This is a genomic window from Burkholderia contaminans (assembly GCF_029633825.1).
Classification (GTDB): Bacteria; Pseudomonadota; Gammaproteobacteria; order Burkholderiales; family Burkholderiaceae; genus Burkholderia; species Burkholderia contaminans.
On record NZ_CP090641.1, the window covers coordinates 3,200,826 to 3,257,520 of the forward strand.

Annotated in this window: 45 protein-coding genes and 4 pseudogenes (2 of these 49 only partly in view); 23 read left to right on the forward strand and 26 right to left on the reverse strand. The window is 67.6% G+C overall.

The genetic code is table 11. The annotated features are described in order from the left end of the window. A pseudogene (locus LXE91_RS31970) lies at positions 1-261 on the forward strand (SDR family oxidoreductase); it begins 488 nt to the left of the window's first position. A 96-nt stretch (positions 262-357) separates the two neighbouring features. On the opposite strand, the gene LXE91_RS31975 reads toward LXE91_RS31970, so the two are convergent. Together LXE91_RS31975 and LXE91_RS31980 are read right to left on the reverse strand one after the other, a co-directional pair. Next, the gene (locus LXE91_RS31975; RefSeq protein ID WP_039356762.1) at positions 358-1,995 is read right to left on the reverse strand and encodes a glycoside hydrolase family 32 protein; all 1,638 of its coding nucleotides are present in this window, start codon (positions 1,993-1,995) and stop codon (positions 358-360) included. Positions 1,996-2,171: 176 nt separating this feature from the next. Next, a complete protein-coding gene (locus tag LXE91_RS31980; RefSeq protein ID WP_039356759.1) occupies positions 2,172-3,749 on the reverse strand; it encodes a glycoside hydrolase family 68 protein in 1,578 nt (525 codons plus the stop codon). 172 nt (positions 3,750-3,921) lie between these two features. Here LXE91_RS31980 and LXE91_RS31985 point away from each other — a divergent pair, with 172 nt between their 5' ends. The 5 genes from LXE91_RS31985 to LXE91_RS32005 all read left to right on the forward strand — a co-directional run bounded on the left by LXE91_RS31985 (position 3,922) and on the right by LXE91_RS32005 (position 9,100). Further along, a complete protein-coding gene (locus LXE91_RS31985; RefSeq protein ID WP_039356757.1) occupies positions 3,922-4,950 on the forward strand; it encodes a substrate-binding domain-containing protein in 1,029 nt (342 codons plus the stop codon). Positions 4,951-5,366: 416 nt separating this feature from the next. Continuing rightward, entirely contained in the window at positions 5,367-6,053 is a 687-nt protein-coding gene (locus tag LXE91_RS31990) for a type 1 glutamine amidotransferase domain-containing protein (protein ID WP_039356751.1), read from the forward strand. A gap of 142 nt (positions 6,054-6,195) precedes the next feature. Further along, entirely contained in the window at positions 6,196-7,305 is a 1,110-nt protein-coding gene (locus tag LXE91_RS31995; RefSeq protein ID WP_046544094.1) for an NADH:flavin oxidoreductase/NADH oxidase, read from the forward strand. 128 nt (positions 7,306-7,433) lie between these two features. Then, positions 7,434-8,504, forward strand: coding sequence for an AI-2E family transporter (locus LXE91_RS32000; protein WP_039356744.1), 1,071 nt, complete (start codon positions 7,434-7,436; stop codon positions 8,502-8,504). A 221-nt stretch (positions 8,505-8,725) separates the two neighbouring features. Continuing rightward, a complete protein-coding gene (locus tag LXE91_RS32005) occupies positions 8,726-9,100 on the forward strand; it encodes a hypothetical protein (protein WP_039356742.1) in 375 nt (124 codons plus the stop codon). Between the two features lie 24 nt (positions 9,101-9,124). Here LXE91_RS32005 and LXE91_RS32010 read toward each other — a convergent pair whose 3' ends face one another. Further along, positions 9,125-9,919, reverse strand: coding sequence for an SDR family NAD(P)-dependent oxidoreductase (locus LXE91_RS32010; RefSeq protein ID WP_039356739.1), 795 nt, complete (start codon positions 9,917-9,919; stop codon positions 9,125-9,127). Between the two features lie 182 nt (positions 9,920-10,101). Here LXE91_RS32010 and LXE91_RS32015 point away from each other — a divergent pair, with 182 nt between their 5' ends. Continuing rightward, entirely contained in the window at positions 10,102-10,947 is an 846-nt protein-coding gene (locus LXE91_RS32015) for an AraC family transcriptional regulator (protein WP_039356736.1), read from the forward strand. Positions 10,948-10,957: 10 nt separating this feature from the next. Here LXE91_RS32015 and LXE91_RS32020 read toward each other — a convergent pair whose 3' ends face one another. The 4 genes from LXE91_RS32020 to nthA form a co-directional block, all read right to left on the reverse strand. Then, complete coding sequence (locus LXE91_RS32020; protein WP_039356733.1) at positions 10,958-11,545, reverse strand: LysE family translocator; 588 nt, start codon at positions 11,543-11,545, stop codon at positions 10,958-10,960. Between the two features lie 187 nt (positions 11,546-11,732). Further along, complete coding sequence (locus tag LXE91_RS32025; RefSeq protein WP_046196510.1) at positions 11,733-12,995, reverse strand: GTP-binding protein; 1,263 nt, start codon at positions 12,993-12,995, stop codon at positions 11,733-11,735. After that, the gene (gene nthB / locus LXE91_RS32030) at positions 12,992-13,645 is read right to left on the reverse strand and encodes a nitrile hydratase subunit beta (RefSeq protein ID WP_039356730.1); all 654 of its coding nucleotides are present in this window, start codon (positions 13,643-13,645) and stop codon (positions 12,992-12,994) included. The genes LXE91_RS32025 and nthB overlap by 4 nt, the downstream gene beginning before the upstream one ends. Before the next feature lie 44 nt (positions 13,646-13,689). Continuing rightward, positions 13,690-14,289: a nitrile hydratase subunit alpha gene (gene nthA, locus LXE91_RS32035; protein ID WP_039356728.1), complete on the reverse strand. Its 600-nt coding sequence runs from the start codon at positions 14,287-14,289 to the stop codon at positions 13,690-13,692. Positions 14,290-14,795: 506 nt separating this feature from the next. On the opposite strand from nthA, the gene LXE91_RS32040 reads away from it, so the two are divergent. The 4 genes from LXE91_RS32040 to LXE91_RS32055 all read left to right on the forward strand — a co-directional run bounded on the left by LXE91_RS32040 (position 14,796) and on the right by LXE91_RS32055 (position 19,608). After that, positions 14,796-15,692, forward strand: coding sequence for a transporter (locus tag LXE91_RS32040; protein WP_039356725.1), 897 nt, complete (start codon positions 14,796-14,798; stop codon positions 15,690-15,692). 92 nt (positions 15,693-15,784) lie between these two features. Then, positions 15,785-16,843 carry an aliphatic aldoxime dehydratase gene (gene oxdA / locus LXE91_RS32045; protein ID WP_039356722.1) on the forward strand — a complete coding sequence of 353 codons (1,059 nt, stop codon included), beginning with the start codon at positions 15,785-15,787 and terminating at the stop codon, positions 16,841-16,843. A 56-nt stretch (positions 16,844-16,899) separates the two neighbouring features. Then, the gene (locus LXE91_RS32050) at positions 16,900-18,426 is read left to right on the forward strand and encodes an amidase (protein WP_039356718.1); all 1,527 of its coding nucleotides are present in this window, start codon (positions 16,900-16,902) and stop codon (positions 18,424-18,426) included. 141 nt (positions 18,427-18,567) lie between these two features. Then, positions 18,568-19,608, forward strand: coding sequence for a helix-turn-helix domain-containing protein (locus LXE91_RS32055; RefSeq protein ID WP_039357334.1), 1,041 nt, complete (start codon positions 18,568-18,570; stop codon positions 19,606-19,608). A gap of 75 nt (positions 19,609-19,683) precedes the next feature. Here LXE91_RS32055 and LXE91_RS32060 read toward each other — a convergent pair whose 3' ends face one another. The 6 genes and pseudogenes from LXE91_RS32060 to LXE91_RS32085 all read right to left on the reverse strand — a co-directional run bounded on the left by LXE91_RS32060 (position 19,684) and on the right by LXE91_RS32085 (position 28,780). Further along, the gene (locus LXE91_RS32060) at positions 19,684-21,123 is read right to left on the reverse strand and encodes a heavy metal sensor histidine kinase (protein WP_278068149.1); all 1,440 of its coding nucleotides are present in this window, start codon (positions 21,121-21,123) and stop codon (positions 19,684-19,686) included. Further along, entirely contained in the window at positions 21,120-21,815 is a 696-nt protein-coding gene (locus LXE91_RS32065) for a heavy metal response regulator transcription factor (RefSeq protein WP_039356712.1), read from the reverse strand. Before LXE91_RS32065 ends, LXE91_RS32060 begins: the two co-directional genes overlap by 4 nt. 28 nt (positions 21,816-21,843) lie before the next feature. Then, a pseudogene (locus tag LXE91_RS32070) lies at positions 21,844-23,366 on the reverse strand (efflux transporter outer membrane subunit). After that, positions 23,363-24,592: an efflux RND transporter periplasmic adaptor subunit gene (locus LXE91_RS32075; RefSeq protein WP_039356705.1), complete on the reverse strand. Its 1,230-nt coding sequence runs from the start codon at positions 24,590-24,592 to the stop codon at positions 23,363-23,365. The pseudogene LXE91_RS32070 and the gene LXE91_RS32075 overlap by 4 nt, the downstream one beginning before the upstream one ends. Before the next feature lie 36 nt (positions 24,593-24,628). Next, on the reverse strand, positions 24,629-27,796 hold the full coding sequence (locus tag LXE91_RS32080; RefSeq protein WP_039356702.1) for an efflux RND transporter permease subunit: 3,168 nt from the start codon (positions 27,794-27,796) through the stop codon (positions 24,629-24,631). Positions 27,797-28,024: 228 nt separating this feature from the next. After that, complete coding sequence (locus LXE91_RS32085) at positions 28,025-28,780, reverse strand: Crp/Fnr family transcriptional regulator (protein ID WP_039356700.1); 756 nt, start codon at positions 28,778-28,780, stop codon at positions 28,025-28,027. Between the two features lie 168 nt (positions 28,781-28,948). On the opposite strand from LXE91_RS32085, the gene LXE91_RS32090 reads away from it, so the two are divergent. Beyond that, a complete protein-coding gene (locus tag LXE91_RS32090; RefSeq protein WP_039356697.1) occupies positions 28,949-30,604 on the forward strand; it encodes an acyl-CoA synthetase in 1,656 nt (551 codons plus the stop codon). Between the two features lie 36 nt (positions 30,605-30,640). Here LXE91_RS32090 and LXE91_RS32095 read toward each other — a convergent pair whose 3' ends face one another. From LXE91_RS32095 to LXE91_RS32110, 4 genes are all read right to left on the reverse strand, one after another. Further along, positions 30,641-32,623, reverse strand: coding sequence for a methyl-accepting chemotaxis protein (locus LXE91_RS32095; RefSeq protein WP_039356694.1), 1,983 nt, complete (start codon positions 32,621-32,623; stop codon positions 30,641-30,643). Between the two features lie 160 nt (positions 32,624-32,783). Further along, positions 32,784-33,215 (reverse strand): YqaA family protein, encoded by a 432-nt coding sequence (locus LXE91_RS32100; protein ID WP_039356692.1) that lies wholly within the window; start codon positions 33,213-33,215, stop codon positions 32,784-32,786. Between the two features lie 85 nt (positions 33,216-33,300). Continuing rightward, positions 33,301-34,476 carry a voltage-gated potassium channel protein gene (gene kch, locus LXE91_RS32105; protein ID WP_039357331.1) on the reverse strand — a complete coding sequence of 392 codons (1,176 nt, stop codon included), beginning with the start codon at positions 34,474-34,476 and terminating at the stop codon, positions 33,301-33,303. A gap of 122 nt (positions 34,477-34,598) precedes the next feature. Beyond that, positions 34,599-35,246: a LysE family translocator gene (locus LXE91_RS32110; RefSeq protein ID WP_039356690.1), complete on the reverse strand. Its 648-nt coding sequence runs from the start codon at positions 35,244-35,246 to the stop codon at positions 34,599-34,601. Between the two features lie 287 nt (positions 35,247-35,533). Between LXE91_RS32110 and LXE91_RS32115 the strand changes: the two genes are divergently transcribed. Next, a complete protein-coding gene (locus tag LXE91_RS32115) occupies positions 35,534-36,016 on the forward strand; it encodes an Lrp/AsnC family transcriptional regulator (RefSeq protein ID WP_021159229.1) in 483 nt (160 codons plus the stop codon). 443 nt (positions 36,017-36,459) lie between these two features. Here the strand turns inward: LXE91_RS32115 and LXE91_RS32120 are convergent, their stop codons facing one another. Together LXE91_RS32120 and LXE91_RS32125 are read right to left on the reverse strand one after the other, a co-directional pair. Beyond that, positions 36,460-36,603, reverse strand: a complete 144-nt coding sequence (locus LXE91_RS32120; RefSeq protein ID WP_223274296.1) for a hypothetical protein — start codon at positions 36,601-36,603, stop codon at positions 36,460-36,462. Positions 36,604-36,846: 243 nt separating this feature from the next. After that, positions 36,847-38,501: pseudogene (locus LXE91_RS32125) on the reverse strand (IclR family transcriptional regulator). A gap of 177 nt (positions 38,502-38,678) precedes the next feature. On the opposite strand from LXE91_RS32125, the gene LXE91_RS32130 reads away from it, so the two are divergent. From LXE91_RS32130 to LXE91_RS32140, 3 genes are all read left to right on the forward strand, one after another. Next, positions 38,679-39,638: an MBL fold metallo-hydrolase gene (locus tag LXE91_RS32130; protein ID WP_039356683.1), complete on the forward strand. Its 960-nt coding sequence runs from the start codon at positions 38,679-38,681 to the stop codon at positions 39,636-39,638. Between the two features lie 179 nt (positions 39,639-39,817). Continuing rightward, positions 39,818-41,161 carry an MFS transporter gene (locus tag LXE91_RS32135; protein ID WP_039356680.1) on the forward strand — a complete coding sequence of 448 codons (1,344 nt, stop codon included), beginning with the start codon at positions 39,818-39,820 and terminating at the stop codon, positions 41,159-41,161. Positions 41,162-41,247: 86 nt separating this feature from the next. After that, the gene (locus tag LXE91_RS32140; protein ID WP_046196512.1) at positions 41,248-42,588 is read left to right on the forward strand and encodes an MFS transporter; all 1,341 of its coding nucleotides are present in this window, start codon (positions 41,248-41,250) and stop codon (positions 42,586-42,588) included. Positions 42,589-42,697: 109 nt separating this feature from the next. On the opposite strand, the gene LXE91_RS32145 is transcribed toward LXE91_RS32140, so the two are convergent. After that, the gene (locus LXE91_RS32145) at positions 42,698-44,518 is read right to left on the reverse strand and encodes a sensor domain-containing diguanylate cyclase (protein WP_223274297.1); all 1,821 of its coding nucleotides are present in this window, start codon (positions 44,516-44,518) and stop codon (positions 42,698-42,700) included. A gap of 327 nt (positions 44,519-44,845) precedes the next feature. Further along, the gene (locus tag LXE91_RS32150) at positions 44,846-45,646 is read right to left on the reverse strand and encodes an SDR family NAD(P)-dependent oxidoreductase (RefSeq protein WP_039367221.1); all 801 of its coding nucleotides are present in this window, start codon (positions 45,644-45,646) and stop codon (positions 44,846-44,848) included. Positions 45,647-45,782: 136 nt separating this feature from the next. Between LXE91_RS32150 and LXE91_RS32155 the strand changes: the two genes are divergently transcribed. Next, positions 45,783-46,742: a GlxA family transcriptional regulator gene (locus LXE91_RS32155; RefSeq protein ID WP_039367223.1), complete on the forward strand. Its 960-nt coding sequence runs from the start codon at positions 45,783-45,785 to the stop codon at positions 46,740-46,742. Positions 46,743-46,818: 76 nt separating this feature from the next. Continuing rightward, the gene (locus LXE91_RS32160) at positions 46,819-47,967 is read left to right on the forward strand and encodes an epoxide hydrolase family protein (protein ID WP_039367226.1); all 1,149 of its coding nucleotides are present in this window, start codon (positions 46,819-46,821) and stop codon (positions 47,965-47,967) included. Between the two features lie 93 nt (positions 47,968-48,060). Here the strand turns inward: LXE91_RS32160 and LXE91_RS32165 are convergent, their stop codons facing one another. After that, positions 48,061-48,552 carry a 2,4'-dihydroxyacetophenone dioxygenase family protein gene (locus tag LXE91_RS32165; protein WP_039367227.1) on the reverse strand — a complete coding sequence of 164 codons (492 nt, stop codon included), beginning with the start codon at positions 48,550-48,552 and terminating at the stop codon, positions 48,061-48,063. A gap of 168 nt (positions 48,553-48,720) precedes the next feature. Between LXE91_RS32165 and LXE91_RS32170 the strand changes: the two genes are divergently transcribed. Genes LXE91_RS32170 through LXE91_RS32180 form a run of 3 tightly spaced genes read left to right on the forward strand, consistent with a single transcriptional unit; the run spans position 48,721 to position 50,809 of the window. Further along, on the forward strand, positions 48,721-49,191 hold the full coding sequence (locus tag LXE91_RS32170) for a MarR family winged helix-turn-helix transcriptional regulator (protein ID WP_039367235.1): 471 nt from the start codon (positions 48,721-48,723) through the stop codon (positions 49,189-49,191). Positions 49,192-49,238: 47 nt separating this feature from the next. After that, the gene (locus tag LXE91_RS32175) at positions 49,239-49,574 is read left to right on the forward strand and encodes a hypothetical protein (RefSeq protein WP_039367237.1); all 336 of its coding nucleotides are present in this window, start codon (positions 49,239-49,241) and stop codon (positions 49,572-49,574) included. Next, positions 49,571-50,809: an MFS transporter gene (locus LXE91_RS32180; protein WP_039367241.1), complete on the forward strand. Its 1,239-nt coding sequence runs from the start codon at positions 49,571-49,573 to the stop codon at positions 50,807-50,809. Before LXE91_RS32175 ends, LXE91_RS32180 begins: the two co-directional genes overlap by 4 nt. Positions 50,810-50,911: 102 nt before the next feature. On the opposite strand, the gene LXE91_RS32185 is transcribed toward LXE91_RS32180, so the two are convergent. Next, positions 50,912-51,862 carry a LysR family transcriptional regulator gene (locus tag LXE91_RS32185; protein ID WP_039367243.1) on the reverse strand — a complete coding sequence of 317 codons (951 nt, stop codon included), beginning with the start codon at positions 51,860-51,862 and terminating at the stop codon, positions 50,912-50,914. A gap of 105 nt (positions 51,863-51,967) precedes the next feature. Here LXE91_RS32185 and aptA point away from each other — a divergent pair, with 105 nt between their 5' ends. Further along, the gene (gene aptA, locus LXE91_RS32190) at positions 51,968-53,323 is read left to right on the forward strand and encodes an omega-aminotransferase AptA (protein ID WP_039367245.1); all 1,356 of its coding nucleotides are present in this window, start codon (positions 51,968-51,970) and stop codon (positions 53,321-53,323) included. A gap of 50 nt (positions 53,324-53,373) precedes the next feature. Beyond that, positions 53,374-54,891, forward strand: a complete 1,518-nt coding sequence (locus LXE91_RS32195) for a CoA-acylating methylmalonate-semialdehyde dehydrogenase (RefSeq protein WP_039367248.1) — start codon at positions 53,374-53,376, stop codon at positions 54,889-54,891. A gap of 158 nt (positions 54,892-55,049) precedes the next feature. Here LXE91_RS32195 and LXE91_RS32200 read toward each other — a convergent pair whose 3' ends face one another. The 3 genes and pseudogenes from LXE91_RS32200 to LXE91_RS32205 all read right to left on the reverse strand — a co-directional run. Then, on the reverse strand, positions 55,050-55,424 hold the full coding sequence (locus tag LXE91_RS32200) for a COG4315 family predicted lipoprotein (RefSeq protein ID WP_021159211.1): 375 nt from the start codon (positions 55,422-55,424) through the stop codon (positions 55,050-55,052). 295 nt (positions 55,425-55,719) lie between these two features. Further along, positions 55,720-55,863 (reverse strand): annotated as a pseudogene (locus LXE91_RS43705) (EamA/RhaT family transporter); the annotation flags it as partial. Positions 55,864-56,021: 158 nt separating this feature from the next. Continuing rightward, positions 56,022-56,695, reverse strand: the 3' portion of a protein-coding gene (locus tag LXE91_RS32205) for a helix-turn-helix transcriptional regulator (protein WP_039367249.1). It continues 262 nt past the right edge of the window; only the last 674 of its 936 coding nucleotides appear in the window; its start codon lies beyond the right edge, outside the window — the gene reads right to left on this strand; it ends in the stop codon at positions 56,022-56,024.

Genomic DNA, 56,695 nt, shown 5'->3' on the forward strand with positions numbered 1-56,695 from the left:
CTGTCGACGGAGTTGCTGCCGCACGGCGTGCGCGTGAACGTCGTGAGCCCCGGCCCCGTGCAGACGCCGCTCTACGGCAAGCTCGGGCTCGACGCGGCCACGCTCGACGAAACGGCAGAGAAGATCAAGGGCCTCGTGCCGGTCGGCCGGTTCGGCACGCCGGACGAGATCGCGTCGACGGTGCTGCACCTCAGTGCGCCGGAATCCGCGTTCATCGTGGGCGCGGAGATCATCGCGTCGGGCGGGATGGGCTTGCTCTGATCGGTGGGGCTCAGGCGGGGGCTGCAACCGACCGGCGTGATGCCGGGCGGACAGCCCCCGTCACATGCAGGACCAATGGCCGTCCGCCCATCGCATCTATCGCGCCGCACAGGCGCCATGCCCGTCACTACCGGCTTCGAGCTGCGTCACCGTGAGCCCGGAGAACGTCGCGCGGCCGTGTTCGGCGAACACGGCGACGCGGTCCGCATCGCGCGGCGGGAAGATCAGGTCGGTGAGCGCGACTCGGCCGCCGTTCGCGAACACTTCCACCGAACCGCGATCGACGACGATCTCGAGCCGTAACTGCCCGTGCTCGAGCGGCAGGTCCACGATGTGTTCGCGGCTGAACGTGTCGGCGAAATTGGTTGCACCGGACATCGAACGGTCGAGCGTCAGCGTGCGCTTTGCCGTGTCGTACACGATCCGGGTGCCGATCGAGCCATCCGCCGAGCGCCGGACGATCAGGCCAGCCCGTGCCGCATGCTGCGGCGCGATCGTGACCGTGATGCGCTGGACGACGCCGCGCGTCGCCGCCGACAGCGCGCGCGTCGCGGAATCGACCGTGAGGTCGCCTTCATGCACGGCGGGCCTGCCGTCCGCCCAGGCATCGAACGCGGCGGCCGGTTCGCCGACGAGCGTCGGTTCGCCGTCGATCGTTTTCAGCGACAGTTCGCGCGGCAGGGTCGTCGCGCCGCGCCACGGCGTGGTGGGCACTTTCGCCGCGTAATCCCAGTTGCTCATCCACGCGATCGCGACCGGCCGCGAGCCGGGCGCGCCGGAAAAGGTGCCGGCTGCGTAGAAATCCGCGCCATGATCGACCCAGCGGAATTGCGCGGGATCCGAGCCGGCGGGCGCAACGCGATCCGGCGTAAACGTGCGGCCGTCGAAGTCGCCGACGAAGTACATCGCGCCGGAGCCGCCGGCAATCGACCACGGATTGACGTTGACGATCATGACCCAGCGGATGCGGGCGGGGTCGCCGTCGAGCGGCAGCGGCACGAGGTCGGGCATTTCCCACAGCGTGCCGTCGTGCGGCACGCCCGGCCGCGTGAAGTCGCTCAGGAAACTCCAGTGGATCAGGTCGTCCGAGCGATAGAGCTTCACGACGTGCGCGTCGGCGACGACCGTCGTCATTAGCCAGTAGCCGCCCGGCGCATACCACGACACTTTCGGATCGCGAAATTGCTTCGATTCCGGATCGAGCGTCAGCACCGGATTGTGTGCGTACGGCTGCCAGGTCGCGCCGTGATCGAGGCTGTACGCGAGCGATTGCGCCTGGACGCCCGGCGCATGACCGGAGCCCGCCTTGTACACGCTCGTATAAAGCGCGACGAGCGGCGTGTGGCCCGGCGTGCCGAGCCCGGACGTATTGAGCGTGTCGGCGACGATCGAGCCCGAGAAGATTTCCTCCGTCGCGTTCGCGCGCATCGCGACCGGCTGCTCGCGCCAGTGGACGAGATCGGTGCTCGTTGCATGGCCCCACGACATGTTGCCCCAGTCGTTGCCGAGCGGATTGTATTGATAGAACAGGTGATAGCGGCCGTTGTCGTAGACGAGGCCGTTCGGGTCGTTCATCCAGTTGCGCTGCGGCGTGTAGTGGAGCGCGGGCCGCCATTGCGGTGTGCCCTGTTCGGCCGCTGCGTTGCAAGGCGCGGCAGCGACCTGGGTGCACGCTACGCAGGCGAGCAGCAACCGGGTGATCCGGATGGAAAAGCGGAAAGACGTCGATATCATGCGGGGGGCCGTGCTTCGTCGTGCAAAGCGGGAAAGGAGGGCGCATGCCGCCTTCAACGGCGATGCGCACCATGGATGGAAGAAAAAAGAGGAGGCGCGCACGCGACACGCGCGATAGGCGCCTCCCTAACCCCGTGCCTCTACCAGCGTTCGTTATTGTTGGTTATCCCGATTTTTCACTGGCCGTTGCCGCCGTTGTGGCCGGCGCCGGTCGCGGGCAGGTTCGCCGGAATGTCGCCGTAGCCGCCGAGCCCGCCGCGTCCATAGGCGCGATCGACCGCCGTCGACGTTCCGTTGATGTTGACCTTCACCGTCGGCGCGAGCGTGCCGCCGCGGCGTGCGCCAATCGCATCGATGAACGACTCGACGAGCCCGCCCGGCATCACGTAGTGCGAATACGACTGGAATTCACGCGGGTTCTGGTTCGGATCCTGCGAATACGGCGCACCGGCCGGCGCGGAGAAGTCGGTCGGGTTGCCGAGCACGAGGCCGCTGCCGCCGTTCAGCGGCAGGAAGTCGCTGCGGATGCCGTTGCCCACGAAGCCGTACACGCCGTCCGGCCCGTCGACGCCGGCCGCCATCGTCGTGCGGTGACTGATCGTGAACAGGTAGTACTTGCCGTCCTTCAGGTAGATCTGCGGGCGCTCGGTCTGGTCGTCGACGCAGTTCGCCGACAGGATCGGCGGCAGGAACTTCCACTCGGTCAATTGCGGGTTCGTCGCGACCGCCAGGCCGACATTGGCCTTTTGATACACTGCGCCCGAATTCATCACCGCGTTGAGATCTTCCCTGTACGGATCGTTCGGCGCGTAGCCGAGATCGGCTTCGGTGCAGGTGCGTGCGCCGCGCTGGCCGCCCGTGTTGCCCTCGAAGACCATGTAGGTCTTGCCCGGGTGCGCCGGGTCGGTGAACACGAACGGATCGCGGAACGAGAAGTAGGTGTTCTGCTGGCCGGACTGGTAGTAGTTGCCGTCCGGTTGCAGCAGCGCCTTGTGATCGTCGAAGCCGCTGAACCAGACGTGCGTGGCGTCGGCGTGGATGTGGCCGTCGGCGCGCGTGATGATCGCCTGCGGCGGCGTGATGTCGGCGCCGCCGGGCGCCGAGCGGTTGAACGACGTCGCGGTGTAGTAGAGGCTGACGTTGTCGCCGTGCGTGAGGCGTGCGGAGCCCGACCATTCGGCGTTGTTGGTCATCGGCGCGGTGCCGAACACCTTGGCGCTGGCGCCGTCGGGGAACAGGTGGCCGCCCCAGGTCCAGCCCCCGTTCGCGGGGCGCTGCGACGCGGGGATGCCCGCGCGACGGTAGAAGAAACCGATGCGCGCATGGACGTGACGGTCGTCGAACGTGTAGCCCGCATGCGGATCGGCGGTGAGCGAGAAGATCACCTCCCAGCCCTTGTAGCTGAGCTGGTTCGCGCGCAGGTCGGCCAGCGGCCACGTGTCCCACACCCACACGTTCGAATTGATCAGCGGGAAATCCTGCGGGATGTCCGGCATCGTCAGCGCTTGCGGCAGCGAGTTCTTGTCGGCGCCGGCCGTGTGCGACTGCGCGACGATCTGGCGGATGTCCGCCCGCGTCCAGCGCATCGTGAAGTTGCCTTCGGGATCGTAGGCCTGTTGCGTGTGGGGCGTGGCGATGGGCGCGCCCGTGCCGCCGGACTGCGCATGCGCGACGGACGCGAAGGCGGCGAGTGCGCCGCCAGCGAGGAACAAGCGTTGGGCCGCCGTCGGGCGGAAAAGGGAAAAGTATGTCATCTCGTCGTCGTTTCCTGGAAAGGTGAAAGTGAACGGCTGAGTGGGCATCGATGTCCAAACCGGTTTGGATGCTATTTCAAACCGGTTTGGGCGTCAAAAGATAATTATTTGACGGTAATCACTACCGAGCGGAAACAATTGCCGCCAATCGGCATGCCGTACGGCACATGGAATGCGAGGAACGACGGTGAAGGTGAATCTGAAGGCGCTATCGGACGCGCTCGGGCTGTCGCGGACGACGGTCAGCCGCGCGCTGAACGGTTACGACGACGTCAGCGAGGCGACGCGCGAGCGCGTCGCGCGGGCCGCCCGGGAAATGGGCTATGTGGCGGATCCGACCGCGCGCCGGCTGGCGACCGGGCGGGCGGACATGATCGGGATCGTCTACCCGTTCGGCGCGGGCGATCTCGGCGATCCGCGTTTCGGCGAGGTCGTCGCGGGCATCACGGAGCGGCTCGCGGAACGCAATCTCGATTTCATCATCGCGTCGGCACGGCCGAACGCGGAACTGGACACCTATCGGCGCATCGTCGACGGCAAACTCGTCGACGGGCTGATCGTCGCACGCACGCTGGTCGACGATCCGCGCATCGCGTATCTGCAAAAGAGCGCGTTTCCGTACGTGGCTTACGGCCGGACGCAGGTGGCCGAGCCGTACGCGTGGTTCGACTTCGACAACGAGGCCGGCGCGCGGGACGCGGTGCGCCGGCTGACGGCGTTCGGGCATCGGCGCATTGCGATGATCAGCGCGCCGCTGGCGCTGAATTTCGCCGCGCAGCGCCGTGCAGGCTATCTGTCGGCCCTGCGCGAAGCCGGTATCGAGCCGGATCCGGCGCTGCTGGTCGAGTGTCCGTTTACGCACGACGGCGGGCTGCAGGCGGTGCGGGCGCTGCTCGCGCGCGACGAGCGGCCGACGGCGCTGCTGGTCGACAACAATATCGCGGGCGGCGGCGCGTTTCGGGCGCTCGTGGACAGCGGGCTGCGCCTGGGCGAGGACATGTCGCTGATCGTCTACGACGGCGTGCCGCCGGGCCTCGCGCATCCGTATCGCGTGACGGCGGTCGTGCAGCCGACCGGCCACGCGTCGGGGCGCGCACTGGCGGAACTGATGCTGCGGCTGCTGGGCGACGGTGTTCGCGAGCAGCGGCTCGAAGCACCGGCGATCGAGGCGGGTGACACGGACGGTCCGTTGCGCGGCTAGCCGCCACGGCGCAGGTGAGGGGCGCGAGCGACGGCAGACGCCGGCAGATCGCGCTCCACCAAAAAGGCCATGACGACGGCAGGGGCGATTATCTGTTTACTAGACGACCGGTCTAATCCGGGGCTATCATCCGTTCCGATGAATGCGACGACGTCCGCGGCGCAGGCAACGAAGACGCGAAAATGCCATCCGAATGCCATTTCGCGCTGCGATGCTGGTGATGCAGCGAGACGCCGTCGTTTTATTTCGATTTGTTCTAGACGACTGGTCTAATAGATGCGGGCCGCATTCGGATACACGGGTCGCACGTTGACGCGTCATAGCTGACTAACCGACAGGCGTGCCGCGCCGACCGGCCGGATTTGCCGGTCGAGCGGCCCCGTTCCCGTCATCCATTTTCCAAGGAGTGTCCGATCATGAAGATTCTGGTTGTCCTGACCTCGCACGACACGCTCGGCGACACCGGCAAGAAGACCGGCTTCTGGCTCGAGGAACTGGCCGCGCCGTATTACACGTTCAAGGATGCGGGCGTCGAGCTGACGCTCGCGTCACCGAAGGGCGGCCAGCCGCCGCTCGACCCGAAAAGCAGCGACCCGACGGCCCAGACCGACGCGACGCGCCGCTTCGACGCCGATGCGGCGGCCAAGGCCGAGCTGGCTTCGACGCGCAAGCTCGCTGACGTGTCCGTCGACGATTACGACGCCGTGTTCTATCCGGGCGGCCACGGCCCGCTGTGGGATCTCGCCGAGGATCTGCATTCGATCGGCCTGATCGAGCGCGCGCTGGCGGCCGGCAAGCCGGTCGCGGCCGTGTGCCACGCGCCGGGCGTGCTGCGTCACGTGAAGAACCCGCAGACCGGCGAATCGGTCGTGCGCGGCAAGCGTGTGACGGGCTTCACCAACAGCGAGGAAGCGGCCGTCGAACTGACGGAAGTCGTGCCGTTCCTCGTCGAGGACATGCTGAAGACCAACGGCGCGGAGTTCGAGCGCAGCGCCGACTGGGCGCCGCATGTCGTCACCGACGGGCTGCTGATCACGGGGCAGAACCCCGCGTCGTCGGAGCCTGCCGCCGAGGCGCTGCTCGCGCAGCTCGGCCGCCGTTGAGCCAGGGGCGCCGGCCGGGCCGGCGCCATCCCGTATCCGTCGTCGGGCGCAAGCCGGCCCGTCGACGGCCCGAATCGTTCCGTCGTGCACGTTGCACGACGCGTTCCCAGTCGTTTTGCAGAACCAAGCAAAGGAGCCGTGGATGTCTGCCCTGTTCGAACCGTTCAAACTCAAGGATGTCACGCTGCGCAACCGCATCGCGGTGCCGCCGATGTGCCAGTACGTCGCCGAGGACGGCGTCGTCAACGACTGGCATCACGTGCATCTGGCCGGCATCGCGCGCGGCGGTGCGGGCCTCGTGATCGCCGAGGCGACGGCCGTGTCGCCGGAAGGGCGCATCACGCCGGGCTGCGCGGGGCTGTGGAACGATGCGCAGGCCGAAGCGTTCGCGCCGTCGGTCGCGGCGATCAAGGCGGCCGGCGCGGTGCCCGGCATCCAGATCGCGCACGCGGGCCGCAAGGCGAGCGCGAATCGCCCGTGGGAAGGCGACGACCATATCGCCGACGGCGATCCGCGCGGCTGGCAGACCATCGCGCCGTCGGCCGTGCCGTTCGGCGCGCATCTGCCGAAGACGCCACGCGCGATGACGCGCGACGACATCGCACGCGTGCAGGCCGACTTCGTTGCGTCGGCGAAGCGTGCGCGCGACCTGGGCTTCGAATGGCTCGAACTGCACTTCGCACACGGCTATCTCGGCCAGAGCTTCTTCTCGGTGCATGCGAACCAGCGTGACGACGAATACGGCGGCTCGGCCGAGAACCGCGGCCGCTTCCTCGTCGAGACGCTGGCAGCGGTGCGCAAGGTGTGGCCCGAGCACCTGCCGCTGACTGCGCGCTTCGGCGTGATCGAGTACGACGGCCGCGACGAGGAGACGCTCGCCGAGTCGATCGCGCTCACGCAGTGGCTGAAGCAGGAAGGGCTCGACATGCTGAGCGTGTCGGTCGGCTTCTCGACGCCCGACGCGCAGATCCCGTGGGGCCCGGCATTCCTCGCGCCGATCGCCGAGCGCGTGCGCCGCGAGGCCGGGCTGCCGGTGTCGTCCGCGTGGGGGATCGATACGCCGCAACTGGCGAACCGCGTGGTGGCGGAAGAGCAGCTGGATCTCGTGATGGTCGGCCGCGCGCATCTGGCCGATCCGCACTGGCCGTACTACGCGGCCAAGCAACTCGGCGTCGAGCGTCCGTCGTGGACGCTGCCCGCGCCGTATGCACACTGGCTCGAGCGTTACCGGACCGCCGACAAGGTGGCCTGAGCGGGCGGGATGCCGGGGCGGCGCGCGCATCATATGCGCCGCCGATCCGGCGCCGATGGATAGAATGGCGGTTCGCGCAGGCCGGTTGCCTGCGCGGCCCGCCATTTTTTCATTTCGACAGAGGTGCCATGGGCGCACATGTCCCGTCGTCCCCCGAGCCCGCCGCACGGCCGCGCACGCAGCAGGTTTCCCGTGCCGTGCTGGTCGCGGCGCTGCTGGTCATCGCGCTGTGGGTGATCCGCGATTTCATTCCCGCCATCGCATGGGCCTGCGTGATCGCCATCGCGATGTGGCCGATGCTCAAGCGCTTCGAATCGCATCGGCTGTTCCGCAACCGCCCGACGCTCGTCGCGCTCGTCATCACGGCGGCGATCTCGTTGCTGGTCGTGCTGCCGGTGGCCGTCGCGGCGACCCAGGCGATCGGCCAGGTGCATGACCTGCGCGAGTGGCTGCGCACGATCCAGGAAAACGGCATCCCGGTGCCGGACGTGGTCGCGCGGCTGCCTTACGGTGCGGCGCAGATCACCGAATGGTGGCAAGCCAACCTCGGCCATCCGCTGCATGCGGCCACCGCGATGCACGGCGTCAACAGCGAGAAATTCCTCGCGTTCGGGCGGCAGTTCGGTACGAAGCTCGCGCACGCGCTGCTCGAATTCGGCTTCATGCTCGTCACGCTGTTCGTGATCCTGCGCGCCGGCCACAAGCTGTCGGGGGCGTTGTTGCAGGGCGCGCGGCGCGCGTTCGGGCGCAGCGGCGCGGAGCTGATCGAGCGGATGGTCTCGGCCGTGTTCGGCACGGTGACGGGGCTCGTCGTCGTCGGGCTCGGCGAGGGCGCGCTGCTCGGTATCGCGTATGCACTGGCCGGCGTCCCGCATGCGGCGCTGCTCGGCCTCGTCACGGCGATCGCCGCGATGCTGCCGTTCTGCGCGCCCGTCGTGTTCTGCGGCGCGGCGCTGTGGCTGTTCGTACAGGGCGCGACCATGTGGGCCATCGTGGTGGCCGTGCTCGGGTTCGTCGTCGTGTTCGTGGCCGAGCACTTCGTGCGCCCGGTGCTGATCGGCAGTTCCGCGCGGCTGCCGTTCCTGCTGGTGCTGTTCGGCATCCTCGGCGGCGCCGAGACGTTCGGGCTGATCGGCCTGTTCGTCGGCCCCGCGCTGATGACCGTGCTGACGATGCTGTGGGCCGAATGGGTCGCGTGACGGTGTGTGACGATGCGTGCCGAGGCGGCAGGAAGCGATGGTGCGGATGCGTGTTCAGGCGCGCATCGGCCGCCGCGGCGGGCGTCGATCATGCTTCTGCCGGAGCATGCAATGCGAGGATTCGGATAAAGATCTCTACATTTCTTTTCGATCCGGACCCAAAGGTCGAGTAGCATGGGGCTTTCGATGACGCCGGCATGGCGCGGCAGATTTTCCCAAGCATGCGATTGATTACGATGTCCCGTCCCGCAGCGGCGCTGTCCCTGGCTGCCGGCTGCCTGATGTTGCACGGTTGCGCGTGGTTCGACTCGTGGCTGCCGTTTTCGTATTCGCGCACGCCGCTTGCGAGGGCCGCGTCGCGGCACGGCGCGACGCGCGCCGATGTCGTCCGGGCCGCCGGCAATCCGCGCAGCGTATGGATGGTCCGCAACGGCAACGGTGTCTGCTACAACTATTTCATCGAGCACGGCAACGATCACCGCGAGTATTTCGTCGTGTTCGACAGGGCTGGCGTCGTCACGCAATACGGCTTCGATTCCTGCATGAACGCCGACCGCAAGGGCACGCTCCAGCCGGCCAAGGGCGCCTCGCGCTAGCGCGGCGGCCTTGCCCGTTCGCGGTTACGCGATCGTGTCGACCACGCCGCCGTCCACCCGCAATGCGGCGCCCGTCGTTGCCGAGGCGAGCGGCGAGCACACGTAGACCACCATGTTCGCGACTTCCTCCGGTGTTGCCGGCCGCTGGATGATCGAGCTCGAGCGGTGGTTGCGCACGAAATCCACGGCCACGTCCTCGACGCTGCGGCCGGTTTCGTCGGCCGTTTCCTTCAGCAGCGCCCGCACGCCGTCCGACATCGTCGGCCCCGGCAGCACCGAGTTGACGGTCACGTGGGTGCCCGCCGCGAGCTTCGCGAGGCCGCGTGCGATCGACAGCTGCGCCGTTTTCGTGAACCCGTAATGAATCATGTCGACCGGGATGTTCAAGCCGGATTCCGACGAAATGAACACGATGCGCCCGGCATTGCGTTCGATCATCCCCTTCAGGTAATGCCGCGCGAGCCGCACGCCGGACATCACGTTCATCTGGAAGTAATGTTCCCACTCGGCGTCGTCGATCTCGAAGAACGCCTTCAGGCCGTAGATGCCCGCATTGTTGACGAGGATGTCGGCATCCGGCGTGTGCTGCGTGACGCGCGCGACGCCGGCGGCATCGGACAGGTCGGCCGCGACGCCGTCGAAGTCTGCACTGGGGATGGCGGCGCGCAGGTGCGCGAGCGCGGACTGCACCGACGCATCGCTGCGGCCGTTGACGACGACGCGCGCGCCGGCGCGCGCGAGCCCTTCGGCGATCGCGAGCCCGATGCCGGCGGTGGAGGCGGTAACGACCGCGGTCTTGCCTTTCAGATCGATATGCATGTGCGTGACGGGAGAGGAATGAACGGAATCGCTGCGGGTGCCGCGGCGGACGGAATTCAAAGCTTAGGCGAAACGGCGCGATCCGGTATTGAAGCCGAGGCGGGCGATCCGCCGATCCGGTTGCGCGGTGTCGCACAGTCTTGTACGGTGAGCGTTCGCCGTCCGAACCGGGAGCCCGCCGCGTGAGCCGTACCGCCAACCGATCCGTCGTACCGTCGCCATTCTGGCGTCATGCCGCGCTGCCGTTCATCGAGGCGCGCACCGTCGACGACGGCCGCGCGATCTGTTATGCGAAGCACACGCACGACACGTTTTCGGTGGGCGCGATCGTCGGCGGCACGAGCACCTACGTGAACGGCGCGACGAACGAGCACGTCGGGCGCGGCGTGCTCGTGATCATCGATCCGGAACAGGTGCATGCGTGCAATCCGTATGGCCCCGACGCATGGGCGTACCGGATGGTCTATGTCGACGTGCCGTGGCTCGCGCGGCTTCAGCATGCGCTGGGCCGCGATCCGAACAGCGATTTTCACGGGTTTTCGCAGAAGTTGACGCAGCGGCGCGACCTGTTCGCGCAATTTGCCGGTTTCTACCGCACGCTCGTCGCTCCCGGCATCGATCCGCTCGGCAAGGAGAGTGCGGCGGTCGAGTTCTTCACGGCGTTGCACGGCGCGCTCGATCGCGAACTGCCCGGCCCGCGCGCCGGCGACGACAACGCCCGGCTCGCGCGCGCGGCTGACTACATCGCCGCGCACTGCCGTGAGGGCGTCACGCTCGACGCGATCTGCGCGGCGGCCGATCTGTCGCCGTCCTACCTGATCCGCGCGTTCAATGCCCGCTACGGGATGACGCCGCATGCCTTCCTGATCGATCGCCGCGTGCAATACGGCCGCACGGAGCTGCGCCGCGGCCGGCCGATCGCCGACGTCGCGCTGGACGCGGGCTTCGCGGACCAGGCGCATTTCCAGCGCGCGTTCCGGCGGATCGCAGCCGCGACGCCCGGACAGTACCGCAGCGCGACGAGCTGAACGGCAGGCACTAGACGTCGAGCAGGAAGAGTGCGCTGCCCGCGAGCAGCAGCGCCATCAGCCGGTTGAACACGCGCATGTGCCGCGCGTTCGCGAGCCGGTGCCGCAGCGACGCGCCCGCATACGACCAGCACGCGATCGACGCGAAACAGATCACCAGGTACAGCGCGGCGAACTGCCAGACCTGCGCGCGGTCACCATCGGTCGCATACGCGCCCATCGCGGCCACGCATGCGAGCCACGCTTTCGGATTGAGCCACTGCATCGCCGCGCCGGTGGCCGCCGACGGGCCGGCCACGTCCGGGTCGGCCGACAGCCGCCCGTCGTCGAGCGCGAGCCGCAGCGCCATATAAAGCAGGAACGCGATCCCCGACCACTGCGTGGCCGTCGTCAGCACCGGCCAGCGCGCGAGCGCCGCGTGCAGCCCGAGGCCGATCAGCAGGAACAGCGCGACGAAGCCGAGCGTCGCGCCAGCCGCATAGCGCAGGCTCGCGCCGAGGCCGTGGCGTGCGCCGGCACTGAGCGCGACGATGTTGACGGGACCGGGGGTGATCGACGAGGCGAGCGCGAACGCGGCCATCGAAACCAGCATGCTCATTGGATGTCTCCATGCGAAATGTCGAAAGTCGCATCGAGACTACGGGCGCCGCACGGGCCCGTATTGAAGAAAACTGCCCTCGGCGACGCTGTCGGGATTCACGTCACGCTGAACCGGGCGCAACGCCCACTGGCCGATCGAAAGTCGTCGGACGCGGGCGTTGCAAACGACGCCGTCGAATCGCACTTCACGGATGGGCGGTAGTCGCGAGCGCGTCGAACCTGTCAGCTTCCGGAAAACGGCGCCAGGACTCCGGGCCTGCGTCGATTTCTGCGACCGTCAGCAGACACGCATCGAGTTCGCGACGCAACTGGACGTAATCGATCGACTGCCCGATGAAAACGATTTCCTGCCGGCAATCGCCAGCCGGTTCCTCCCATTTCTTCAGCACGCCCTCGCGACGATAGTCGTCATGTGGCCAGTCCGACGGTGGAGTAAACCGCCACCATCGGCCAACGTAGCCCCACTGGAACGCGTCGCCGGCCTGCACGAGCATGGCGGTTTCCGCATATCGATGCGCAGCCCAGACATATCCCTTGCAGCGAAGCAGGCGGCCGTTGGTCCAGGGGCGACGCAGCCACGCGAGCAGGCGCGCCGGATGAAACGGCGCACGTTCGCGATAGACCCACGACGCGACCCCGTACGCATCCGATTCCGACGGACGTTCGTCGGTCTGCATGCGTTGCATCCATCCCGGCGATTCGACGAGCGCCGTTAGATCGAAGCGCCGCGTATCCAGGACGTCCGACGGATCGACTTTGCCGTGCTGCATCGGCAGGATTCGCGCCGATGGATTCAGTGATGCCAGAATTGCGCGCAGCCGCTCGAAACCCGCGTGGCCGATCCGGTCGAGTCGGCTCACGAGGATCACGTTCGCATATTCGACTTGTTCGATCAGCAGATCCGACAGCTTGCGCGGTGGATCGGCATCGCTGCCGTTCGCGAGCGGGGCGTCGCGCGTGACCGGTTCGGCCGAAGCGATCATGTCCTCGAACGTCTCGCCGTTGACCACCGTGACGAGCGTGTCCAGCCGCGCGAGTTCGCTGAGGCTGAAGCCGTCCCGGTCGAGAAACGCGAACGTCTCCGCGACCGGCATCGGCTCCGAGATACCCGTCGACTCGATCAGCAGATAATCGAAACGACGCTGCCGCGCAAGCGTGCTGATCTGCTCGAGCAGATCGGCGCGCAGCGTGCAGCAGATGCAACCGTTGGTCATTTCGACCAGTTCGTCCTCGCCTCGATGCAGCTCGACATTGCGCCGCACGTCGTCGGCGTCGACGTTCACTTCGCTCATGTCGTTGACGATCACGGCGACCTTCAGGCCGGCGCGGTTGCGCAGGATGTGGTTCAGCAACGTCGTCTTGCCGGCGCCGAGGAAGCCGGACAGCACGGTGACCGGAATCCTCGGCGCCGGGGCCGCAGGCACGTGTCGATTTGCCGGCGTCGTCATGCGCTCTGCCCAGGCGCGCGATCTAGGTAGCCTTCGAACAGGTCGACCACGACATAGCCGTCGTCGGCGGCGTCGCCCCACAGATCCTTCACGCGGAACTCGACGTGATAGGTCGGCTGATGCGCGGCGCCGGTGTCGCCGTGGCCGATCGCATCCGGGAATGGCCACGATTCGGTCGTCCGGTGCAACACGACGCCTGCCTTGCCGCGAACGTAGCCTGGCGCGCGGATGTGTCCGCTGACGTATTCGTCGCGAACGACGACGCGATCGCCGACCTCGAACCGCGTCGACTCGGGTGGGGCCGCGCGGCCGCCGGATCGCGGCGGGTTCGCGAGCCGGAAATGCGAACCGAGCGCGCGGTCGAGTTCATCCTGCGCGAGCACGCCGGTTTCGACGAGCAAGGTTGCGGTCGCGATTACGTAGCGCTCGTAGTAGCGCGTGCCGACGTGCTGGCGCACGTCGATGCGTTCGACTGCGTGACGTACCTCGTCGACGCTGAATTTTTTCAGTTGGTCCACTCCGACGAACATCAGGCTGTACGCGAGATGCTCCCAGTCTTCCTTGAAGACAGGTTTGTAGCCGAGACTGTTGATCGTATGCGGCACCGGGCCGAAACCCTGGAATCCGCCGAGGTCGTGAAAGCCGTCCATATGTGATCTCCGAGATGAAGGTCGAGAGCGAAACGTGGTGCGAGTCAGTGCGCGCGCGGCAGCGCAACGCCGATCAGCACGTCCTTCGTGACGAGCGTGCGCAGTTGTTCCTCGGTCATGTGCTCGCTGCCGGCCGGCCGCACGGGCAGCACGAGATAGCGGCTTTCGGCGGTCGTATCCCAGACCTTCACGACGACGTCATCGGGCAGGTCGGTGCCGAGCTCCCGCAGTACCGTGCGCCCTTCGCGGACGAGCCGTGCACGATATTCGAAGCCCTTGTACCACTCGGGCGGCAGCCCGAGTACCGGCCAGTTCGTGCATGAGCACAGGCTGCAGACGATCACGTTCTTCAGCGTCGGGGTGTCTTCGAGCGCAACGATGTATTCGCCCTGCGGACCGGTGTAGCCGAACTGCGCGCATGCGGCCGTGCCGTCCTTCAGCAGAAGTTCGCGAAACCCCGGGTCGACCCACGCGCGCGCGACGATGCGCGCGCCGTTGGCCGGATCCCAGGTCGTGGACATCAGCTCGGTCAGATTTTCGATATAGCCGTCGGGAATCAGGTTCTTCTCTTTCATCACGCGAAACAGCGCCCAGGCGCGTTCGCCGGGCGTCGAGCGTGTTTCCTCGGAAGGAATCGTGTTCATCGTGGGGCTCCTTGTCGTGGTTCGGGGCGACCGTCGCCACGGCGTTGCGACTGCCGTGGCGGGGTGTGGGCGCGTCGTGTCGATCACGCTCGACGAGCAGGGTAAGAAGAGAAAAAGCGCGGTTCTTTGCCAGCACGGATCGGAAACTGTGCCGAGACGGCCCCCGGTGGGCGGCCGGCGCCGACGCGCACCGGATGCACGGCGATTCATGGCATCGACAGGGCGTCCGGCACGCAAAGGCGGCAGCCGGCGTGCGTTTTACGACCGCCGTATGGCACCGGCCACGGAGGTCCGCCACAGCCTATTTCTTGTTCCGCCGGAAAACAGAAATGCGGATTTTGCCTTTCTATTCTCACCCTCAAGCGATGGCCGTCCGGTGTCGCGAATCGTCGGCACTCTCCCGAGTACCGGCGGAATAACAGTCAGCCAGCACCCCGCGATTCCATCGTCCGGCAACAGTTCCCGTTCGTCGAACATGGCGGTGTCTGCGCATCCAGGTGAGGAGCATGATGGGCAACGTCAACAGAATGAAACTGAAGCGAATCGCGCGGTGGATCGGCTTGTCGCTGATGGTCGTCGCATCGCATTACGCAGGCGCGGTCGAGGTCGATTCCGGCGACTACGAGCAGTATCCGGCCGGTGCGACGATCGGCGTGCTGTACTACAACTATTCGGCGACGAACGCGTACTACGCAAATGGCCACCGGACGTCGGATTTCGATCTGCAGTCCAATGTCGGCATCGCCCGCTTGCTGCATGTGTTCCAGCTCACCGACAGGCTCACGATCGATCCGCAGGTGTTGCTGCCGTTCGGTCACATCAGTAGCTTCGGAAACGCCGGCACGCTTGGCAGTACGAATGGTGTCGGCGACGTGATCCTGACCGCTCCGTTGAAATTCCGCCTGAACGAAGCGAAGGACGTCGTCGCCGCGACGGTCTACGTTTACGCGCCGACCGGGAGTTACGACCAGAACCGTGGTCTCAATCTCGGCGCCAACCGCTGGTCGCTCGATTTTCAGGCGGCCTACATCAAGCACTTTTCACCGCAGTGGGCACTCGATCTCGTCGGCGACGCGATCTGGTACGGCAACAACGCGTCGTATGGCGCGAACGGTGCGACGCTGCATCAGCGGATGAGCTACAGCGCACAGGCGATGGTGCGTTACATGCCCGATCCCGGCACGTCGATCGGGATCGGTATCACCCAGCTCTGGGGCGGTGAAACGAGCGTCGATGGCGCGGACAACAACGACGCGCTACGCACGACGCGCCTGCGGATTACCGCGGCGAAGTTCGTGACGAAGGCCGACCAGGTGCAAATCCAGCTCGGCACCGACCTGAGCGTGCGCAACGGCCCGAAGAACAGCCTGCTCGCCGGTCTGCGTTACGCGCACATCTTCTGACCACCCGCATGCGCCGGGATATGGCCGGTGCATCCCGCTCTTTCCCCACGTCGATACCTCGACACCCGATTACCTTTCCAGAGAGGTCACGCATGGAATCCGCCATCGACAAACACCTGATCTGCCCGCGGACGCTGTCACGCCGCGTCGCCGATGATTACCGGCCGCCGTTCCCGATGTACGTCGCCCGGGCCGCCGAAGACCTGAGCCAGGTCGTGATGGGCTATTTCGGCGTCCAGTATCGCGGCGTCGACAGGCGCGCAGCGGCGCTGGCCGCATTGCGCCGGATCGTCGCCGATTTCGGTGCGCAGGACGGCCCGAACAACTTCGACCTGACACAACACACCGACGACCAGGGCTACGAGAACCTGATTGCCGTCGGCTACTGGCGCGATCCGGCCGCGTATGGGCGCTGGATTGCGTCGCCGGCAATCGTCGAATGGTGGGCTTCCGACGCACGCCTCGCGGACGGGATCGGCTACTTCAGGGAAATCGTCGCGCCGCGCGCCGAGCAGTTCGAGACGCTTTACGCATTCACGAGCGATTTCCCGGGCGTCGGCGCGATCATGGACGGCGTCAGCGGCGAGATCGAGGAGCACGGCTACTGGGGTTCGATGCGCGACCGGTTCCCGATTTCGCAGACGGACTGGATGACCGCGGACGGCGAGTTGCGCATCGTCGAGGGCGATCCGGCTCGCGGCGGCCGTGTGGTCGTACTTGCACACGACAACATCGCGCTGATTCGATCCGGTCAGGACTGGCGCGCCGCGGAGACTGACGAGCGCCGACTGTATCTGGAGGAGATCGAGCCGACGCTGCGCAGCGGAATGGAGTTTCTGCGCGACAACGGCAAGGACGTCGGCTGCTACAGCAATCGCTACGTGCGCTCGATCGATCTCGACGGCAACGTGCTCGACGAGAGTTACAACATCGGCCACTGGCGCTCGCTCGACCGCCTCGAGCGCTGGGCCGAATCCCATCCGACGCACCTGCGGATCTTCGTCACGTTCTTCCGCGTCGTCACCGGGCTGTCCAAACTGCGGCTGTATCACGAGGTTTCCGTCTTCGATGCAAAGCATCAGGTCTACGAATACGTGAACTGCCATCCGCGCACCGGACTGATGCGCGACGCCGTCGCCATCGCCCGCTGAACCCTGTCGGCGCCAGCCAAGGCTGGCGGTGCCGCTTACCAAACTGGAGAATGTCGATGGCCATCAGACGCCCGACCCGCGAACAACTGTCCGACATCGCAGCCGGCTTCGGCTTTCATGTCGATTCCCGCCAACTCGCCGAATACGACGATGCGCTGCAGGCCAACTTCGACGCGTACGACGTGATCGACGCGCTGCCCGACCATCTGCCCGTCGTCGCGTATCCGCGCACGCCCGGCTACCGCCCGGAAGGCGACGAGAACCGTTACGGCGCATGGGCGCAGAAGATTACGATCCACGGCGCCGCCGACGGCAAGCTGCGCGGCAAGACGGTGGCCGTGAAAGACAACATCTGCGTCGCCGGCGTGCCGATGCGCAATGGCGCGAGCACGTTCGAGGGCTACGTGCCCGATGTCGATGCGACCGTCGTCACGCGGGTGCTCGACGCCGGCGCGACGATCGCCGGCAAGGCGACCTGCGAGTACTACTGTTTTTCCGGCGGCTCGCACACGAGCGCGTCGGGGCCGGTGCACAATCCGCGCAAGGCTGGACACTCGTCCGGCGGCTCGTCGTCCGGCAGTGGCGCGCTGGTCGCGAGCGGCGAGGTCGACATGGCGCTCGGCGGTGACCAGGGCGGCTCGGTGAGAATCCCGTCCGCCTATTGCGGCATCTACGGGATGAAGCCGACGCACGGGCTCGTGCCGTACACCGGCGCGATGCCGATCGAGGCGACCGTCGATCATCTCGGGCCGATGACGAGCACCGTGCTCGACAACGCGCTGCTGCTCGACGTCATCGCGGGCGACGACGGGCTCGATCCGCGCCAACGGATGTTGCCGCCGCGCGCCGATTATCTCGGCGCGATCCGCGACGGCATCTCGGGCCTGCGGATCGGCATTCTGCGCGAGGCGTTCGGGCTCGCGAATTCGGAGAAAGTGGTCGACGAGGCGGTGCGGGTCGCCGCGCTCCGGTTGCGCAAGCTGGGCGCGAGCGTCGACGAAGTGTCGGTGCCGCTGCATGCGGCCGGCACCGCTATCTGGCTGCCGATTGCGGCCGAGGGTGCGACGCAGCAGATGATGAAGGGCAACAGCCACGGTTTCAACTGGGGCGGCCTGTACGTGACCGGCATGATCGATCATCACGCGGGCTGGCGCGAGCGCGCCGACGAACTGCCGGATACCGTGAAGGTGACGATGCTGCTCGGCGAATATTTCACGAGCCGGTATCGCGGGCGCTACTACGCGAAGTGCCAGAACCTCGCGCGACGCCTGCGATCGGCTTACGACGCGGCGCTGCAGTCGTATGACGTATTGCTGATGCCGACCGTACCGATGCGCGCGTCGGTACTGCCGAAGGCCGGCTGTACGACGTCCGAATCGCTGACGCGGGCGTTCGAGATGCTCGCGAATACGGCGCCGTTCGACGTGTCCGGGCATCCGGCCATGTCGCTGCCGTGCGGGGTAGCCGACGATCTGCCCATCGGGCTGCAACTGGTCGGGCGCCGCTTCGACGAGGCGACGATCTACCGCTGCGCCTATGCGTATGAACAGTCTTCCGACTGGCGTCAGACGGCATTCGCATGACATGCCCGGCGCGGCAGCGCATCGCCGCGCCGCATGTCGGTCCGACCGGCAACGCGGCTTGCACGGTTGCCGATTGGACAATGCGCTTTTGAACGGGCACGCTACCGGCTGCGTGTTGGCTAACCCATGTGGGGCACGATCATGACGATGCGTCCTTTCCCGCGCGCGGCAAGCGGCGACGCGCCCGGCCCGGCGTCCGGCAGCCCGCCGGACGAATGGACGAATTCGGCGATTGAGGTGGCGACCGACGGCTCGGTCAGCCAGCGTATCGAGTTTTGGCGCGAGACGATTCTGCGTTTGTTCGCGGACGTGCAGATCGCGGCCGTGCAGAAAGCCGATTTCTTCGGCCAGGTGCGGCAGCGCAAATGCGAAAAGATGCGAATCTCGGAAATCTACGCAAGCGAGCAGGCTGTGATTCGGCGCTATCGCCAGGCGCGGAGCGAGTATGAGGACAAGTATTTCGGCGTATTGATGCTCGAGGGCAGCCAATCGGTCGAGCAGGACGGCAAGATCGTCACGCTGCGCCCCGGGGATTTTGCGATCTACGATGCGACCCGGCCTCACCACCTGCAGTTCGGCCAGTCGTGGCGCGAGATCGTCGTCAGCATTCCCCGCGCGACCCTGAACCAGCTCGTCATCGGGATGGAACACCGCACGGCCTGCCCGACGCAAACCGGGGAGGGCGTCGGCAGCGTCATGCGTGCGTTTCTCGAGCAGATGTCGTCGCAGATCCGCAGTGTGACCGAGGAAGAGATGCGGCAGTTGTCGGATACCGCGATCTCGCTGATCGCGATGACCCTCGGGGGCATGCAGCGCAACGACCTCGCGCAATCGAGGATGAAGGCGTTGACGCTGACGCGTGTCAAACGGCATCTGCTCGAGCACCTGCACGATCCGGATCTGAGCCCGATGATGATCGAGCGGTCGATCGGGATGTCGTCGCGGTACATCAACAAGCTGTTCGAGGCCGAAAACACGTCGCTGATGCGTTACGTATTGAACCTGCGGCTCGAACGGTGCGCGCAGGATCTTGCGAATCCGCAATGCGCGGTGCTGCGCGTGTCCGACATCGCGTTGCGCTGGGGATTCAACGACATGTCGCATTTCAGTCGCGTGTTTCGGGAGCGGTTTGCGATGTCGCCGCGGGCGTGGCGCGAGCAGGGCGGCAAGCCGCGTGCGTAACCAGTCCCGGGCCGCGTTCGCGGCAGGCAAGCGCCGATCGGAAGAGCGGCTGGACGGCGACTGGCGCGGCAGCCGTCAGTGCAGCGCGCGCGGCGCGTGGGCCGGCCGCGCATCGCGCGCGTCGGCCGGGCGCAGCGGGACGCCTGCGCGGGCTTGGGTCGATACCGAGAACCCGAACGTGTTGACGCCGCCCGAACACGCGACGAATACGCTGCCGCCGTGCATCTCGGCCACGGCCTTGACGATCGACAGCCCGAGCCCGTGGTTCTCCTTGCTGTTCGCGCGCGCTTCCTCGAGCCGGTAGAAACGCTCGAACACGTGCGAGCGCTGCACCGGGTCGATCGGCTCGCCGGGGTTCGACACCGCCATGTCGACGAGCGTGTCGCGGCGCGTGATCGTCACGTTCACCGTCGCGCCGGGCGCCGAATGCTGGATCGCGTTGATCAGCAGGTTCGTCATCGCGCGGCGGAACAGCGACGGATCGACGGCCGCGCGCGCATCGCCGTGCAGCTCGGCGCGCAACTGCGCTTCGTCCAGCGGGATTTCGAGGAAGTCGAGCATGCGCCGCACTTCGTCGGCGAGCGACACGTCCTTCAGGTCGGTCGCGCGTTCGCCGCGGTCGCTGCGCGACAGGAACAGCATGTCGTTGATGATCACGCGCAGCCGCTCGAATTCCTCGAGGTTCGACTGCAGCGTCCGCTCCATCCGCTCGACCGTGCGGTCGCGGCTGGTCAGCGCGACCTGGGTCTGGCCGATCAGGATGCTGATCGGCGTGCGCAGCTCGTGCGCGACGTCCGCGTTGAACGCCTCGAGCCGCGCGTAGGTTTGCTGGATGCGGTCGAGCGCACCGTTGAACGACGTGGCGAGGTCGCGCAGCTCGGGCGGCAGCGCGTCGGTCTGCAGCCGCTGGCGGCGGTTCGCGAGGCTGATCGCCGAGGCGTCCTGCGACAGCCGGTCGAGCGGCGCGAGCCCGAAGCGGGCCACCGCGCGGCTCAGCAGCAGCGTGATGATCGTGGCGATCGTGATCAGCCCGGCGAGCGTCCAGCCGAAGCGGCGCAGCATCCGCTGCGTGCGCTCGCACGAGCTGGCGACGATCAGCTTCAACGCCGGCCGCTCGCCGTTACCGGCCACCGTGACGGTCTTCGTCATCACGTCGTAGGTGCTGTGGTTCAGCGCGTAGCGCTGGAACGCGCCGAGCGGTGCGCCGACGGGCACGCCGTCGACGGGCGTGCCGAAGCGGAAATCCGGATTCGGGCTGTCGACCTGGTAGTGCGTCGAGCCGTCGGGCGGTTCGAGGTCGGCGAGCTTTTCCTGCATGAGACGACCGCGCATGGACGTGGTCGCATGCGACACGATCATCTCTGCCACCTTGGTGCGCGTGTCGAGCGTCGCGCGCAGCTCGGCGAACAGCTGGCGCTCCATGATCACGAACAGCCCGCAGCCCACCAGCGTGAACACGAGCAGCGACACGATGCCGAACATCGCCGACAGCCGCAGGACGATCGAGCGTTTCATGCGGACCTCTCGGTGTCGCCGTCCTCGCGCGCCTCGAGCACGTAGCCCATGCCGCGGATCGTGTGCAGCAGCTTGTCCGTGAACGGGCCGTCGAGTTTCGCGCGCAGGCGCTTGATCGCCGTCTCGACGACGTTCGCGTTGCTGTCGAAGTTCACGTCCCACACGAGCTCGGCGATGGTCGTCTTCGACAGCACCTCGCCGCTGCGGCGCGCGAGCACGCCGAGCAGCTGGAATTCCTGCGCGGTCAGGTCGAGCCGCGTGCCGTCGCGCGTCGCGCGGCGGCCGATCAGGTCGACGCGCAGGTCGCCGATCGAGATCAGCGTCGATTCCTGCACGCGTGCGCGGCGCGTCAGCGCGCGCAGCCGCTCGATCAGCTCGAGGAACGAGAACGGCTTGGTGAGGTAGTCGTCGGCGCCGCCGCGCAGCCCGCGCACGCGGTCGTCGACGCGGTCGCGCGCGGTCAGCATGATGACGGGCGTCTGCTTCTGCGCGCGCAATGCACGCAGCACGCCGAAGCCGTCCAGCTTCGGCAGCATCACGTCGAGCACGACCACGTCGTAGTCGAATTCGACGGCTTTCCACGCGCCGTCCTCGCCGTCGAGCGCGGTGTCGACGACCCAGCCTTCCTCGGTCAGGCCGCTCTTCAGGTATTCAACGACTTTCGGTTCGTCTTCGACGATCAGGACTTTCATGTTCGAATCCGTTGTCCGGGTAATCCGGTTAAGGGCTCGGGTGCGCCGCGGCCGCCGCCGGCGCGGCCGTGGCGACCTCGGCCGGTGCGGGGCCGCCCGCGGCATGGCCATCCCAGCCGCCGCCCAGCGCCTTCGCGAGAAACACGACGAGCGCCGCGCGCTGGCCCTGGATCTGCACGGCCTGCCGCTCGCTCGTCAGCAACTGCTGTTGGGCCGTCAGCACGTCGATGAACGGCGTCAGGCCGCCCGCGTAGCGATCCTGCGCGAGCGACACGAGCTTGCGCGCATCGTCGACGGCCGCGGCGGCCTGCTGCGCGGCGTCGGCGAGCACCGACAGCCCAGTGACCGCATTCTGCACCTCCTGGAACGCGGTGAGTACGGTCTGCCGGTAGCTGGCCTGCGCGGCGACATAGCCGGCCTGCGCGAAATCGACGCCGGCTTTCAGCTTGCCGCCTTCGAACAGCGGCTGGCTGAGCGACCCGCCGACCGACCACAGCAGCGCCGGCACGGTGAACAGGCCGGCGAAGCGCGTCGCGTCCCAGCCGATATCGGGCGACAGCGTGATGCGCGGGAAATACGCGGCGCGCGCGACGCCGATCTGCGCATTCGCGGCGGCCATCGCGCGCTCGGCCGACGCGACGTCGGGGCGCCGCTGCAGCACGTCGCTCGGCAGGCCGGTCGGCAGCGCCGGCGCGTTGATCGGCACGACGCGCGGTGCGATCGAGAAGGCGGGGCCGGCGTGCCGACCAGCGTCGCGATCGCGGTTTCGACCTGCACGCGCTGCTGCAGCAGCAACTGCGCCTGCGTGCGCGTCGCGTCGAGCTGTGCGCGCTGCTGCAGCAGGTCGAGGCCCGACACCGCGCCGAGGTCGTGGCGCGCGCTCACGTAGTCGAGCGCTTTCTGCTGCAGGTCGATCGAGCGCTTGACGACATCGATCTCGGTGTCGAATTCGCGCAGCGCGAAATAGCTCGACGCGAGATTCGCGGTCAGCACCAGGCGCGCGTTCGCGAAATCGTCGCCGGCCTGCTCGGTGGTCGCCTGCGCCGATTCGACGCTGCGCCGCACGCGGCCGAACAGGTCGAGTTCGTAACTGACGGCCGCGCCGACCTGGATCTCGTTCTGCACGGTCGACGCGCTTTTCGTCGCGTAGTTGGTCTGCGGCCGGTCGGCGGAGATCTTGAAGCGCTGGCCGCTCGCGTTCAGGCCGACGGCCGGATACTGCGCCGAGGCGACCGACGCGAGCGTCGCCTTCGCCTGGTCGTAGCGCGCGGCGACGGCTCTCAGGTTCTGGTTGTTGCGCAGTGCGTCGGCCTCCAGCGCATCGAGCTGCGGATCGCCGAACGCGGTCCACCACGCCGGGTCGAGCGGTGCACGGGCCGGCGCGGCCGGATGCCAGTAGGAATCCGCCGGATCGAGCCGCCACGTGGCCGGCGTGTCGACGTCGGGCCGCTTGTAATCGGGGCCGACCGTGCAGCCGGCGAGCGCGGCGGCGAGCGCAACCGACGTGATGGAGACGGCGGCGGGCCGCCGGCGGACGCGCTTCGCGATCACGACTTCGCCTCCGCGGCACCGGAGGCCGGCTGCGCGGCCGGCGCCGTGACGATCACCGGGTCGCCGTTCGCGAGCGCGTCGCTCGGGTTCGTGACGAGGCGGTCGTTCGGCGTGAGCGGGCCGTCGACTTCGAGCGTCTGCCCGATCGTGCGCACGACCGTCACCTGCTTCAGGCGCACCTGGCCATTCGCATCGACGGTGGCGACCGTCGGGCCTTCGGCGCGGAACAGCAACGTATTGGCCGGCACCTGCAGGCGGCCGACCGGCGTCATCGGCAGTGTCGCCTGCACGTACGAGCCGGGCAGCAGCCGGCCGTCCGGGTTCGGCAGCGTGATCTCGATCTGCAGCGAGCGCGTCGCGACGTCGATCGCCTCGGACGTGCGCGTGACCGTCCCGTCGAAGGTCCGGCCCGGCAACTCGGCCTGCGCGACGCTCACGTGCTGGCCGACCTTCACCTGCTGCGCATACGCCTGCGGCACCTGCACGTAGAGGCGCAGCCGGTCCGCCTGCACGACCGTGAACAGCGAGCGGCCCGCGTTGCCGGAGCTGACGAGATCGCCCACATCGACGTTGCGCTGCGTGACGATCCCGTCGATCGGCGCGGCGATCCGCTGGAAGCCTTTCAGCTCGGTGAGGCGGCGCATGTTCGCATCGGCCGCGGCGAGGTTCGCGGTGCCCTGGTTGAACGCGCCTTGCCTGTCGTCGAGTTCCTGCTGCGAGACGGCATCGCGCTGGCGCAACTGCTGCGCGCGGTCGAACGACGTCTTCGCAAGCGCGAGCGCGGCTTGCGCCTGCTGACGCTGTGCGGTGGCCTGCGCGAGTTCCTGGTTCAACTCGGGCGTGTCGAGTTCGGCAAGCGTCTGGCCCTGCTTCACGTGCGCGCCGATGTCGGCCTGCCAGCGCAACACGTAGCCGCTCGCGCGGGCGTAGATCGGCGCCTCGACGAAGCCTCGCAGCGTGCCGGGCAGCGTCAGCTTGCCGCCGGTGGCGGCATCGACCGGATGCGCGATGGTCACGTACTGGCGCGTGTTCTGTTCGGCGACCGCGTCGAGCCGGTTGTGGTTCAGCACGTTGACGACGACCGTGCGCGCGGCGCCGGCGGCCAGCAGCACGCCGATCACGATCAGGACGATTTTCCCGCGTCGCGATACCGACGACCGTGCCGGCAGGTGCATGCCGTGTTCGTCCACCTGGATGCCGACTGCGCTGTGATGTTTCTCTTCCATGAATTCAACCAAATCAACCGGGTAGTGGGACGAAAGTCAGTGGCCGGCCGGGCGCGCACGCCGGCGGGCCAGCCGCGCATGCACGCCGCCGAACACGAGCGGCACGAACAGCAGGGTCGACACGGTCGCGAACAGCAGCCCGCCGATCACCGCGCGGCCGAGCGGTGCATTCTGCTCGGCGCCTTCGCCGAGACCGAGCGCCATCGGCACCATCCCGATGATCATCGCGAGCGCCGTCATCAGCACCGGCCGGATCCGCGTCGCGCCGGCTTCCAGCGCGGCCGTGAGCGGCGGCGCGCCGTCCGCGAGGCGCTGGCGCGCGAACGACACGACCAGGATGCTGTTCGCGGTCGCGACGCCCACCGTCATGATCGCGCCCGTTAGCGCGGGCACGCTCAGGTGCGTGCCGGTGATGAACAGCATCCAGACGATGCCGGCGAGCGCGGCCGGCATCGCGCTGATGATGATCAGCGGGTCGAGCCACGACTGGAAATTGACGACGATCAGCAGGTAGACCAGCACGATCGCCATCGCGACGCCCGCGCCGAGGCCGATATACGACGTGCGCATCGTCTCGATCTGGCCGCGCATCGTCAGCTCGGTGCCGCGCGGCAGCGTCGCGCGCGCATCGGACACGATGCGGTCGATCTCGCCGGCCACCGCGCCGAGGTCGCGGCCCTCGACGCTCACGTACACGTCGATCGCCGGGCGGATGTTGTAGTGCGTGATTACCGCCGGGTTCGCGGTGCTGCGCACCTGCACGAGGTTGCCGAGCAGTTGCAGCGGCATGCCCGTGCGGCCGCTCGCCGAGATCGGCGTGCCGAGCAGGTCGTCGACCGACGAGATGTTGTATTGCGGGGTCTGGATCTGCAGCGGGTACTGGACGCCCGTGCGCGGGTTGATCCAGAACGACGGCGTGGTCTGGGAACTGCCGGACAGCGAGATCAGCATGTTCTGTGCGACGTTCTGCGCGGAGAGGTTGAGCTGCTGCATGCGCGTACGGTCCATGTCGGCCAGCAGGGTCGGTTCGTCGTTGCGTTGAAGCACGTGCACGTCAACGGCGCCGGGGATTTGCCTGATCTTTTTCATCAGGCTGCTCGCGATAGTCATGTTACTCGCGAGATCGTTGCCGAGCACCTGCAGGTCGATCGCGGCCGGTTGGCCGAAGTTGAGGATCTGCGTGATGATGTCCGACGGCTGGAAGAAGAACTCGACGCCCGGGAAGCGCCCGGGCAGCACGTTGCGCAGCGCCTGCACGTAGTGCTGGGTCGCGCGGTGGCCGGGCTTCAGCGCGATCAGCAGCTCGCCGTCGAGCGTGCCGATCGTGCCGGCGTTGCTGTACGACAGGTTGATGCCGCTCACCGGCAGGCCGAGGTTGTCGACGATCGCGCCGAGTTCGTCGGGCGGCACGGTTTCGCGGATCACGCGCTCGACCTGGTCGGCGAGGCGCGCGGTTTCCTCGATCCGGTAGCCGGTCGGCGCGCGCATGTGCAGCCGGATGTTGCCGGAATCCGCATTCGGGAAGAAGTCGCGGCCGAGCACGAACACGAGGCCCGTCGACAGCACGCAGAAGCCGAGGAAGCACATCGCGTAGAAGCGGCGGCGCACCAGCAGGATGCTGAGCAGCACGATGTACCACGCACGCAGCCGCTCGAACGCCGCGTTGAACGCGTGATGGATGCGCGCGAAGCGCGACGTCGCCCGGCCGGGGCCGGTGCTCGCCTGCTGCGGGCGGAACAGCAGCATCGCGAGCGTCGGCACCAGCGTGCGCGACAGCACGTACGACGCGAGCATCGCGAACACGACGGCTTCCGCGAGCGGCACGAACAGGAAGCGCGCGACGCCCGTCAGGAAGAACATCGGCACGAACACGATACAGATGCACAGCGTCGACACGAACGCGGGCACCGCGATCTCGCCGGCGCCTTCGAGGATCGCGTCGTGCAGGTTCGTACCGAGATGCAGGTGCCGCTCGATGTTCTCGATCGTCACCGTTGCATCGTCCACCAGGATCCCGACCGCGAGCGCGAGGCCGCCGAGCGTCATGATGTTGATGGTCTCGCCGAGCGCGGACAGCGCGATCAGCGACGTGAAGATCGACAGCGGAATCGAGATCGCGATGATCAGCGTGCTGCGCCAGTTCCCGAGGAACAGCAGGATCATCATCGCGGTCAGCACGGCGGCGATCAGCGCCTCGTGGATCACGCCCTGGACGGCCGCGTTGACGAACACCGACTGGTCGAACAGCGGCGTGATCGTGAGCCCTTCGGGCAGCGTCGGGATCACCTTCGGCAGCAGCGCCTTCAGGTCCGACACGACCTTGAGCGTCGACGCGTCGCCGCTTTTCAGGATCGAGATGAGCACGCCGCGCTGGCCGTTCTGGCGCACGACGTTGGTCTGCGGCGCGAAGCCGTCGCGTACCGCCGCCACCTCGCGCAGGTAGGTCGTCGCACCGTTGATCGTCTGGACCGGCAGGTTGCTGATGTCTGCAACGGTATCGGCCGACGCATTCGTGTCGATCCGGTATTCGGTCTGGCCCATCTTCGCGGTGCCGGTCGGCAGCACGAGGTTCTGCGCGTTGACCGCGTTGACGATGTCGGCGGGCGTAAGCCCCTTCGCCTGCAGCGCCTGCGGGTCGAGGTCGATCGCGACCACGCGCGTGCGGCCGCCGTACGGGAACGGGATCTGCACGCCCGGCACCGTGATCAGTTGCGGGCGCAGGAAGTTGAGCGCGATGTCGGCGAGCGACTGTTCGCTGAGCGTCTTGCTCGAGAGCCCGAGCTGGATCACCGGGATGCTCGACGCCGAATAGGTGATCACGAGCGGCGGCGTCGCGCCTTGCGGCATCTGCCGCACGATCGCCTGCGCGGACGACACGGTCTGCGCGATCGCCGTCTGCACGTTCGCGCCCGGCTGCAGGAACACCTTCACGACCGCGATGCCGGGCAACGACGTCGATTCGACGTGCTGGATGTTGTTGACGGTCGTCGTCAGGATCCGCTCATGCACGGACGTGATGCGGTTCGTCATCTCGGTCGCGGAGAAGCCGCTGTAATTCCAGATGACGCTGATCACGGGAATGTTGATCGCGGGCAGCACGTCGACCGGCGTGCGCATCAGCGCAAGCGGGGTGGCCAGCACGATCATGATGGCCATCACGATGAACGTGTAGGGGCGCTTGAGCGCGAGATTGACGATCCACATGGAGGCGGCGGGACAGGCGGTGATCAGGCGTGGGTAAATGGAACCCGAATGATAGGCGTCGGCGTGGAACGGGTTACTGTCGCGAAACTGGCGGAATTGTCAGGTGGAGGCGGAGCGGCCGATGGCCGATTCAGCAGAGGAAATGCAGCGCGGCGCGATGGCCGGAAAACGGCCGCGATACCGGATGGGCGCGCTGCGTCGGCGGCGATTCCGTTCATCGTCTCGCGCTCAGATCTGCTCCATCCCGACGCGCGCGAGCGCACCGAGATCGACGACGTCGATCTGGTTGTACGCGAGCCGCAACGCGCCGAGCTTCTCGAGCTGCTGCAGCGCCTGGTTGATGCGCTGTCGCGATACGCCGACGAGCATCCCCAGTTCCTCCTGCGAGATCGACAGCGACGGGCCGGTGTCCGGGTACAGGTCGGGATTGAAGAGCTGCGCGAGCGCCTGCGCGACGCGTGCATCGACGTCGAGCAGCCGGCTGTTCTGGATCGACGCGATGAACTCGCCCATCCGGTTGTTCAACTGGTGGATCACGAAGCGCGTAAATGGCAGGCTCGTGTCGAGCAGCGCGTGGAACGTGTCGACCGGCACGAACAGCACGGTCGAGCGCTGGATCGCGACGACCTCGTACTTGCGCAGCTCGCGCTTGATCACGCTGCCTTCGCCGAACCAGCCGCCCGACGGCACGCCGGAGAACGTGCAGCCGCGCCCCGACGCGTTGAAGATCGCGAGCTTCAGCAGCCCGCGGTGCACGCCGATCCAGTATTCGGACGGCGCGAGCCGATGGGCGATCACGTCGCCGGCCTCGCACTGCTCGACGCGCGACTGCGCGAGCACGAGCGCCTGGTGCTCGGGCGCGAGCGTGCGGAACCACGCGCACTGGCCGAACAGCGTGGCCAGCGCCGGCAGCGGGCCCGGTTCGGGCAGGGCGTCGGCAGGGGCGGCGGGCGCGTCGGGCGGGGCAACGAGAGGGTCGTGCATGGGTGCGGGTTTGCGAGGATAGGGATAACACGCAGCGCATGAAAGGCACTCTGTCGTTTCGATGACAGACGGCTCACAATAGCGCCCGTTAGGCTGTCGGCAATTGAACCACATCAAAACGATCCGGGGTGGATGCGCCCCGGTCGACAGGACACGGGAGACAGGATCATGACGCAGATGTTCGAGGCCGGACTTGGCCGCCGCGACGCGAATTACGTGCCGCTCACCCCGATCGACTTCCTGGTCAGGACGGCCGAAGTCTACGGCGAGCGCCTCGCGATCGTGCACGGCGACGTGCGGCGCACCTGGGGCGAGACCTACACGCGCGCGAAGCAACTGGCGAGCGCGCTCGCGCGGCTCGGCGTCGAACGTGGCGACACGGTCGCGGCAATGCTGCCGAACATTCCGGCAATGGTCGAGGCGCACTTCGGCGTGCCGATGGCCGGCGCGGTGCTGAACACGATCAATACGCGGCTCGACGTGTCCTCGGTGCTGTTCATGCTGCGTCATGGCGAGGCGAAGGTGCTGATCGTCGACACCGAGTACGCGGAGTTCGCGCATCGCGCGGCGCTCGAGGTGCCGGGCCTGAAGATCGTCAGCGTGGCCGATGCGATGCCGGCCGATCCCGCGCGCTTCGCGGGCGCGACCGACTACGAGGCGCTCGTCGCGAGCGGCGACGCCGACTACGCATGGACGCCGCCCGCCGACGAATGGGATGCGATCGCGCTGAACTACACGTCCGGCACGACCGGCGACCCGAAGGGCGTCGTCTACCACCATCGCGGCGCGTATCTCGCGGCGATCAGCAACCTCCTCGAATGGGACATGCCGAAGCACGCCGTCTACCTGTGGACGCTGCCGATGTTCCATTGCAACGGCTGGTGTTTTCCATGGGCCGTCGCGGCGCGCGCGGGCGTGAACGTCTGCCTGCGCAAGTTCGATGCGAAGACGGTGTTCGACCTGATCCGCCGCGAGCGCATCACGCACTATTGCGGCGCGCCGATCGTGCAGAGCGCGATCGCGAACGCGCCGGCCGAGTTCCGCGAGGGCATCGGCCACACGGTGCACGCGATGGTCGCGGGCGCGGCGCCCGCGCCGGCCGTGATCGCGAAGATGAAGGAGATCGGCTTCGACCTGCTGCACGTGTACGGGTTGACCGAGGTCTACGGCCCGGCGACCGTGTGCGCGAAGCAGTCGCACTGGGAGGAACTGAGCGACGAGGAGCGCGCGCGGCTCAATGCGCGCCAGGGCGTGCGCTATCACCTCGAAGCGGGCGCGACGGTGCTCGATCCCGACACGATGGCGCCGGTGCCGGCCGACGGCGAGACGCTCGGCGAGATCATGTTCCGCGGCAACATCTGCATGAAGGGCTACCTGAAGAACCCGAAGGCGACCGATGAGGCGTTCCACGGCGGCTGGTTCCATACCGGCGATCTCGCTGTGCTGATGCCGGACGGCTATATCCGGATCAAGGATCGCAAGAAGGACATCATCATCTCGGGCGGCGAGAACATCTCGAGCATCGAGGTCGAGGATGCGCTGTACCGGCATCCGGCGGTGGCGGTCGCGGCCGTCGTCGCGATGCCTGACCCGAAATGGGGCGAGGTGCCGTGCGCGTTCGTCGAGCTGCGCGAAGGCGCGAACGTGACCGAGGCGGAGATCGTCGCGCATTGCAAGGCGCTGCTCGCGGGCTTCAAGGTGCCGAAGGCCGTGCGGTTCGGCGAGCTGCCGAAGACGTCGACCGGCAAGATTCAGAAGTTCCAGCTGCGCAACGCGGTGGGATCGGACAAGGCGATCGATCTGGCGGGCGACGACAAGAAGTAGGCGATGGGCCGGCCTGGGCCGGCCATCCGTTCTCCGTCATGCACTCCGTTCGAGCCGGAACACGCTGACCGCGTCCGACAGGTGCGCGGCCTGATCGCGCAGCGCGACGGCCGCGCGTTCAGCATCCGAAATCAGCATCGCGTTCTGCTGCGTCGCGTCGCCAATCTGTGTGACGGCCAGGTTGACCTGCTCGATGCCGGTCGACTGTTCGCGCGACGCGGCGCTGATCTCGCCGATCAGCGTGCGGACCTGGTCGACGCGCGCGACGATGTCGCGCATCGTGCCGCGTGCGGCCTCCGCGATCCGGTAGCCCTGTTCGACGGTCGTCGACGATTCGGCGCTCAGCGTGTCGATCTCCTTGACCGCGGCCGCGCTGCGCTGTGCAAGTGCGCGCACTTCGGCCGCGACCACCGCGAAGCCCTTGCCGTGTTCGCCCGCGCGCGCGGCCTCGACGGCCGCGTTCAGCGCCAGGATGTTGGTCTGGAACGCGATGCCTTCGATCGCGCCCGTGATCTCGGCGATCCGGCGCGTCGCGCGACCGATGTCGTCCATCGTCGTGACCACGCGCTGCACCGCGGCGTCGCCGTTCGTCGCGGCGGCCGACGCATCCGCGACCAGCGCATTGGCTTGCGCCGCGTGCTCGGCACTCTGCTGCACGGCGGCGGTGATCTGTTCCATGCTGGCGGCCGTCTGTTCGACGCTGCTCGCCTGCGTCGCGATTCGCGCGGCGATGTCGCTGCTGCCGGCTGCAATGTCGACCGTGCCGCGCGCGATGTCGGCGGAGCTGTTGCGCACCTGCGCGACGATCCGCGCGAGGCCGTCGCCGATCCCGTCGACCGCCTGCACGAGCCGGCCGATCTCGTCGTCGCCCGCATGGCCGCGCGTGGCCGCGCCGTCACGGATGCGCACGCTGAGATCGCCCGCCGCATAGCGCTCGGAGGCCCGTGCCGCCGCATCGAGCGGCCGGCTCACGACGCGGCGTACCACGATGACGAACAGCGTCGCGAACGCCGCGACGAGCACGGCGCCGATCATCAGGAAGCGGTTGCGGGTGGCGCGCATGGTGGCGAGCAGTTCGTCGTCGAGCGCGATGCCGCCGACGAGCCACTGCCACTGCGGAATCGTCGTGAACGACACGAATTTCGCGGTCGGGCCGCCATCGTGCGCGGCCGGGTCGGTCGACGTGTACGCGAGCCGCCCCTGGCCGGCCGCGAGCATCTGCGCATAAGGCGCACGCGTGTCGTCGGCAGGCCGGCCGTCGGCATCCGGATGCACGACGAAGGTGCCGCGCGACGGGCCCTGCGACGCATCGAGCACGAAGTAGTAGCCGTTGTCGCCGATCTTCAGCGCGCGGATGCCGTCCTCGACGAGCTTGAGTTCGGCGCCGATGTCGAGGCCGACGAACAGCGCGCCGATCACGCGGCCGGTCGCATCGGTCACCGGCTTGTACTGCGTGATGTACGACCGGCCGAACAGCTTCGCGAGGCCCGTGTAGCTGCGCCCGGCGACGAGCGGTGCGTACGCGGGCCCGGCACGGTCGAGCCTGGTGCCGACGGCACGCGCGCCGTCCTGCTTCTTCAGCGACGTCGTGATGCGCACGAAATCGTCGCCGTCGCGCGCGAAGATCGTCGCGATCGCGCCGCTTTTCTTCAGGAACTGGTCGGGAATCGAATAATCGAGGTCGAGCGGCTGGCCGCCCGCGAGCAGGGTCGGCGCGGCGACGCCGCCGATGTCGACGGTGCGCGCCGGGTCGAGCGAGAAATCAGGCGGGAGGAAGCTCGCGAACAGCGACATCGAGCGGTTGGCTTCGGCCGTCAGCGCCTTGTCGAACAGGTCGACCATCGCGCGGATCGACTGTTCCTTGTCGACGATCCGCATGTGTGCTTCTTCAGCCAGCTGCTGGCCGGCGAAATGAGCGAGCGTCCACGCGAAAACGGTAAACAGTACGGCGACGAGTGCGCACGCCAGCGCCGCAAGACGCGCGCCGACGCTCACCCGGCCCAGTTGGGTCAATCTCATGGAACATCCTGAGTGGGGAGGGAGAGGGGGGGCGGAACGCACGCGTCACCGCTAGTCGTCCGGTTAATACGGCAACTTCGGCGAAATCTTTAGCGGCGCGTCGTCGATGACGGTGGCGGCCGGTGCGGCCGTCGCGCGGGTGGGCGACGAGAAGCGCGTGTCAGTGCGTCACGAGCCACGCGATCACGAGATACCGCGCGACCTTCGCGACCGTGACGATCGCGAGGAACGACGGCAGCGGCTCGCGCAGCACGCCGGCGATCATCGTCAGCGGATCGCCGATCACGGGCGCCCAGCTCAGCAGCAGCGACCAGCGGCCGTAGCGCGCATACCAGCGCTCGGCGCGCGCGAGCGCGGCGGGCTTGACCGGAAACCAGCGGCGTTCGCGGAAGTGCTCGACGCCGCGCCCGAGCGCCCAGTTGATCACCGAGCCCGCGACGTTGCCGATGCTCGCGACGAACACCAGCGCCCACACGGGTTCGCGCCCGGCGAGCAGCAGGCCGGCAAGCACGGCTTCGGACTGCAGCGGGAACAGGGTCGCGGCGACCATCGACACGGCGAACAAGCCGCCGTAAGTGAGCAATTCGGACATCGCGCGATTGTACCGGGCGCGTGCCGGCCAATCCGGAGCACAGCGTCATGCGCTCATGCGTTCAGGCATTCAGGCATTCAGGCATTCAGGCGGCGTCGGCCGTGCCGAACAGCAGGTGCGAGATCAGCGACTTGTCGACGGGTTCGTCGTTGAGCGTGCTGGCCAGCAGTTCGCCGGCGAGTTGCTGCGGCGAGAACACCATGTCGGGCTTCAGCAGGCGCAGCCGTTCGAGGTTGCGCTGGTGGTTCACGAGCGCGACCGTGCGCACCGTCGGTGCGATCTCGCGGATCGCGAGGATGATGAACGCGTTCTCGGCATCGTCGGCGCGCAGTGCGAGCACCGCACGCGCGGTCGCCGCGCCGGCGCTTTCCAGTACCGCGTGGTCGGTCGCATCGCCGACGATCAGGTCGGTCGTTGCGGGATAGTTGTGCTCGACGCCGGCCGGCACGACGACGGTCACCGCGTAGCCGCGCTTGCGCAGCCCGTCGTGCACCGCATGCGCGACGGGTGTCGCGCCGACGATCAGGTAATGATGCTTGCGGATCACGTTCGAAATGCCTCCCTTGACGATCCGTTTCAGATTGCCGCCGATCACGGGGCCGACGACCGCGCTGATCGACGTCGCGAACACCGTGATGCCGAGCACGATCACCGATGCGGTGAACAGGCGCGCGGTCGGCGCGTGCGGGACGATGTCGCCGTAGCCCACCGTCGACATCGACACGATCGAGAAATAGACGGCCGTGGCGAGATCGTGGACGGGCGGCGTGAATTCGTCGCCGAGATACAGCACGCCGAAGGTCGCGTAGATCAGCAGCGACACGATGCTCAGCAACGCGAACAGGCTGCTCGCCGCGACGCTCGCGCGGTCGAAGTGCCGCCAGTAGTACAGCAGCGCGACGGCCAGCACGGCCGTGTAGACGAACACCGCGTGGCTGCGGTAACCGCCGAGCACGCTGATCGCGGCGGCCGCGACCAGCAGCAGGATCGACAGCACCCACGCGACGCGGGCGCGCAGCACGATGCCGATGGCCATCGTCGCGAGGCCGGCCGCGACGACCACTTGCGGCAACACGACGAGCCCGGCGTTGTCGACGAGATTCAGCGCATCGGCGAGCCACGCGTGATGCACGCCGAGCTTCGCATGCTCGACGACGGGGCGCAGCACCATGAGCGCATCGAGCGCGAGGAGGAGAGCGAGATACCAGTGCAGGCCGATCGGCGCGAACAGGCGCCGCAGGCGGGAAGTGAGGGGCTTCATCCAGTCGCCCGGCTGGCCGGGCATGTCCAACGAAACAGCCGCTACCCTAAAGCATTCGGCGATCGGCTGCTTTTTCGAGGGGCTTTGCGGCGGCCGCGATGGAGCCGGCCGCCCGGCCGCTTTCAGTTCCAGCCGACCATGATCGCGCCCATCCCGACGAGCAGGCCGCCGGTCACGCGGTTCATCGCGCGCATCCGAGCGGGCCGCTGCAGTGCGCGGCTCAGCCGGTGCGAGAACAGCGCCATCGACGCAACGCCGCCCGCGAACAGCACCGCGAACGTCGCCGCGAGCAGCAGGAACTGCTGGTTCAGGCTCCAGTCGGCGCTCGGGACGAGGAACTGCGGAAAGAACGACGGGAAGAACAGCAGCGTCTTCGGATTCAGGCCCGAGGTCGCCACGCCGCGCCAGAACAACGCGCGGTGCGAGTCGGTGTCCGGCGTGGCCAGTCCGGCGGGGCCGGCCGAGGCGGCGGGTGCGCCGGCCGGCGCACGGCTGAGCCATTGCTTGCAGCCGAGCCAGACGAGGTAGGCCGCGCCGGCCCAGCGCAGCACGGTCAGCGCGCGCTCGTCGAGATGCACGAGCGAATTCAGGCACAGCGCGGTCAGCGCGAGTTGCAGCAGCACGGCGAGCGTGCCGCCCCAGACGCACGGCAGCGCGCGGCGCCAGCCGGCGCGTAGCGCCTGGTTCATGGTGAGGAGGTTGACGGGGCCGGGGGCGTAGACGAGAACGGCGGAAGCGGCGAGAAACGACAGGTAAAGCCTGAACGACATGACGGGTAGGGCAGGAACAGGATCACGGGCGCCGAAACCGCGCGGCCGGATAGGCGCGCGGGCGGCGGGGGAATCGTATGCCTGCCGGCCGGCACCGCAACTCGTGATTGCGGCCGTGCGTCCCGGTGCGAAGGGGTTGTCGCGGGGAGCGTGCCGGGCAGCAGGCATGGGTAAAAATATATCAAGGGGCCGGATTAAAAGGCTTCCGCTTTTCCATACAAACCGACACAAATCAGGGATGTCGTTCAGATAGAATCCCGGTTTTCAGTAGAAGATTCTTTTTCGCCATGGCCACACGTGAACGCTCGCCGAAAACGCTCGACAGCCAGGACCGCAAGATCCTCGGCGCACTGCAGAAAAATGCGCGTCTGTCGAACGCCGAACTGGCCGAACAGATCGGCATGTCGACCACCGCGTGCTGGAACCGCACGCGGCAACTGGAGGTGGACGGCTACATCGACGGTTACGTCGCGCTCGTCAACCAGCGGAAGCTGGGCTATGCGGACATCGTGATCCTCGAAGTCACGCTCGATCGTCACGAGGACGACGCGCTCGCACGCTTCGGCGAGGAACTCGCCGCGTTGCCCGAGGTGCTCGAGGCCTATCTCGTGTCGGGCGAGTACGACTACTGGATCAAGGTCGCGGTGGACGGCACGGCCGGCTACGAGCGGTTCCTGCGTGAAAAGCTGTACAAGATTTCGAGCATCCGTCACAGCCGCTCGATGTTCGCGCTGCGCTGCATGAAGGACGTGCCGTCGATTCAGGTGTGATCGGGCGGGGATGGGTGTGCGGCCGTCGTTGAAACGACGGCGCATGGGGTTGCGCATGTGCGCGGAGCGTGCCGGCAATCGGGCGAGGGGCCACGCATGATGCGCGGTTCGGCGCCTGGGCCTGCAAAGCGGATGAATCTTCCGTTCGCGGCGATCCGGCGTACTCACGCGCTGGCGAGACAACGGCTGCCCGCCCGGGCAACCGGCAGACAAAACCGCGCCGAGGTTGATCGGCGCCGGCATCGGCTTTGAAGCAACTTCAGAGCAACTTCAACGCGCGCCCGAAACACGGCGCGCATTCAACGGGACTACCCGGCCTGTTTCCGAAGACTTGGCTTGCAACCCGTTGCCCGACACCGCGCCCTCATGGCGCGCGTCCGGGCAAGCGGATCAGCAGGCAGGGCATCGTGCGGCCAACCGGCTGGCGGCCGGCCATTCCGCGTTCAGCGCGGCAGGCGTGCGTGTGCTTCAGCGATGACTTCGCAGTTCTCGAGGTGGAGTGCCCAAGCTTCTGCAATCAGCTCGCCCATACGTGCGAGCCAGCCAGCGGATTCGGTGGAACGGTCGGAGGTGTTAGACGTTTGCATGACGAAGCTCCGTATAGGTGGCGAGTTAGGGATAACCCTAATCATAGCGAAACGGCTTCGCTTTGTGAAATGCGATTTCGTTATATGAGAATTACTGACAATTTGTGTTGCTGCTTCGCAACATGAATATCGGATGCCTGCGCGCGGCCCACATGCGTGACGAGGCCGCGCCTGCACGGCCTCGCATGGAATGAGAGAGGGGGATTCGACCGGTCGGGAGAATGAGGGGCGGCGGCCGGCGGCTTACCCGCCGATCCACCCGAACCGCCACGACAGCCGCCGCGTCGCGGCGAGCAACGCCTGCGCGAGGGCGCTGTCCGGCCCGCGCGGAAAGCCGCGCGACGAGCCGATGATCGCGATCACGAGCCGGATGCTGCCGGTGTGATCGAACACGGGTGCCGCGACCGTTCCGATGCCCGGCACCGGCGCGTCGAACGCGAAATCGAGTTCGTCCGCGCGGATCGTCGCGAGCCGCGCGCGGAAGGCCGCGTCGGTCGGCGCGGCGGCGCGGCCCGCGAGGCGCACGGGCTCGTTGGCGAGCAGGTCGGCCAGCACGTCGTCGGACATGCCGGCCGCGAAGATCCGGCCGATCGCCGTATTGACGAGCGACATCACCGTGCCGACCTGCAGGCTCACGTGCTGCGGTCGCGCTGATTCTTCGAGGCGGATCACGGTCGGGCCGAGCGGCCCGAGCGTCGCGGCCGCCACGCTCATGTCGGTCGCGCCGGCCAGCGCGACGATCTCGGCTTCCGCGTCGCGTGTGGGCGACACGCGCTGCATCGCGATCAGGCCGAGCGCCTGCCCGAGCGGGCCGCCGCCGAAGCAGCCGGCGTCGTCGCGGCTCAGCAGGCCGATCTTCTGCAGGCTGACGAGATGCGGAAAGGCCTTCGCGGCCGGCATGCCGGCCGCCGCCGCCAGATCGCGCAGCGGCAGCGCGCGGCCCGCCGAGACCAGCGCGAGCAGCAGCTCGCCGGTGCTGTCGAGCGCATTGATCCCGCGCTGCGCCTTCGCATCGTCGGCGAGCCCGGGCGGTACGCGCGGGGCGACCGAGGCCGGCCCGGGCCAGACGCCGGCGGAGGCGCATCGTGCGCCGCGCCGAGCGATGCGCTGGCCTGCCGTGCGGCGTCGCGCAATGCCGCTGCGATCGGGCCTTCCCAGTCGACGTCGATCGAGCCCGTCGAACCGATCACCGTCAACGCGAGCTGCAGCTTGCCTTCCGCATCGAACACCGGCACGCACATCGCGCTGACGCCGGGGCTCGGCAGGTCGACGCCACGCTCGATACCGCGTGCGCGGATCGCATCGAGTTCCGCCTGCGGCACGCCGGCGTCCGGCACGGGCTGCTCGGCGCCCGCGAGCGTGGCGCCCGCGCCGGCCCGGCTGGCCGCCATCGCGTCGAGTTGCGCGGGATCGCCGAATGCGCGGAACACGCGGCCGGTCGCCGTCGTGTCGAGCGACATCACCGAGCCGACGTGCAGGTTCACGTGCAGCGGATAACCGCCGTGCTCGATACGCACGATCGTCGGCCCGAGCGCGCCCGGCACCGACAGCGCGACGCTCAGGCCGACCGCTTCCGCGAGCCGTGCCGCGTGCGGCAGCGCCGCGCGATAGGCCGGCTGGCGCTCGATCGACATCAACCCGAGCCGCAGCGACAACGGGCCCGGCTCGTAGTTGCCGGTGATCGTGTCGCGCTTCACGAGCGCGAGCCGCGTCAGGCTGACGAGATAGGTGTGCGCCTGCGCGGTCGACAGGTCGGCCGCCGCGGCCAGCTCGGACAGGCCGAGCGGCTTGCGCCGGCGCGCGAGCGCGTCGAGCAGCCGGCCGCCGACCTCGACACTCTGGATCCCGCGCTGCGCCTTGTGCGGCGCGTCGTCCGCGCTGACTTCGTGGTTCTGCACGCGATGATTCTTCCGTTGACGAAACCCCGCATGGTATCCGACGCCATTTATCGCGCCAGCCCGCAGGTTTACCCGTATTAAACAATAGCAAGTGACTTTGTCATTGACAAATATTCGGCACGGGAAGATGATCCGCTCACTCCCCTCAACACATGGCTCGCAGCCACGGAACGCAACATGGCCAAAGCATTCGCCTCTCAAGCCGATCTGGAAGAGAAGAAAGTCACCTGGACGAAGCTGTCCGAGAACGCCTACGCGTACACCGCCGAAGGCGACCCGAACTCGGGCGTGATCATCGGCGACGACAGCGTGCTGATCGTCGACACGACCGCGACGCCCGCGATGGCGCAGGACCTGATCGCAAAGATCCGCAGCGTGACCGACAAGCCGATCAAGCACGTCGTGCTGTCGCATTACCATGCGGTGCGCGTGCTCGGCGCGTCCGCGTATTTCGACGAAGGCGCGCAGCACGTGATCGCGAGCCGCGGCACGTACGAGATGATCGTCGAGCGCGGCGAGGCCGACATGAAGTCGGAGATCGAACGCTTCCCGCGCCTGTTCGCGGGTGTCGAGACGGTGCCGGGCCTGACCTGGCCGACGCTCGTGTTCGAGCGCGAGATCACGCTGTTCCTCGGCAAGCTCGAAGTGAAGATCATGCACGTCGGCTCGGGCCACACGAAGGGCGACACCATCGTCTGGATTCCGTCGCAGAAGGTGCTGTTCTCGGGCGACCTCGTCGAATACGACGCCGCGTGCTACTGCGGCGATGCGCAGCTCGAACAATGGCCGGCCACGCTCGAGGCGCTGCGCGCGCTCGGCGCCGAGAAGCTCGTGCCGGGCCGCGGCCCCGCGCTGCTGAACCCGGACGACGTGAACAAGGGGCTCGACTACACGAAGGATTTCGTCACGACGCTGCTCGCACAGGGCCGCAAGGCCGTCGAGCAGCAGCTCGACCTGAAGGCGTCGATGGCACTGACGCGTGAAGCGATGGATCCGAAATTCGGTCACGTGTTCATCTACGAGCACTGCTTGCCGTTCGACGTGTCGCGTGCATTCGACGAAGCGAGCGGCATCACGCATCCGCGCATCTGGACCGCGGAGCGCGACAAGGAAATGTGGGCCGCGCTGCAGGACTGAGCGGTTTGCACAGGCGGGGTGTCCGGAAGGGCGCTCCGCCTTTTTTCTGAAGCGGCGACTGGTCACGGCTTCCTGCCGGCTTTCCGTCCGCCGTATCCGATCCCACAAGAAATCAGGGCGCACGTACGCCCCGGGAGACGGCTGCGCGCTCGAATCGCGCAGCCTGTTTGGAGAGAGACATGCCTCAATCGCTTCCCGCCGAAGCCACGCTCGCGCACGCGAGCGCTTCGGCTTCCGCCGCCACGGACGACGCGCTGCTGTTCCGCAAGATCGCCTGGCGAATCGTGCCGTTCCTGTTCCTCTGCTACGTCATCTCGTTCCTCGACCGGATCAACATCGGCTTCGCGCAGTTGCAGATGAAGCACGACCTCGGCTTCAGCGATGCGATGTACGGCCTCGGCGCTGCGGTGTTCTACGTCGGCTACGTGTTCTGCGAAGTGCCGAGCAACCTGCTGCTCGCGCGTTTCGGCGCGCGCCGCACCTTCACGCGGATCATGCTGCTGTGGGGCATCGCGTCGACCGGGATGATGTTCGTGTCGCAGCCGTCGCATTTCTACGTGCTGCGCTTCCTGCTCGGCGTGTTCGAAGCAGGTTTCTTTCCCGGCATCGTGCTGTACCTGACCTACTGGTTTCCCGCGAACCGGCGGGCGGCCGCGATCTCGGTGTTCTTCGCGGGCGTCGCGGTGGCGGGCGTGCTCGGCGGCCTGATGTCGGGCTGGATCATGCGCGACATGAGCGGCGTGCTCGGGATGCACGGCTGGCAGTGGATGTTCGCGATCGAAGGCGCGCCGGCGATCCTGCTCGCGTTCGCCGCGTTCACATTGCTGGTCGACCGGCCGCAGGACGCCACGTGGCTCACGCCCGATGAAAAGGCGCGGGTTGCCGCGCTGTGCGCCGACGGCCGCGGGCACGGCCACGCGCACGACGGGCGCAGCCTCGTGGCGGCGCTCGCGAACCCGCGCGTGTACCTGTTCGCGTTCATCTATTTCTCGCTGACCTGCGCGTCGCTGACGCTCAACTTCTGGATGCCGCTGATGATCCGCGACTTCGGCGTGACCGATGTCGTGGCCGTGAGCCTCTACACGGTCGTGCCGAACGCGGTCGGCGCAGTGGGGCTGATCCTGATCGCGCGCCGGTCGGACCGCACCGGCGAGCGGCGCAAGCACTTCGCGTGCTGCACGATCGGCGGCGGGCTCGCGCTCGCGGCATTGACGCTGCATCTGCACAGCTTCGCGGCGATGCTCGCGTGCCTGTCGGTCGCGGCGACGCTGATCTTCGCCGCGCTGCCGATCTTCTGGGCCGTGCCGACCCGTTACCTGTCGGGCAACGCGGCCGCGGCCGGGATCGCGCTGATCAGCAGCATCGGGATCACGAGCGGGATCGTCAGCCCGTGGGTGATCGGGATGATCCGCACGCGCACCGGCAGCATGGATCTCGCCGTGTATCTGCTGGCCGCGCTGCTGGTGGCGAGCGGCGTCGCGCTGATGCTCGGCGTGAAAGGCGAAGCCGCGCCGCGCCACTGAGCGAGCAACGGCCGGTCGCCGCAGGCGGGCGGTGGCGACCGGCGCTACGCATGGGCCCGTATCCGAATTCATCGAGGAGACGATCGATGTCAGCCCCTCTTCAAGCGGACGCCGCGCGTGCCGTCGCGTCCGGTGTCGCATCAACGGACGACGACGCGCTGTACCGCCGCATCGGCGCACGGATCGTGCCGTTCCTGTTCATCTGCTACATAGTGTCGATCCTCGATCGCAGCAACATCGGCTTCGCCCAGTTGCAGATGCGGCAGGATCTCGGCCTGACCGACGCGATGTACAGCCTCGGCGCGGTGTTGTTCTTCGTCGGCTATGTATTGTTCGAGGTGCCGAGCAACGCGCTGCTGCGCCGTTTCGGCGCGCGCCGCACGTTTGCGCGGATCATGTGCCTGTGGGGCGCGGTGTCGGTCGCGATGATCACCGTCGACAGCGCGAAGCATTTCTACGTGCTGCGCTTCCTGCTCGGGCTGTTCGAGGCCGGGTTCTTTCCGGGTGTGGTGTTCTACCTGACGTACTGGTATCCAGCGCGGCGGCGCGCGTCGGTGCTGTCGATCTTTTACGCGGGCGTCGCCGTGGCGGGGATGGTCGGCGGGCTGCTGTCGGGCTGGCTGATGCGCGGGATGTCGGGCGTGTTCGGGCTGCACGGCTGGCAATGGATGTTCGCGATCGAGGGGGCGCCCGCGATCCTGCTCGGCGTGATTGCCTGGTTCTGGCTGTGCGATCGTCCGGAGCAGGCGAGCTGGCTGTCCGACGCCGATCGCCAGCGGCTCGCGGCCGACCTGGCCGCCGACCGCGCCGGTACCGGTACGCCGGCGCCGCATTCGCTGCGACAGGTGCTGGCCGAACCGCGCACGTACCTGTTCGCGTTCATCTATTTCTCGCTGACCACCGCGCTCCTGATGCTGCTGTTCTGGATGCCGCTGATGATCCGCGAATTCGGCATTCACGACGTCGTGCAGATCAGCCTGTTGTCGGTCGTGCCGAACGCGATCGGCGCGGCCGGCCTGATCGCGATCGCGCGGCGCTCCGATCGCAAGCGCGAACGGCGCTGGCACTTCGCGGCATGTGCGTTCGGCGGCGCGGTGGCGCTCGCACTGCTGACGCTGCACCTGTCGAGCATCGTCGCGATGATGGCGCTGCTGTCGGTCGCGGCGATGCTGATCTTCGCCGCGCATCCGGTGTTCTGGGCCGTGCCGTCCGCGTATTTCTCCGGCGCGGGCGCGGCGGGCGGGATCGCGCTGATCAGCAGCATCGGCGTGTCGAGCGGCATGATCACGCCGTGGCTCGTCGGGCTGATCCGCACCCGAACCGGCAGCATGGACCCGGCGATGCTGATGATCGCGGCGCTGCTGGCCGCGTGCGCGGTCGCGATGCTGCTGGGCGTGCGGGCAGTGCCGCGTGCGGAATCGGCGTGACGCGGGCGGCGGCGGTGCGATTCAGTGGAAGTACGGAAACAGCCCGGGCAGGGGCGCCGGCCTGCACGATCGGTCTGCGCAACGGAGGCGAGCGCTGCCTGCCCGAAATCTACGCCCGATACACCTCGATCCGGTTGCGGCCGCGCTCCTTCGCGAGATAGAGCGCCTTGTCGGCGCGCGACAGCGGCTGGTAGGCGCCGAAGTCCGACGCCCGCATCGCGTCGATGCCGATGCTGACGGTCAGCGTGACCTGCTGGTCCTCGTGCATGAGCCGCGCCTGCATCGTGCGTTGCTGCACGCGCTGCGCGAAGGCCAGCGCGCGGTCGAGATCCGCGCCCGGCAGCACGATCGCGAATTCCTCGCCGCCGACGCGTCCGACGATGCCGTCCGGCCCGGTTTCCGCAAGCAGCAGCCGCGCGAAATGCCGGAGCGCGCGGTCGCCGACCGGGTGGCCCCAACGATCGTTCAGCGCCTTGAAGTGATCGAGATCGAGCATCAGCACCGCGGCGGCCTGGCCGGTCGTGCGCACGGCGCGCAGCGCGGCTTCGCTTTGCCGCATGAACGCGTGGCGGTTCGACAGCTGCGTGAGGTGATCAGTCGTGGCCATCCGGTGCAGTTCGGCCTCGATGTGCTTGCGGTCGGTCGCGTCGGTGATGAAGCCGTGCCACACGGTGCCGCCGTCGGGCGTGCGCTGCGGGCGCGCATCGCCTTCGCGCCAGCGCAGGCCCTGGCCCGGCAGCAGCACGCGATAGTCGAGGCGCCACGGCGTCAGTCGCACCGACGACTCGTGCAGCGACAGCCGGTAGGCGACCAGGTCGGCCGGATGAATGCGCGTCTCGACCGCCTCCGCGCTGCCGGCGATCTGCTCGGGCGTCAGTTCGTAGATGTCGCTGACACCCGCGCTCGCGTACGAAAAGAAGCGGCGCCCGTCGGGCGTCTGTCGCAGCTGGAACACGAGCCCGGGAACCTGATCGGTGAGGTCCGTGACGAGCGCGGCCGAGTCGCGCAATCGCGCGGCGAGCTCGCGCAACGCGGTGATGTCGGTGGTCGTCCCGACCATCCGGAGCGCGCGGCCGTGGCTGTCGCGTTCGATCACCTTGCCGCGGCTGCGGATCCATTTGTACGAGCCGTCCTTGCAGCGGATGCGGTGCTCGACCGCGTAGTGGTCGGTGCGGTGCTCGAAGTGCGCGAGCATCGCGGCCTTCACGTCGGCGACGTCGTCCGGATGCAGCCGTTCGTACGCCTCCTCGATCCGCGTGCTGAGCTCGTGCGGCGCGTAGCCGAGCAGCGCCTTCCAGGCCGGCGAGTAATGAATCTCGCCGGTTTCCACGTTGCGATCCCACACGCCGGTGCCGCTTTCGGTGAGCGCGAGCGTGGTCAGCGTGCTGTGTTCCTCGACGGTGCGCAGGCGTTCGCGCAAGGTCACGGTTTCGATTGCGCGGCCCAGCGCGCTCGAGGCAAGTGTGGCGAGGTCACGTAGCAGCGCACGTTGCGTGGCATCGAGCGCCGGGGTTTTATCGTCCACGACGCACAGCGTGCCGAAGGTCGCGCCGTCGGGCGCGGCGAGTTCGCAGGCCGCGACGACCCGCGACGCGTGATGCGCACCGTCGTTGCGTTGCCCGTTGGCGTGCGCGCGCCACGGGGCGAACCGCGAAGCGGCGGCCGGCGCCGGCTCGGCTTCGGGCGGCAAGACATCGGCGGCCAGCGGGTCGGGAAGCGGATCGGGCAATGCGCCGTCGGCGGCCAGCACGCGTTGCGCATCGGCGTCGGCGCGCGCGATGAACGCGCCGGCCGCGCCGAAATGCGCACGCGCGACTCGGCAGACGGTGTCCAGTTCAGGCAGGGGTGGGAGCGCGGGCAGGCGGTCGGCCGACCCGCGTGCGGAGGCCGGCGCGTCGCCGGTCTCGGTGATGAACATACGGGCCTGCATGGTCGAATTCCGCAACGGACGATTGCCCTCGTGATCGGACGAATGCCGGTCGAACGAGGTCGCTTGGGGACTGCAATCGCAGAGCTTACTGTTGCGCGGAATGCGTGGCAAGCGAACCGGAATCGTCGGTCGGCGCGCGACATTTATGCCGACCGGGAAATAATCCGACGCGTGTTTCAGCAGACGAATTCATCCATCCGCATCTGCCCGTAAGCGTGCCGCGGAACCCCGGATGATGGCGGCCGGTTCGTCGCGCATCCCCGTGTTCCGCAGCCCCTCCCGTGGTTCGACGTGCGTGGTGCTTGCGACCTGCGAGGCGTAGCGTGATCAGCCTGCCGTCGAATAGCGCGGCGCGGGCGTGTCGGCGGACAGGTGCGGCGCCATCGTGCGGCGCGCGGCCTCGTACGCGGCCCATTCGTCACCCGCGTGCAGCGACGGGATCGTCACGAGTTCGCCACGATCGAAGCCGACCAGCGCCGCGTCGACCATGTCGGTCGCCGACATCACGATTTCCTTCGGCAGGTGCTCGAGCGGCAGGCCGCCCGTCTGCCAGAAATCGGTGGCGGTCGCGCCGGGGAGCACGGCCTGCACCTGCACGCCCTTGTCGGCGAGTTCGTGATGCAGCGACTGGCTGAACGCGAGCACGAACGCCTTGCTGCCGCCGTACACGCCGTTCAGCGTTTCCGGCGAGATCGCGACGATCGACGAAATGTTGATCACCGCGCCGTTGCCGCGGGCGACGAAGCCGGGCACGGCCGCATAGGTGAGGCGCGTCAGCGCGGTTACGTTCAGGTCGATCATCCGCGTCATCGCGTCGACGTCGCTGTCGAGCAGCGGCGTGTGCGTGCCGATGCCCGCGTTGTTCACGAGCAGCGTGATGCTCGCATCCTGCTTCAGCTTCGCCTCGACGGCGGCGAGTGCGGCGCGGTTGTTGAGGTCGGCGTCGACGATCTCGACGCTGCGCTGCGTCTCGTTCGTGATGCGGTCGGCGAGGGCGGCCAGGCGGTCGCGGTTGCGCGCGACCAGGATCAGGTCGTAGCCGCGGCGCGCGAGGCGGTCCGCGTAGACGGCGCCGATGCCCGACGAGGCGCCGGTAATGAGGGCGGTACCGCGATGTGCTTGCGTCATGAGGTGCTCCGTTTCGATGGAAATGGCCGGATGGCGTGAAGCCATTCTGGTCTCGAATCGCTGCGACACAAATGACGTAGATGGGTATGATTCAGGACATCGGGCCGACCCTTTCGCCCGGGACGGGAGAACCCACATGCACCGCATCGGCTTTCTGATCAGCGACGGCTTCCAGATCATGGCGCTCGCCGCGCAATCGGTGTTCGAGTACGCGAACATGGGCATGAGCGAGCCGTTCTACGCGATGGCCAACTATTCGGTCGACGGCGGCGACGTGCGCTCGTCGCTCGGGCTGCCGGTCGCCACGCGCGCGCTGCGCGGGCGGATCGCCGTCGATACGTGGATCGTCGCGGGCGTCAACGATCCGCTCGCTTCGCCGGCGCCGGCCGGCGTCGTCGCGTTCCTGCGCCGCACCAGCGCACGTGCGCGACGGATCGCCGGCATCTGCACGGGCGCGTTCGTGCTGGCCGAAGCCGGGCTGCTCGCGCAGCGCCGCGCGACGACGCACTGGGCGTTCGGCCGCGACATGCAGCGGTGCTATCCGGAGATCCGCGTCGAGGACGACCGGATCTACATCGTCGACGGCCCGATCTGGACGTCGGCCGGGATGACGGCCGGGCTCGACCTCGCACTCGCGATGGTCGAAAAGGATCTCGGCGCCGATGCCGCCCGATCGGTCGCGCACAAGCTCGTGATGCACCAGCGGCGCGCCGGCGGCCAGTCGCAGCATTCTGAAATGCTGGAACTCGCGCCGAAATCCGACCGGATCCAGAACGCACTGAACTACGCGCGGCAGAACCTCGGCCGCGCGCTGAGCGTCGAGGATCTCGCCGAAGCGGTCCACCTGAGCCCGCGCCAGTTCAGCCGCGTGTTCACGCACGAAACGGGGCAGTCGCCGGCGAAGGCGATCGAGCGGCTGCGGCTGGAGGGGGCGCGACTGATGATCGAGCAGAGCCGCCATTCGCTCGACGTGATCGCGAAGGAAAACGGCTTTCGCGACCGTCGCCACATGCGCGAGGCGTTCGTGCGCGGGTTCGGCGTCCCGCCGCAGGCGATGCGGCGCGATGCGCGTGCGGAGGAGCGGGACACGGGCTGACACCCGTGGGCGCGAGGCGCCTGCAGCCAGCGGAAAAATCGCGCAGAATCTCCGGCACGTTTCGAGAGGAGACATCATGCACGCCGAGCCGTTCGACATTGCGATACCCGATCACGCGCTGGATGACCTGCGTCGGCGCCTGCGCGCCCGTCGCCCGCCGATGCTCACGCCCGCCGAGCCGTGGCAGCAGGGTGTGGACGGCGCGTGGCTGAGCGAACTGACCGGGTACTGGGCCGAGCGCTTCGACTGGCGCGCGGTGGAGCGTGCGCTGAACCGGTTGCCGCAGTTCGTCGCGGACGCAGGCGGGCAGCGCGTGCATTTCATCCATCGGCGTGGGGCGGGACCGAAACCTTATCCGCTCGTCGTCACGCACGGGTGGCCGGGTTCCGTGTTCGAATTCGACGCGCTGATCGATCGCCTGTGCGACCCGGCGGCATTCGGCGGTGATCCTGACGACGCATTCGACGTGGTCGTCCCGTCGCTGCCCGGTTTCCTGTTCTCGCCCGCGCCAACGGCGCCCGGCATGTCGGCATTGCAGGTCGCCGACTGCTGGGCGGCGTTGATGTCCGGCCTCGGCTATCGACGCTTCGGCGCACAAGGCGGCGATCTCGGCGCAGGCGTGTCGATCGCGCTCGGCGCGCGGCATGCCGACAGGGTGGACGGCATTCATCTGAATTACCTGCCCGGCAGCTACGAACCGCCGACCGACGCGGCTGCGCCGCTGACCGACGACGAACGGGCCTTCCTGACGCAGCGCGGCGAATGGGCCGCGCTGGAAGGCGGATACGCGCATATGCACATGACGAAGCCGCAGACGCTGGCCGTCGCGCTCAACGATTCGCCGGCCGGACTGGCCGCCTGGATCGCCGAGAAATTCCGTGCGTGGAGCGATTGCGACGGCGACGTCGCACGGCGGTTTTCGCATGATGCGCTGCTGACCGGCATCTCGCTCTACTGGTTCACCGGCTGCATCGGCTCATCCATGCAGATGTATTGGGAAAACCGCCTGCAGCCCATGCGCTTCGCAGCCGGGCAACGCGTGACGGTGCCTGTCGCGTTCGCGCGCTTTCCGAAGGAAATCAGCCGTCCGCCGCGCAGCTTGCTCGAACGCGTGTTCGACGTCGTGCAATGGACCGACATGCCGAGCGGCGGCCATTTCGCGGCGATGGAAGAGCCGGATCGGCTGGCCGACGACATTCGGACGTTTTTCCGGCGTTTTCGGTGATGATCGGGTCGGCCGGCGAAGCGCGCCGGCGGCCATCCGGTCGACAGGAAGCGCGAGCGCCACGCGGATCGTGACGCGACGATGGCGCGTGCGCTACCGCGTGACGAACGGCGCGGCGTCGTCCGGCGCCGTACGCGCATGCTTGCGCTGGCGCAGCAGCGCGACGCGGCAGTTCTCGCGCGCGGTTTCGCGGCCGTCGTCGTCGAGCAGCACGAGATCGCCGCGCATCACGTTGAGCGTGATCACATCCTCACCCGGCGCGCAGAGCGTTTCCGGCGTATGCACCGAGCCGGCCGGTTCGAGCACCGTCGAGCCGGCGTGCGCCACCCAGTCGTATTCGCGGTAGCGCCACGCCCCCTGCAACGTATGGACGAACACCTCGCCTTCATGACGGTGGCGCGGCAGCGTGCCGCCGGCCGGCATCTTCAGCAGCGCGGTGAGGGTGTCCTCGGCCGCATTGATGTGCAGGTACTTGATCGCCAGCCCCGGCAGGTCGGCGCTCATCGGCAGCCACGGCAGCGCATCGCCGGGCAGGCACGAGATCGGCGGCAGGTCGTTGGAGAGCGGGGCGGACGGCTGCGTCATGGCGGGCGGCGGAGCGGAAATGGGGAGCCCGCATTATCGCAGAGCCGGCTCGCGCAGCCGAACGGGACGTTTCGCATCGGCACGCGCGCATGCGACGACGCGCGCCTTACAGCTTGAAATGTGCAGCTAAACTGTACAGTTTGACTGTATATCTGCTATCTTGATTTCATGAACACGCCAATGCCTCCCTCCGAAGCCCTCCCGCTGGCCGGCCTGGCCGGCGAACTCCGCATCTCGGTCGGCAAGCTGATGCGGCGGATGCGGGAGCAGGTCCACCCGAACGACCTCACGTCATCGCAGAAATCGGTGCTGTTGCGGCTCGATCGCGACGGCCCCGCTACCGTGTCGGCGCTCGCGCGCGCCGAAAGCGTGCGCCCGCAGTCGATGCGCGTGACGGTCGCGACGCTCGAGGCGCTCGGCGCCGTCAGCGGCGAGCCCGATCCCACCGACGGCCGGCAGACGCTGATCGCGCTCACGCCCGGTTTCCGCAAGGCGCTGCAGGCCAACCGCGCGGCCAAGGACGACTGGCTGTTCCGCGCGCTGCATGCGCAACTGTCGGAGGCCGAGCAGGCCGAGCTCGCGTCGGCCGTGAAGCTGCTGCAGCGGCTCGCCGAATTCCAGGAACCGCCGCGTCCGTAACTTCCGTCGAACCGCATCGACCCGTTAGCCGAAAGGACCACCCGCACATGAACCTCCCGCATCTCGTGTCGTATTTCTTCGGCGGCGCGTTTCTCGCGAACGTCGTGCCGCATCTCGTCAGCGGGTTGCGCGGCGAGCCGTTCCAGACCCCGTTCGCGAATCCGCCGGGGCGCGGGTTGTCGTCGTCCACGGTAAATGTCGTGTGGGGCGTCGCAAACCTGCTGATGGCTTATGTGCTGGTGTGCCGGGTCGGCGATTTCGACCTCCGGGTGACGGCAGACGCGGCAGCGTTCGGCCTCGGCATCCTCGCGCTCGGCCTGTTCCTCGCGCGGCACTTCGGCGAGCTGCACGGCGGCAACGAGCCCGACCGGGAGCGGCCATGAGCGTGCCGGCGGCGGGCGTCTTCCGCTCGCTTCGCAGCTTCAACTATCGCGTGTGGGCGATCGGCTCGCTCGTGTCGAACATCGGCACGTGGATCCAGCGCACCGCGCAGGACTGGCTCGTCCTCACGCAGCTCACGCATCACGACGCGTCGGCCGTCGGCATCGTGATGTCGCTGCAGTTCGGCCCGCAGCTTCTGCTGCTGCCGTGGACGGGTTACGCGGCCGACCGTTTCGACCAGCGCAAGCTGCTGATGGCGACGCAGGCGCTGATGGGCGGGCTCGCGCTCCTGCTGGGGCTGCTGACGGTGACCGGCGTCGCGCAGCTGTGGCACGTGTATCTGTTCGCGTTCCTGTTCGGCTGTGCGTCGGCGTTCGATGCGCCGGTGCGGCAGACGTTCGTTGCCGAGCTGGTCGCCGATCGGGAGCTCGCGAACGCCGTCGCGCTCAATTCGACGTCGTTCAACGCGGCGCGGATGATCGGGCCGGCGGCGGCCGGCTTCATCATCGCGTCGGTCGGCACCGGCTGGGCGTTCCTGCTCAACGGGCTCAGCTTCGTGGCAGTGCTGGCGTCGTTGTCGATGCTGCGTGCCGACGAGCTGCGTGCCCACGCGCGGGCCGATCGCGCGCGCGGCAGCCTGCTCGACGGGTTCCGTTACGTGTGGCAGCGCCCGGACCTGAAAGCGATCCTCGTGATGCTGTTCCTGATCGGCACGTTCGGGCTCAATTTCCCGCTGTTCATCTCGACGATGGCGGCCAGCGTGTTTCATGTCGACGCGCGCGGCTTCGGCGTGCTGTCGTCGATGATGGCCGTCGGCACGATCAGCGGCGCGTTGCTTGCGGCGCGTCGCGACCGGCCGCGCTTCCGGCATCTGTGGATCGGCGCGGCGCTGTTCGGGCTCGGTTGCACGCTGGCCGCGCTGGCGCCGGGCTACTGGCTGTTCGCCGCCGCGCTCGTGCTGACCGGGATCGCGGCGATCACCTTCATGAACTCGACCAACAGCCTCGTGCAGCTGTCGACCGAGCCGGCGATGCGTGGCCGCGTGATGGCGCTGCGTCTCGCGGTGGCGCTCGGCGGCACGCCGATCGGCGCGCCGGTGGCCGGCTGGGTCGCAAATCATCTCGGCCCGCGCTGGGCGCTCGGCGTCGGCGCGATGTCGGGTTTTGCAGCGGCACTGGTCGCGACGCATTTCATGAAGCGGATGCGTGCGCAGGCGGGCGGCGGCGAGGGTGTTTGACTGACCGCTGAACCGTCGCAGGCTGCGTTGCTGCCTACTCAGCCACTCAGCCACTCAGTCACTCAGCCAATCAGCCAATCAGCCAATCAGCCGCGACAGTCGTTACGCAGCCGACCGCGCTGCCGCATGCGCGGCTTCGAGACACGACTGAAACAGCAACGCGGCCCGCGACGGCCGCGGCGAGCGCCGCAGCAGGCTCACGAACCGGCACCGGTAATTGAACCGGTGCGGCGCGATCGGTTGCATCAGCCCCTTGTTTTCGAAGCTTTCCGCGTAATGATCAGGGAGGAAGCCGAGATAGCGGCCGGACAGGATCAGCGTCGCGATCGACTCCTGGTCCGACGCGGTCGCGCTGCGCGTGAGCTTCGCGCGATGGCTCAGCTCCATGTTCGGCGAATGGAAGCCGAGGCCCGCAAACGCATGTTTGCCGATCGTCGTCCACGTGAGCTTGCCGTGCGGCGCATCGTAGAGCGGATGCTGGCGGCCGCAGTAGAGCAGCATCCGTTCGTCGAACAGCTCCGAATACACGAGGCTGCCCGAGTTGCGGTGCGCGGGAATGATCCCGACCTGATAGCTGCCGTCGATGATCCCGCGCTCGACCTCGTTGATCGACGCGACATGCAGGTTCAGCGCGACGTCGGGCGCTTCGTCGGCGAACTGGCGGATCGCGTCGCCGAGCCGCGCGTTCGCGTTGGTGGCCGTCTTGTCGAATACCGCGATGTGCAGTTCGCCGCCCATCCGGTCGTGAATGCCGTCGATCCTGCTGCGAAATGCTTCCATCGACGCGAGCAGCCGCAACGTCTCCTCGTACACCGTCTGGCCCTCGGGCGTCAGCGTGAAGCCCGCTCGGCCGCGCCGGCACAGCACGAGGCCGAGGCGCGTTTCCAGATCCTTCACGTGCCGGCTGATCGTCGAGATGCCGATATTCAGTTCCAGTTCGGCGGCCGCCATCCCGCCGCACTGCACGACGCCCTTGAAGACCCGCAGCAGGCGGAGATCCATGTCGCTGAGCTGCCCGAGCAGCGCGCGACTCTTCGGTTTCTTTGCTTGCATAGATGCGCAAGTGAACATTGATATTGCGATATTCAAAAGACTAATTGGCCTACCGACAATGCGCAATATCAACATAAGGAGGAGGGGCGCCCCGCGCCGACCGACATGACCGACATCACCACCGCCCAGCAGGACGAAACCAACCTCCGCACCGACGCCGCGTGGCTCGACGCGCACTGGATGCCGTTCACGGCCAACCGCCAGTTCAAGGCCGATCCGCGCATGATCGTGTCGGGCAAGGGCGCGTATTACACGGACGCCGAAGGCCGCAAGATCTTCGACGGCCTGTCGGGTCTCTGGTGCACGGGCCTCGGTCACGGCCGCACGGAAATCGTCGAAGCCGTGAGCCGCCAGGTCGCGCAGCTCGACTACGCGCCGGCATTCCAGTTCGGCCATCCGAAATCGTTCGAGCTCGCGAACAGGATCAAGGACCTGACGCCCGCCGGCCTCGACTACGTGTTCTTCACGGGTTCGGGCTCGGAAGCGGCCGATACCTCGCTGAAGCTCGCCCGCGCTTACTGGCGCGCGAAAGGCAAGGGCACGAAGACGCGCCTGATCGGCCGCGAGAAGGGCTATCACGGCGTGAACTACGGCGGCATCTCGGTCGGCGGGATCGGGCCGAACCGCAAGCTGTTCGGCCAGGGGATCGACGCCGATTTCCTGCCGCACACGCAACTGGCCGAGAACAAGTTCTCGCGCGGCATGCCCGAGCACGGCGCCGAGCTGGCCGATCGCCTGCTCGACCTGATCGCGCTGCACGACGCATCGAACATCGCAGCCGTGATCGTCGAGCCGTTCTCCGGTTCGGCGGGCGTGGTCGTGCCGCCGAAGGGCTATCTGAAGCGGCTGCGCGACATCTGTACCGCGCACGACATCCTGCTGATTTTCGACGAAGTCATCACCGGCTTCGGCCGGGCCGGCGCGATGACGGGCGCCGACGCGTTCGGCGTGGTGCCGGACATCATGAACTTCGCGAAGCAGGTGACGAACGGCGTGCAGCCGCTCGGCGGCGTGATCGCGACGAAGGAAATCTACGACACGTTCATGGCCGCGGGCGGCCCCGAGTACATGCTCGAGTTCCCGCACGGCTACACGTATTCGGCACACCCGGTGGCCTGCGCGGCCGGCGTCGCGGCGCTCGACCTGCTGGTGAAGGAAGACGCGGTAGCCCGCGTGCGCGATCTCGCGCCTCATTTCGAAGCCGCGGTGCACGGGCTGAAGGGCCAGCGCCACATCACCGACATCCGCAACTACGGGCTGGCCGCCGGCCTGACGATCGCGGCGCTGCCGGGCGAGCCGGCGCGGCGCCCGTACGAGATCGCGATGCGCTGCTGGGCGAAGGGCTTCTACGTGCGCTACGGCGGCGACACGATCCAGCTCGCGCCGCCGTTCATCTCGGAGAAGCGCGAGATCGACAACCTGGTCAACGCGTTGTCCGATGCACTGAACGAAGTGGACTGAGCCTCCGCGCGCCTCCCGCGATCACCGAATTCACGAAAGAGCCTCAACTGATGAAACACGACAGCAACGTAACCTCCACCGTCGGCCACCTGATCGACGGCAAGCGCGTCGACGGCGGCAGCCGTGTCCAGCCGGTGTTCGACCCGGCCACCGGCGAATCGCACAAGAGCGTCGCGCTCGCCGACAAGCTGACCGTCGAAGCCGCGATCGCGTCCGCGCAGGCCGCGTTCCCGGCGTGGCGCAATACGCCGCCGCTGAAGCGCGCCCGCGTGATGAGCCGCTTCAAGACGCTGCTCGAAGAGCATGCCGACGAGCTGTGCGCGCTGATCACCGCCGAGCACGGCAAGGTGCTCGCCGATGCGATGGGCGAACTGCAGCGCGGGATCGAGAACGTCGAATATGCAACCTACGTGCCCGAGCTGCTGAAAGGCGAGCACAGCAAGAACGTCGGCCCCGCGATCGATTCGTGGAGCGAGTTCCAGGCGCTCGGCGTCGCGGCCGGCATCACGCCGTTCAACTTTCCGGTGATGGTACCGCTGTGGATGTGGCCGATGGCCGTCGCATGCGGCAACACGTTCGTGCTGAAGCCGTCGGAGCGTACGCCGTCGTCCACGTTGCGCATGGCCGAGCTGGCGCTCGAGGCCGGCCTGCCGCCGGGCGTGCTGAACGTCGTGAACGGCGACAAGGAAGCGGTCGACACGATCCTGACCGACCCGCGCGTGAAGGCGGTGAGCTTCGTCGGCTCGACGCCGATCGCCGAATACATCTATTCGACCGGCTGCGCGCACGGCAAGCGCGTGCAGGCGCTCGGCGGCGCGAAGAACTTCGCGGTGGTGATGCCGGACGCCGACATCGGCAACGCGGTGAACGCGCTGATGGGCGCGGCATACGGCTCGTGCGGCGAGCGATGCATGGCGATTCCGCTGGTCGTCGCGATCGGCGACGAGACGGGCGACCAGGTCGTCGCGGGCCTGAAGGCCGAGATCGAGAAGATGAAGGTCGGCCCGGGCAACGGCGCGGGCGTCGACATGGGCCCGCTCGTCACGCAGCAGCATTTCGAGAAGGTGACGGGCTTCGTCGAGGCCGGCGTGGAAGCGGGCGCGACGCTCGTCGTCGACGGCCGCAGCGTGAAGGTCGACGGTCACGACGGTGGTTACTACCTCGGCCCGTGCCTGTTCGACAACGTGAAGCCCGGCATGCCGATCTACCAGCACGAGATCTTCGGGCCCGTGCTCGGCGTGATCCGGCTGAAGTCGCTCGACGAGGCGATGGCGCTGATCGACGCGCACGAGTACGGCAACGGCACGTGCCTGTTCACGCGCGACGGCGAGGCCGCGCGCTACTTCAGCGACAACATCCAGATCGGCATGGTCGGCATCAACGTGCCGCTGCCGGTACCGGTTGCGTACCACTCGTTCGGCGGCTGGAAGCGTTCGCTGTTCGGCGACCTGCACGCGTATGGCCCGGACGCCGTGCGCTTCTACACGAAGCGCAAGACGATCACGCAGCGCTGGCCGTCGGCCGGCGTGCGCGAAGGCACCGTGTTCAGCTTCCCGTCGAACCGCTGACGCGCGACCCGGCTGCATGCGTCGTCCGCCTGCCTGATGGCGGGCAACAACGCAACGCAATGCGGCCGGCGTGACCGCGAGGAGGCCCGCCAGGATCGGCGATCCGCGCGGGCTTTTTTACGTCTGCGCGGCGGGCGCGGAAGACGGCGGAAGGACGGTTACGGGGCGACCACGTGCCACATGTCCTTGAAGTTGTCGCCGTTGCGGTCGCCTTGTTTCATGTCCTTCGAGAAGAAGTACAGCGGCTTGCCTTTGTAGGCCCATTGCGGGCTGCCGTCGTCGCGCTTGACGATCGTGTAGGGCCCGACCGGAACGTCGGTCGCGCTGGCCTTGTACGGTGGCCAGAAGGATTCGCATTGGCCCGTGCACGCACTGGTGCCGGCGTTGGCCTTGTCCTTGTCGAACGTGTAGACGGTCATCCCGTTCGCGGCGACGAGCGAACCGTTTTCGACTTTCGTGATCGAGCCTTGGGCAGACGCCGAAGCGGATGCGATGGCGAGCAGGGCGGAGCTGACGAGCAGCGCGGCTTTCATGGGGGCCTCCTGTAATCCGGTGGGCGGCCGCGATCGTGCACGGGCGAGCGTGCGCCAGGATCGCGATGAATGGTGCCGGAACGCGGTGCCGTTTCCGCCGGTGCGAGCGACGCAGGGTCGAATGGCGATGAACGGGGCGCTCAATTCACGATAGGCGGTTTTTGGCGGGGCTGCGAGAACATCGGGGGGCGTATCGGCCGCGCGTATGCGTCACGCAACGGCGCAGTGATCGCCTCGTGCTTCGCTCCGGTATTTCACATCCGGCCCCGAGGGGCGCATTCCGACGTATCGGCGCGGCACACAGCATGAAGCGTTCGCCCGAGCCGAACGTGTTGCCGAGATCGGTCAGCCCGCGCAGCAATTCTCCGCGGCTGATCACGACCAGCGCGCCGAACAGCGCGACGGCGATGCCGGCCCAGCGTGACAGCGACCAGCGTTCTGAATGCGCGTAATGACCTAGGTGAGCCGATGTGAGAGGAGGGATCGACGTCAGACGGCAGGCGTGCGAAGGGGCCGCGCCCATCCTGCCCGTGCGGGTCGGAACGGGTAATCGGGAACCGGTAGAGCAACGACGGTCGACGCGCGATTGACGCCGCGTCACACCCACAGCCGATACATCCAGAACGATTCGTCCTCGATGAAGCGTTGCGTGAATTCGCTCGGCGAGAACCCCGTGATGCGCTTGACCTCGCGGCTCAGGTGCGCCTGGTCGGCGAACCCTTCGTCCAGCGCGAGCGTGGCCCAGTTGAACGCGGCCCCAGCTTCGAACCGGTCGCGTGCCGCAAAGAACGCGCTTTCCGTCCTGACGAGCGTTTGCCATTCGCGCAGCGATCGGCCGCTGTAGGTCTTGATACGCCGCTCGACCTGGCGCGGGCTGTGGGTATGCCGCCATTCGCGCGCCTGCAGGGCGAGGCGCTCGACCCAACTGCGTCCCGCATTGCGCAGCGACGACAGCGGCGTCGCGGGCCGTAACGCCTGCCAGCGAGGCGCAAGATGACGTTCGATCGCCGCCAGCGCATCGGCGTCGCGGTCGGCGCCGACCAGCGCATCGAGCAGCGGGTGCCAGTCGTGGCCGAGGCACGCATGTGCGTCGACCACGTGGTCGTGGATGTCCGCCAGCGCGATGCCGAACAGCGCCCGTGCCGCATCGGCGGTGAAGCAGATCATGCCGATTCGTCCGCCCGTCGGCGCCCAGGCCACGGTAGGGGCCGAATGGCTGCCCGACAGCGTCACTGCGGCACCGAAGGGGCGCCACCGGGGCCCGTCGGCCG

What these genes read in the sequence shown, in the direction of transcription:
- LXE91_RS32155 (WP_039367223.1), top strand. Translation starts at nt 45,783, where the DNA reads ATGCACCGCATCGGCTTTCTGATCAGCGACGGCTTCCAGATCATGGCG.
- LXE91_RS32150 (WP_039367221.1), bottom strand. Translation starts at nt 45,646, where the DNA reads ATGACGCAAGCACATCGCGGTACCGCCCTCATTACCGGCGCCTCGTCG.
- LXE91_RS32100 (WP_039356692.1), bottom strand. Translation starts at nt 33,215, where the DNA reads ATGTCCGAATTGCTCACTTACGGCGGCTTGTTCGCCGTGTCGATGGTC.
- LXE91_RS32055 (WP_039357334.1), top strand. Translation starts at nt 18,568, where the DNA reads ATGACGATGCGTCCTTTCCCGCGCGCGGCAAGCGGCGACGCGCCCGGC.
- LXE91_RS31995 (WP_046544094.1), top strand. Translation starts at nt 6,196, where the DNA reads ATGTCTGCCCTGTTCGAACCGTTCAAACTCAAGGATGTCACGCTGCGC.
- LXE91_RS32025 (WP_046196510.1), bottom strand. Translation starts at nt 12,995, where the DNA reads ATGACGACGCCGGCAAATCGACACGTGCCTGCGGCCCCGGCGCCGAGG.
- LXE91_RS32095 (WP_039356694.1), bottom strand. Translation starts at nt 32,623, where the DNA reads ATGAGATTGACCCAACTGGGCCGGGTGAGCGTCGGCGCGCGTCTTGCG.
- LXE91_RS32075 (WP_039356705.1), bottom strand. Translation starts at nt 24,592, where the DNA reads ATGGAAGAGAAACATCACAGCGCAGTCGGCATCCAGGTGGACGAACAC.
- LXE91_RS32020 (WP_039356733.1), bottom strand. Translation starts at nt 11,545, where the DNA reads ATGAGCATGCTGGTTTCGATGGCCGCGTTCGCGCTCGCCTCGTCGATC.
- nthB (WP_039356730.1), bottom strand. Translation starts at nt 13,645, where the DNA reads ATGGACGGCTTTCACGACCTCGGCGGATTCCAGGGTTTCGGCCCGGTG.
- LXE91_RS32145 (WP_223274297.1), bottom strand. Translation starts at nt 44,518, where the DNA reads ATGCAGGCCCGTATGTTCATCACCGAGACCGGCGACGCGCCGGCCTCC.
- LXE91_RS32165 (WP_039367227.1), bottom strand. Translation starts at nt 48,552, where the DNA reads ATGACGCAGCCGTCCGCCCCGCTCTCCAACGACCTGCCGCCGATCTCG.
- LXE91_RS32010 (WP_039356739.1), bottom strand. Translation starts at nt 9,919, where the DNA reads ATGCATATCGATCTGAAAGGCAAGACCGCGGTCGTTACCGCCTCCACC.
- LXE91_RS32060 (WP_278068149.1), bottom strand. Translation starts at nt 21,123, where the DNA reads ATGAAACGCTCGATCGTCCTGCGGCTGTCGGCGATGTTCGGCATCGTG.
- LXE91_RS32080 (WP_039356702.1), bottom strand. Translation starts at nt 27,796, where the DNA reads ATGTGGATCGTCAATCTCGCGCTCAAGCGCCCCTACACGTTCATCGTG.
- LXE91_RS32085 (WP_039356700.1), bottom strand. Translation starts at nt 28,780, where the DNA reads ATGCACGACCCTCTCGTTGCCCCGCCCGACGCGCCCGCCGCCCCTGCC.
- aptA (WP_039367245.1), top strand. Translation starts at nt 51,968, where the DNA reads ATGACCGACATCACCACCGCCCAGCAGGACGAAACCAACCTCCGCACC.
- LXE91_RS32120 (WP_223274296.1), bottom strand. Translation starts at nt 36,603, where the DNA reads ATGCAAACGTCTAACACCTCCGACCGTTCCACCGAATCCGCTGGCTGG.
- LXE91_RS32065 (WP_039356712.1), bottom strand. Translation starts at nt 21,815, where the DNA reads ATGAAAGTCCTGATCGTCGAAGACGAACCGAAAGTCGTTGAATACCTG.
- LXE91_RS32140 (WP_046196512.1), top strand. Translation starts at nt 41,248, where the DNA reads ATGTCAGCCCCTCTTCAAGCGGACGCCGCGCGTGCCGTCGCGTCCGGT.
- LXE91_RS31990 (WP_039356751.1), top strand. Translation starts at nt 5,367, where the DNA reads ATGAAGATTCTGGTTGTCCTGACCTCGCACGACACGCTCGGCGACACC.
- LXE91_RS31975 (WP_039356762.1), bottom strand. Translation starts at nt 1,995, where the DNA reads ATGATATCGACGTCTTTCCGCTTTTCCATCCGGATCACCCGGTTGCTG.
- LXE91_RS32130 (WP_039356683.1), top strand. Translation starts at nt 38,679, where the DNA reads ATGGCCAAAGCATTCGCCTCTCAAGCCGATCTGGAAGAGAAGAAAGTC.
- nthA (WP_039356728.1), bottom strand. Translation starts at nt 14,289, where the DNA reads ATGAACACGATTCCTTCCGAGGAAACACGCTCGACGCCCGGCGAACGC.
- LXE91_RS32170 (WP_039367235.1), top strand. Translation starts at nt 48,721, where the DNA reads ATGAACACGCCAATGCCTCCCTCCGAAGCCCTCCCGCTGGCCGGCCTG.
- kch (WP_039357331.1), bottom strand. Translation starts at nt 34,476, where the DNA reads ATGAAGCCCCTCACTTCCCGCCTGCGGCGCCTGTTCGCGCCGATCGGC.
- LXE91_RS32005 (WP_039356742.1), top strand. Translation starts at nt 8,726, where the DNA reads ATGCGATTGATTACGATGTCCCGTCCCGCAGCGGCGCTGTCCCTGGCT.
- LXE91_RS32090 (WP_039356697.1), top strand. Translation starts at nt 28,949, where the DNA reads ATGACGCAGATGTTCGAGGCCGGACTTGGCCGCCGCGACGCGAATTAC.
- LXE91_RS32185 (WP_039367243.1), bottom strand. Translation starts at nt 51,862, where the DNA reads ATGCAAGCAAAGAAACCGAAGAGTCGCGCGCTGCTCGGGCAGCTCAGC.
- LXE91_RS32160 (WP_039367226.1), top strand. Translation starts at nt 46,819, where the DNA reads ATGCACGCCGAGCCGTTCGACATTGCGATACCCGATCACGCGCTGGAT.
- LXE91_RS32180 (WP_039367241.1), top strand. Translation starts at nt 49,571, where the DNA reads ATGAGCGTGCCGGCGGCGGGCGTCTTCCGCTCGCTTCGCAGCTTCAAC.
- LXE91_RS32135 (WP_039356680.1), top strand. Translation starts at nt 39,818, where the DNA reads ATGCCTCAATCGCTTCCCGCCGAAGCCACGCTCGCGCACGCGAGCGCT.
- LXE91_RS31980 (WP_039356759.1), bottom strand. Translation starts at nt 3,749, where the DNA reads ATGACATACTTTTCCCTTTTCCGCCCGACGGCGGCCCAACGCTTGTTC.
- LXE91_RS32115 (WP_021159229.1), top strand. Translation starts at nt 35,534, where the DNA reads ATGGCCACACGTGAACGCTCGCCGAAAACGCTCGACAGCCAGGACCGC.
- LXE91_RS32175 (WP_039367237.1), top strand. Translation starts at nt 49,239, where the DNA reads ATGAACCTCCCGCATCTCGTGTCGTATTTCTTCGGCGGCGCGTTTCTC.
- LXE91_RS31985 (WP_039356757.1), top strand. Translation starts at nt 3,922, where the DNA reads ATGCGAGGAACGACGGTGAAGGTGAATCTGAAGGCGCTATCGGACGCG.
- LXE91_RS32040 (WP_039356725.1), top strand. Translation starts at nt 14,796, where the DNA reads ATGATGGGCAACGTCAACAGAATGAAACTGAAGCGAATCGCGCGGTGG.
- oxdA (WP_039356722.1), top strand. Translation starts at nt 15,785, where the DNA reads ATGGAATCCGCCATCGACAAACACCTGATCTGCCCGCGGACGCTGTCA.
- LXE91_RS32000 (WP_039356744.1), top strand. Translation starts at nt 7,434, where the DNA reads ATGGGCGCACATGTCCCGTCGTCCCCCGAGCCCGCCGCACGGCCGCGC.
- LXE91_RS32050 (WP_039356718.1), top strand. Translation starts at nt 16,900, where the DNA reads ATGGCCATCAGACGCCCGACCCGCGAACAACTGTCCGACATCGCAGCC.
- LXE91_RS32200 (WP_021159211.1), bottom strand. Translation starts at nt 55,424, where the DNA reads ATGAAAGCCGCGCTGCTCGTCAGCTCCGCCCTGCTCGCCATCGCATCC.
- LXE91_RS32195 (WP_039367248.1), top strand. Translation starts at nt 53,374, where the DNA reads ATGAAACACGACAGCAACGTAACCTCCACCGTCGGCCACCTGATCGAC.
- LXE91_RS32110 (WP_039356690.1), bottom strand. Translation starts at nt 35,246, where the DNA reads ATGTCGTTCAGGCTTTACCTGTCGTTTCTCGCCGCTTCCGCCGTTCTC.